The sequence below is a fragment of the Mesorhizobium sp. J18 genome (genome assembly GCF_007829525.1).
GTDB lineage: Bacteria > Pseudomonadota > Alphaproteobacteria > Rhizobiales > Rhizobiaceae > VLJP01.
Window position 1 is genome coordinate 1 of record NZ_VLJP01000023.1, and the last position, 57,671, is coordinate 57,671.

Below are 57,671 nucleotides of genomic sequence, written 5' to 3' on the forward strand. Positions count from 1 at the left end.
AAGCCGCCGGCACCCGAGGTCTTCATCCCGGCATTCGCGCGGGCGGCCCTGCAACCCCAACCAGCAATGCCGCCCGCGCTGGCGCCGCGACCATCATTGCACTAACAATCAAATTGGACCCGTCCGTGGGGGCCGATCAACGCACACTCAAGCTCCGACATGGTCCTGGCGTGATGTGTCAGTCCTTATTGCAAGGCCGAGGATCACAAACAGAAGAGCTGCCGGCTGAGTCAGTATGAGATAGCTTTGGAACATGCTTCCGGCGAGAATGGCGGCCAGCAGAAAGGAGCTGCATATGGCCATCTCACCCACGAACGTGCCTTGAGCCGCTCTGTATGCACGGAAGCAGGTCAGCCCGATATAGCCCAGTAAAGTTAGATAGAGTAGGAGGGCAGGGGCGCCAGCGCGTAGCGCGATATCAACGAACTGGTTGTGGCTCGGAAACATGTTCCCGCGTGATGGTCTGCCGGCAACCTCGCTCCCGAGCGTGAGAGGAACGAAGGCATCGCCGACCAGTGGGTTGTTGACCACACGCTGCAAGCCGAGGATAAGGAGTTTCAGGCGGCGCTGATCATATTTCCCCGCCAACTCGCCCAGATTTTCCTCGATTTCGATAGAATGTGTAACGAATGGATCAGGGGCAATGTCAGTTTTGACCCCATCGCCGTAGTCACCATTCTTTTCGACATCGACAATGGCAGGTGTCTTCGGCGGCAGCCGCGCGGCTTCCCGCATGCCTACACCTGCAAAGGTCAGGCTGGACACTATAAAGGCGGCTAGGATGACGGCAGCGCTCGTGGCTGGTATTGAAAGCAAAGAGCGCTGTTTCCAGGCTCTGACTGTCATATGGATGACCCAGAGGAGAGTTACGAGGACGATCGAAACAAGACCGGTTCGGGACCAGTTTATCAGCAGATAGGCGCCATTGACCATCAGCATGGTCCATATCGCCCAATCCGGCAAATCTCGTTTGGCCGATGCTATTTGTGCGAACAGGACGGCGAGTGCGGTTGTGATGATGGCAGGATGCACATTCTTGATACTGTAAAAGGCCTCGGCCAGTCGCGACCAGCCTTGGTGGACCGTGTAGGACGAGAATAGGTATGCGGCCATTGCAAAAATAACCATGACCGAGATCGAACTTACGACGGGAACCAGCAACAGGGCCCGGCGCACGGCCTGAGCAGGGGCAGGTAGCGTCATCGCGAGCATGAGCATGAAGATCGGTAGTAGCGCCTGGGCATACAGCGCAAAGCTCATGATCGGCCTGTTCCCGACAGTAAGGCCGTAGATGAGGGCTACCGTCATCCAGGCAACCAGCGCTCCTGCAAACGCCAGGACATTCCAGTTTGGTTTTTGAAGTTTCCCCTGAAGAAAACGCAGGAGCCAGACGGCGCAAACGAAACCGATCGGAAGGAGAGCGATCGGGAATCCGAATCTCGGCCGTACCACACCGCGCTCGAACACCAGCAGAGGAGCCAATGTCAGGCCGCTATCAACCAATACCACGAACAAAGGGATCGGCAGGGTTGCCGTCAAGAGCAAGAGGGCAAAGCCGTCCAAAGAGAACTGCTTAGCCATATCCCAAGGCTTTCAAAGCCTGCCCTCCGTAGTGCTCGAAAATCTGAAGGGCCTCGTCGGTATAGATATCGCGCCATTCACCTACGTTACCTGCACGAACAAAATTCCTGCTCATGTCACCCGACTTTTCGCGCTCCACCAGCACCTTCTTGATGTCGAATTTATCAATCGCAGCCTGAAGGGCCGATTCTGAGCTGTCATGGCCGAGCCTTCGAATGGTTTTGGCGAGTTCCGCGTTTGGATTGCTGCGCATGTCTTCGTAACGGACGTGAACCATCCTACGATTGTCGTGCCATCTTTCCACGAATTGCGGCCAAGTGAAGGATGGATAAAAGGGCGTCTTCATTTCCCTCTCGAGGAAAGCGGGAAGATTCGCTCTTATATCGTCGTAGTCGGCGAAATTGTACTTCGCCCGCATATGGTCGACGGTCCGATGATTGATCGGGACGTCTTTGAATTTGTGGAAGCAGTGATGGTACCATGAGACCATGACGTCACGTCCGTCTCGCCAGACAAGGACACCGCGATTCATCGTCCAAGGGTTGTAGAAATGCCCTTTGAGGATCTGCGGCCTCGTCGGCGGTGTCAGATTATCGTAGAAAGGCAGTTCAAGAGCCGTCGAAATAAGATTGCTGATCCAGGTGCCACCGGATTTGGGAAATTCGTTGACGACGATGATGTTTCTGACATGCGCCGCGCCATATGCCAGAAAATACCGCTTAGCCGTTCGAACCGGCGTATTAAAACGAACCTTTGTAACGGTCATGGCCCCCACACGCCCCTTCAAATAATCAATAGCCTTAATCCTAACCTCACTCGATGAAAACCCTTTGCATTGATCCTGTCTGCGAGAGGCGATCTAGATTTTGACGCAACTGCCACCTGCAAGGAATTTCGCGCGAGGGCATATTGCCATGACTGTGGCAAGAAACCTGTTTTGGGCGCTGATTCTGGCGGCCTTTGGCGCATTCAGCGCCCCCGCCAGCGCCCAACATGTCCGCCCCGATGTCGTTCTTTTGGTGATGCTGGACGACGCCGATTACTATGATTTCGGCATCAATTCGTCGGACGCCATAACTCCGAACATCGACGGGATAGCGAAAAGCGGAATTTCCCTGTCGCAATTCCATTCCGCGTCCAGCATCTGCACTCCGACCCGGGTCAGCGTTGTGACCGGTGAAAGTCCGATTCATTTCGGGATAAGCCGGTTATGGGCCGATGATCCAAAGGCTGCGAAAGGGCCTTTTTATAGGGGAAAACGAGGCATCCCCGGCTACAAGGAAACCCTGCCCAAATTCATGCGGAGCCTGGGCTATGCCACTTTCCATGTTGGCAAATGGCATCTTGGCATATCGCAGGAACGCTTCACGCCCACGGGATTGGGCTTTGATCAATATCGGATGACCTGGCTCAATCCGAACCACGGCACGCTTCGCGTGACGACCGATCAGGGCCTGATCACGACAGATGAACAGTCTTGGCGCCCGGCTTATGAAGCAAACGAGATCATCCGTTTTATGGAAGCACAGCGGACTGCGGGAAAGCCTGTTTTCGTCAGCTGGTGGCCGATGGAGGTTCATTGGCCGCTTTATGTTCCGCCAATGTTTGACAATGAGTGTTGTGGCTTCAATCTCGGGACCAGGCGCGGCCAGTTGCTCGCCATGCTCTATCAGTGGGACCGCGAGTTCGGCAGGGTGGTCGATTACCTCAAGCAAGCAGGGCTTTACGAGAATGCCTTGGTGATTGCTACCAGCGACAATGGGGGTTTCCACGGAGCGGTTTCCCCGGACCACAGGCAGAGCACAGGCAAGAACAGCCTCTATGAGGGCGGAATTCGCGTTCCTTTCGTGGCCAGTTGGCCGACCTTGATAGAGCCGGGGTCATCCAGCGATCAGTTGATGACCTCGATGGACCTGTTCCCCTCCATTGTGGGGCTTTTGGGTGGTCAGGGTCCCGATACGACCGGAGAGGATCTGAGCGGTATATTCACCGGAAGAGAGGTCAAGCATAAGGAGCCTCCATATTGGCAGGTCCGGACCGTGTCCGTGCGGAAGTTTGCGGATGAAACCAGGAGCGAGGAATTCGCGATCCGTGACGGCTGCTGGAAAATGTTCAAGACCAGAGCACTCAACGACCCGTACCATCTGTACAATGTCTGCGCTGATCCGAACGAGACCGAGAATCTGGCTTTCGAGAAGCCTGATCTGTTTCGCCGCTTGAAGCGTGAACTCCTGCAAAGGCGGATGGAGATAAGCAGCTATGCCCGCTACGAAAGGGTATCTGGGCCCGTCACTATCCCCGACGATGACCGCCTGAACGTCCATCAGGACGACATAACGATCAGAGCTACCATCGAGCCGGGATACGACCGCGATCGAGAATACGTCATCTACGAGCGCGGGACCGGTATACGCCTGGCGCTGTCGGACGGCGAACTTGTCGCCGAAGTCAAGGGCGTCGAGGACAGTGGCGATAACCCAAAGATCGGGACCGTCACGTTGAAGGCGCCTGTAGCCGATGACGGCAAGCCTCACGAAGTGCAATTCATGATCCGCGGATATTTCCGCGGCGACGCGACAATCTCACTGTTTGTCGACGACGAGGAAAAGGCAAAGCTTTGGGGCGAGATCGGCTCCAACGATCCTGGCCCGAGCTTGTTCGCAGTTCTTTGGGAAGAAGTGCCAGCGCAACTGGGCGACACCGGGATCACGCTTTCGGACTATCGGATATTCCTGTCAGCCATTCCGCCACAGGAGATGTTTTGAGGCGAAAGGCCATAGAAGCGGGCGTTACATAAAAGCCACGCCGAGCCTTATGCGCTGAAAACACCTGCAAAAATACTTGACGGTTGATGTCATATTTGTGATCGCCTGACCCTGCTTTGTTCCCAATGACGTGCGGAGAGTTTGATGCGGGCACAGACAATCACGGGCCGAGTTGCGGCATTTTTCGTCGGTGGCGCGGCGATGGGATGCATGCTCCACAACGCCGTGGCGCAGGATGTGATGGTCCTGGAGGAAATCTCCGTCGAGGCCGAAAGTGACGACACACTTGTGCAGGATGGCTACGTCGCCAAGCAGGACCGCCTTGGCACCAAGGTCGACACCCCGATCGCGCAGATCCCGCAGGCCATTTCCGTCGTCACACAGGATCAGATCGAGGATCAGAAACCGCGTACGTTGAACGAGGCGCTGAATTATACCGCAAGCGCCAATCCCAACGGCTTTGGCTTCGACAGCCGCTATGATGCCTTTTATCTTCGTGGTTTCCCTGCCTATTACAATGGCATGTTCCGCGACGGCCTGCGGCAGTACAATGGCCCTTCGGCGTGGTTCAAGCCCGAACCCTATGGCATCGAAGGGGTGACCATCCTCAAGGGGCCGGCTTCGTCGCTGTACGGCATCAGCGGTCCCGGCGGCATCGTCAATCTCGTCACCAAACGGCCGAAGGAAGAGCAGTTCCGCGAAGTGGAAGTGCTGGTTGGCAATCATGACCGCTATCAGGCGGCCTTTGACCTCTCCGGCCCAGCCAATGAAGCAGGGACCGTTCTCTATCGCATGACCGGCCTTGGCCGGTTGGCTAACACTGAACTTCCCGGCTATCCGGACGACAAGCTCTATTTGGCGCCCGCCATCACCCTCAAGCCGGATGAGGATACCAAACTCACGATTTTGGGTGAGTATTCCCATTCAGTCACTGGAGGCACTGCCTCTTTCTATACTTCCTCCTATGGCGTTGCTTCCGACATCTATGAGGGCGATCCGGCCTATAATGATTTCACCAACAATCAGGGGCGCATCGGCTACGAGTTTGAGCACCGCTTCAACGACACTGTAACGGTTCGCCAGAACCTGCGTTACAACGTCGTCGATGCTGATCTTGAATATAGCTATCACTACCCTGTCGGGAATGACCTTCAGCGCGGTTACGGCCACTACATCGAAGACATGGCTAACTTCGTGGTCGACAACATGGCGCAATTCAATTTCGCCACCGGCCCTCTCGAGCACGAAGCAGTGGTGGGAATTGACTATGCCTGGACGGACTACAGTGCCGATTCTGCGACCTTCTATCCGACAGTCGATGATGCGCGTGCGGGGAATCCGCCCTTCGCTGGCAGCCAGACCGCAAACCAGGTGGGCATCTATCTCCACGATCAGATTGACATCAACAATCTGACACTCTTCGCCAGTGGTCGATACGACTGGGTGGGTACCGAGTCAGTCGATGCCTCCTTCGCGGAAACCGAGCAGACGGACGAGGCCTTTTCCTACCGTCTCGGTGCTTCCTATAGGACTGAATGGGGCCTGATCCCTTACGCCAATTATTCTACGTCGTTTTCGCCCAATATTGGCTTGGTCTACGACGATCTCAGTATTCCGGACCCTGTTGGACGCATCGCCCGTCCAACGATCGCGAGACAGATGGAAGCCGGAGTCAAATATGAGATTCCGGACACGAATGTAATTCTGAGCGCGGCAGTCTTCGACATTGATCAGGAAGACGGTGTGGTTTTCGACACATCGACCGGGGTCAACAGACAACGCCAACTCGACATGAACTCGCGCGGCTTCGAACTGGAAGCTAACGCCTCCTTCGACAACGGTTTCAGCCTGATTGCCTCCTATACGCATCTGCGCGTGAAGATTGAAAAGGGTGCGATGATTGATCTGGGCGAGGGGCCAGAAAGCACTGAGGGCAAGGAACTCTCCGCCACGCCGAACAATATCCTCTCGCTCTGGGGGCACTATGTGTTCCAGGATGGTCCGCTGGTGGGTTTGGGTCTCGGTGCCGGTGTCCGCTATGTCGGGGAAAGTTACGGCGATGACCTCAACACCTTCAAGAACGACGATAGGGCTTTTGTCGATGCTGCCATCTCCTATGATTTCGGCGCTCGCAATCCCGATCTGAAAGGCCTGTCAATGCAGGTCAACGCCAAGAACCTGTTCGACACCCGGAAGCAGACCTGCTCGGCTGGTTACTGCTATCGTGACGAAGGCGTGTCTGTATTCGGTAGCCTCCGGTACCGCTTCTGATGGCTGAAACCGTCGTAGGTGAGCCGACAACGGCCTCGCCGGTCGCGATCTTTACCGCGATCAGCGGCCTCTATGTCGCGCAAAGCGTCATCGGCGGGATCACCTGGAACGGTCTGCCGGCAGTCATGCGTGCCGAAGGATTGCCGCTCGACCGTATTGGCCTGCTTTCACTGATCATCCTGCCCTGGGCGCTGAAATTCCTCTGGTCGCCGGCGGTCGAGCGTTTCCGCCTGCCGCCGCAGGGGCGGAATCGGACAGGAACGATCATACTCGTCGGCGGCCTCATATCCGTTGCCGGGCTGTTTCTGGTCGGGATGATCGGCCCCGCATCGCTGCTTCCCGTACTTGCCTGCCTCACCATCGTGGCTTTCGCCGCTTCGACCGTCGATATAGCCTGCGACGGTTTCGCCGTGCAGAACCTTGCGGAAGAGCACCACGGCTGGGGCAATGCCGCCCAGGTCGGCGGCGCCTATCTCGGTTCGGCCATCGGCGCCGGTCTTTTCCTTGTTCTGGTCGATGCCTCCGGCTGGCGGTTCGCCGTCTGGAGCATGGCCCTTTTGCTGCTCCTGCTGGGATTGCCCTTCTTTCTCGGGCCAGCAAATCGCGCAAAGGATGCCGTGAGGGAGCACACGCCATCGCTGCTCGCGGCATGGCGCCGCCCGGAAATCCGCCGGGGCCTTCTGGCGGCCGCTATCTATGTCGTCGCGCAAAAGGCAAGCCTGGCCATGGTCGGGCCGTTCCTGATCGATGCCGGGCTCGACCTTGCGACGGTCGGGCTCCTGAACGGCGTTGGAAGCATGTTCGTCGGTGTCGCGGCCGCGCTTGCCGGCGGTGCGCTGGTCCGGGTGTTCGGCGTACGCAAGGTTCTCGTGCTCGCTCTCGTGCTGCAGGCGACGGCTCTGTTTTTCTTCTCTGTCTACGACTTCCAGAACATCCAATCGAAAATGATCTTGATGATCGTCGCGATCGCAAGTTCATCCGGCTTCATGGCGCTAGGTTTCGTCGCACTTTATGCTCAGTTCATGCGCTGGTCGGACCCGCGACAGGCCGGCGTGGACTTCACGCTTTTCCAGTGCATGGACGCGCTGGTCAGCATGGCAGGTGGCGTTGTCGCCGGCTTTGTCGCTGAATATCTCGGCTATGGCATATTCTTCGTGGGGGCCGGACTTGTGGCAGTCGCCGCAATACCGGCAATCGCTGCGGTCTCCGACAGGCAATAACCGGGAGAGGGCAGGGCCATTATTCGTCGTGCTCCGTCCCGTCTTCTCCTTGGACTCCCCGGCGCCAATAGGAGACGATTAGCTGCCGGTCCCTCTTCAGGCCCCAGTCCTTGCGGACGATCTTCCTGATTTCCTTGAAATCGGAAAATTCGCATCCAGCCCAGACATAGACGTCCGGCGGCAGATTGGAGGGTTCCAGGGCTCGAAGTGCCTGCGGGAGAAGACCGGCCATACCCGGCTCGCACCCGTTCCTGTAGAGCCAGTTCACCGTGATATTCTCATGCTCGGCAAGCGGGATGGCATCAGCCGGACCGTCGACTTCCAGATAGACTGTCGCTTGCGTGGCCGGGGTGAGGCGGTCCAGAATACGCCCGATGGCTGGAAGCGCGGTATCGTCGCCGAGCAGCAAGAGGTTGCGCCCCTCCGGAACGTCGCCGCCACCTGGTCCGAACATGCCGATGACATCGCCCGGCCGTGCCTTTTCCGCGAAAGTCGCGGCCGGCGTGCTGTCTCCCGCATGCAGGACGAAATCCACGTCGAGCCAGCCTTCCGCCGCGTTGATGGCGCGGATGGTATAGACCCTGACGACGAGCGCGTCCGTGCCGGTCGGCCAGACAACCAGGCCGTCGCTGCCCATGGTCGGCCAGACCGGCTTTCTGCCGGACGGGGGAAGGAGGATACGGATATGCAGCCCGCCATGGACGAAGCGCTCGAGATTGTCGGCGCGGAAGCGCAGGCGCTGCATATGCGGCGAAATGCGGGTGGAGGATAAAACAGTGATCTCACGAAAGAAGATCGGCGTGCCGCTGTCCATGCCGTCGCCCTGCCAGCGGATGCCCTCGGTCGTGCCAAGATATTCCGCTACGTGGCCGGCCACGGCCATCTTCATATAGGACAGATTGGTCTCGTCATCGGCCAGGACACGGATCATCACGCTGTCGTGCCGTTCGAGCACGGCATGCAGGGAACCGTAATAGGTCTTGAATTCCCAATGATTGTCCCGGCCAGTCTCGATTTCGTAATCCCTGTGGTCGGCGCTCAGCCGCTCCATCATCGAACGGATGGCCTCGTTCTCGATCCGGGTCTCTGCACTGAGTTGCGCCATGTTGCGAGTCTTCCGATACTGGTCGGCACAGGTAACCGCCTGTTGCCGCCTGACGGCATGCCACATGGCGCAGCTCATTCCAACCAAAAGCTGACAGGAGAGATCATCTTTCGATGCTGGTTCAATCGGCAGATCGAAGCGTCATTGGGCTTTAACCGCCTGGTTACCATGACCGTTTACGTTTGTTCCCGCACAGGAGCGAAGCGCAATGAAAGGTGGTCAGCCTTCTGCAAATGACGTCGATTTCGTCCTGGGACGGCTGTTCGTTGGCCTATGGGGAAATTGGTTGACCATCCTGCTTTTCACGCTGGCTATGACAATCGTGATGTTTACCTGGGTCTTGCTTTCCACGCCGCTTTACCGGGCCGAAACTCGCATCCTGATTCAAACGCGTGAATTGGTCTCTGCGCGGCCGGACAATGCTGGCAGTGACCCAATTCACGACGATTCTGGCCTCAACAGTCAGGTCGAGGTCGTTGCATCGAGCGACATCCTGGCCAAGGTGGCAGGCGTCTTGGATCTTGCGAGCCATGAGGAGTTCCTGGGCAGGCTTTCTCCACTTGGGCAGTTGATGGTGATGACCGGCCTCAGGAGCAATCCTGCTGACATTGCACCGGGCCAGCGTGTGCTGGAGGCCTTTCGCGAGAAGCTCGATATCTATCGCGTCAAGGGTTCCCGGGTGATCGCAATTCTGTTCTCGTCCGAGGATCCCGAACTTGCCGCCAAGGTTCCGAACGCCATTGCGGAAGCCTATATTGCCGTCCAGCAGGAAGCCAGGCTGCAATCGAACCAGGATGCCGCAGCCTGGTCGCGCCGCGAGCACAATTATCTGCCTGGGGATGTACGGGTCCTCTCTCATGCCCTTGTGCCGGCCTACCCCTATTTTCCGAAGATGCTGCCGATGACGGCTGCTGGCTTTGCTGCCGCGCTGTTTCTGTCGGTCATCTTCATTCTGCTGCGTGAGCTGTTCAGCGGAAGGGCTATGCGCCCGGCTCCCCTCGCCATCGAGCCAATCCGACAGGTGGCAATGCCAGTGCCGCAAGCTGTGGACTTCCGCGAAGACGGTCAACAGACACTGCATCCTCGATCAGAAACGCGTGCATATGGTGAAATGGACATCGCCAAGGCAGCGGAGTTGCTCATCGTGGGCGGCATGTCACGGGCCATCTTCGTCTCGCCCGAAGGTGACGAGGCCGCAGCTGCGGCTATTTTGGTCGCTCGTGCAGTGGCTGATGCCGGCCTGCGCGTGCTCCTCCTGGACCTCACGACATCGAGCGCAGCTTCCAGGCCGATGCTGGAAAGCCCGTCTTATACGGGCATCACCAATCTACTGGCCTCCGAGGCGCAGTTTGCCGATGTCATCCATGGCGATCTCTATTCGGATTGCCATGTCATTCCAGCCGGTACGGCTGACCCGCAACGCGCCATGCGCGCGGTTGATCGCCTGCCGATCATCATGGATTCCCTGGCCGCTGCCTATGACGTGGTTCTGGTGGAATGCGGTCCTGCCGATCCGGCCGAAATAGAGCGGTTAGTAACCGCTGAGACCGTCGTCATGGTTGCCATGCTTGATCTGGAGGAAAGTTCGGCTCCGCGGGCGCTGCGCAATCTGAGAGCCTTTGGCTACAGAGAGGCCGTTCTGGTGACGCCTACCGGCTATCAGCCGCCGGTGCCGGGGGAGTGCAGGAGCAGCGCCGCCTAGTTTGCTGCTTCAATCTCTGAATGTCGATTGGCCCTAATCCTGGGCTTGCGGCTTTCCCGCCATCCATTTGATGATGAGCATGGCCGGCAACACCCACAAAAGCCCGGTGACAAGAAAATAGACCAGATGCACCAGCGCGCCCGCATCCGCGAGGCGCGCGGCCGCGACCGTGGTGGCGACGAGCGCATAGATAATGACGAGCGCCACGAGCGCGATCATGCCGATGAATTTGCGCAGCCTTACGGGCATGGATAAGTCCTTTCGCATCCCTCATAGAAGCTGGGGGCAACGAGCGCAACGCTGGGCGTCACCAGCTTGGCGCGACGGCATGTCGCGTAAGGCCTGGACTTGAAAGCAGCGACGGTCTGGTTCACCTATCTGCGACCTGTTACCGGACGAGACATGACAATAACCGCGGACGTCAATTCTCCCTATGCCGCGCGGGACAAGGAGCTCCGTGATCGCGCGCTGGTGCGCGGCTGGCTCTACATCGTCCTGCTGGTATTGTTCGCGCTTGTCATGGTCGGCGGCGCGACCCGAATGACCGGATCCGGTCTCTCGATAACGGAGTGGAAACCGATCCACGGTGTCATCCCGCCGCTCAATGAGGCCGAGTGGCAGGAGGAGTTCCTGAAATATCAGCAGATTCCCCAATATGAGAAGATCAACAAGGGAATGTCGCTGGAGGAGTTCAAGACCATCTTCTGGTGGGAGTGGGCGCACCGCTTCCTTGCAAGAGGTGTCGGCTTCCTCGTCGCCGTCCCTTTGCTGCTGTTCTGGCTGACCGGCCGCCTGGAGCGTGGTCTCAAGCCGCGATTGGTCTGCCTGCTTGCGCTCGGCGGCCTGCAGGGAGCTGTCGGCTGGTGGATGGTTGCCTCAGGGCTGACCGAACGCGTCTCGGTCAGCCAGTACCGATTGGCAATCCATCTGACATTCGCCTGCATCATCATCATGGCAGTCGCCTATATCGCGCGCGGGCTGGCGATCTATTCGCAACAAGCTGCCGGCCGTGCCGAACAACGCTTCGCTGGCATCATGGTATTGCTGGTGCTCATCCAGATCTATCTTGGCGCACTTGTTGCAGGCCTTCATGCCGGCCTCAGCTACAATACCTGGCCGCTGATGGACGGCGCCGTCATTCCTGGTGACCTGTTCGTGATCGAGCCAGCCTGGCGCAATCTGTTCGAAAACCCCAAGACGGTCCAGTTCGTCCACCGGATGTTCGCTTATGGCGTGCTACTCATCGCACTATGGCATGCCGTCGCGATGATGCGCGCTCTGCCAGGAACGACCCATTCGCGCCGCGCCTGGGTGCTTGTCGCTCTCGTCCTGTGTCAGGCGGCGATCGGCGTAGGCACACTCCTTGCTCAGGCCCATATCCATTGGGCGCTGCTGCACCAGGCCTTCGCGATCGTGGTGCTGATCTTCGCCACCGCCCATTGGCGCGCCACCAAGAGTGCCTATCCACTGCCGACGCAAATCGCAGTCAGAAGCTGATTGCCTGATCATTCAATGCTTCAGCATCAGGTCCATGTTCTGGACTGCCGCTCCCGAAGCGCCCTTGCCGAGATTGTCGAGCGAGGCGACGAGATTGACCTGCCCCTTGCCCTCGGTTCCGAAGACGAAGAGCTTCATCCGGTCCGTACCGGCGAGTTCGGTCGGGTCGAGGCGCGCAAGTCTTGCGCTTTCAGCCAGCGGCACCACCTCGACCACGTCCTGCCCGGCATAGTGATCGGCAAGGGCCTGATGGACGGTCGCAAGTGACGGTGCGCCTTCCAACTCGTCCAGATGCAGCGGCACCTGCACCAGCATGCCTTGCGGAAAGCGACCGACGCTGGGGCTGAAGATCGGCCGACGCGAAAGCATTCCATGCTCTTTCATCTCGGCCACATGCTTGTGCTGCAAGGGCAGGCCGTAGAGGAAATGGGGTGCCGCGATGTGTTCGGGATGGCTTGAGTCCTCCATCTGCGCAATCATCTGCTTGCCACCGCCGGTATAGCCCGAGACGGCATTGATGCTCACCGGATGGTCGGGAGAAAGCAGACCGGCTTTCACAAGCGGCCGGATAAGCGCTATGGCGCCGGTGGGATAGCAGCCGGGATTTGCGACAAGCCGCGCTTCTGCAATCCGCTCCCGCTGGCCTTTATCCATCTCGGCAAATCCATAGGTCCAGCCCGGGGCTACCCGATGCGCCGTCGAGGTGTCGATGATGCGCGTGGAATTTGCCCCTTCAAGGATGGCCACGGCCTCGCGCGCCGCTTCATCCGGCAGGCACAGGATGGCGATATCCGCCTCATTGAGGAAATCCGCGCGCATATCCTTGTTGCGCCGCTCGGCCTCGGGGATCGAGAGGATTTCCAGGTCCGGCCGGTTGCCGAGCCGGGTGCGGATCTGCAGCCCGGTGGTGCCGTGTTCGCCGTCTATGAAGATTTTCGGTTTCATGGGTCTGTGCGTAAAAGGAGGTTCGGGACTTCAGATTGCTACGATAGGCGGCGGAATCATGGCTGGCAGCCGTCGCGTGTCACCGCACAAGGGTTCATCGGCGGCCGTTTCGCTCCGCAAGCAGCCCGAGATAGTACATGGCAATAGTGGCTCCGGCGATGGCGGTGATGTCCGCATGGTCATAGGGAGGGGCTACCTCAACCACATCGGCACCAACGATATCAAGCCCGCCAAGCTGCCTCAGTGCTGAAAGTATCTTGGCCGACGACGGTCCACCGGCAACCGGCGTGCCTGTCCCCGGCGCGAAGGCCGGATCGAGACAGTCGATGTCGAAGGTCACATAGACCTTTCGTCCGGCCACCCGTTCCGCAATCGCATAAGCGATGTCGGTGGCCTTCATCTCTTCGATATCGTGGCCGTAGAGAATGCGGATGCCGCAATCCTCCGGCGCGTGGGTGCGGATGCCGATCTGGATCGAGCGGTTGGGATCCACAATGCCGTCATGTACCGCCCGGCCGACAAAGGAGCCATGGTCGATACGCTTTCCGTCATCGGGCCAAGTGTCCTGATGGGCATCGAACTGAACCAGAGCGAGCGGACCATGTCTGGCGGCATGAGCTCTCAGTAGCGGCAAGGTAACGGAGTGGTCACCGCCGAGACTGACGAGGAATGTGCCGGATTCGATGATCTTCGCTGCTTCCTGCTCGATCCTGGCCGGCGTCTCCTGATGGTTCCCGTAGTCGAGGAGACAGTCGCCATAGTCGATGACCGATAGCGCATTGAAGAGATCGCGGTCGAAGGGATATTGCGGATCATTGTCGAAGATCGCCGAGGCACGCCGTATTGCCTGCGGCCCGAAGCGGGCGCCGGGTCGGTTGGAGACGGCGGCGTCAAAGGGAATGCCCCAGACCACCGCATCTGCGCCGTGCGCATCTTTTGAAAACTGCCGGCGCATGAAGGACAGCGCCCCGGCATAGGTAGGATCGCTGGCTGCTCCGATCCTGTCGGGGGTAGTGAAGGCGTGGTCTATGGATGTGGAGGGCATTCGCGTCTCCTCGGCATTTGGCGCGGGCTCCCTTATTCGACATTCTCCTGACGATTGCCACTCCGTTTTTTGCATCCGCGAGAAGGCAGTCGCTTCATCTACCTGTCATGCACCTTGCCTATTCACCGGACGGCAATATCGGAAAGGGAGCGATTCGCATGCGCATGATTGGCGCGCTCGCGGCACTCTTTTTTGTCAGCGTGGCCAGTCCGACCATGGCTGAAACCACGCGCATTGCCGAGATTATCGAGCGGCTGGAAAATGCCAATCAGTGGCGCGACCATATCATGGTGATCGCCCATCGCGGTGGCGGACTTACCCAGAACCGCGCGCGTTTTCCGGAAAATTCGATTGCTGCCGTCGAGAACGCCATCGAACTTGGTGCCGAAATGGTAGAGATCGACGTCCAGAAGACAAAGGATGGCATCTATGTCGTGCTCCACGACACATGGCTCAACCGAACGACTACCTGCCGTGGCAAGTTGATCGAAAGGACGCTTTCGGATCTGGCCTCATGCCGGCTTGTCGTCGAAGGAACGGGACAGGTCACGCAAGAAACCGTGCCGACGCTCGCTGGCATGCTGGAACACACGAAAGGCAGGATTCTGGTCAATATCGACAACAAGCTCGGTATGGAGGACCTTGTAGGCATCGCGGCGGTGGCCCGTGAATCGGGTGTCGAAAGCGAAGTGGTGATCAAGCAGAATCTCTGGAACGCCGAGAAAGTGGCGGAGATGCGACGCGTCATGGCCAGGATCGGCGATGGCATTCGCTTCATGCCGATCATGGCCGATGACGCCGTGAAGGACGTGGCCTTTCTGGAGCATGCAACACGGCCCTTCGGGCCTGATGCCGTCGAAATGATCACCTGGCACCGCAAGGGTACCGGCATGACTGACGATGGCGGGCTCCTGTTCGGCGCCCGTGCACGAGCCGTGGCCGCGCGTGGCGACTGGCACCTGTGGGTCAACACGATCGCTATCGAGGGACAGCCGATGGGGCCGATGTCCGGCGGCCGGGGAGACCAGATGGCCGTCAGTGCCGGTATGCCGGAAGAGATCTATGGCTTCTGGGCCGAGGAGGGCGCCACGATGATCCAGACTGACGAACCGGCGCTGGCCATCGAATGGCTGGAGCAGAACGGCTATCGCGTGCCCTACGGCCTGACGAACTGATAGGGATGCGAACCACTCATGCAAAAAGCGGGCCTGAGGCCCGCTTTTTCGTCTGTCTCCAAACGCTTAGCGCTTGGAGAACTGGAAGCTGCGGCGGGCTTTCGCCTTGCCGTATTTCTTACGCTCGACAGTACGGCTGTCGCGGGTCAGGAAGCCGCCTTTCTTGAGCACCGAGCGAAGCTCCGGCTCGTAATAGGTCAGCGCCTTGGAAATACCATGACGCACCGCGCCGGCCTGGCCCGAAAGGCCGCCGCCCGTGACAGTGGCGACGATATCGTACTGGCCGTTACGGTTCGCCGCAACGATCGGCTGCTGCAGGATCATCTGCAGGACAGGACGAGCGAAATAGGCGGTGAATTCCTTGTCATTCACCACTATCTTGCCGGTGCCGGGCTTGACCCAGACGCGAGCGATGGCGTCCTTGCGCTTGCCGGTGGCGTAGGCGCGGCCGAACTTGTCGAGCTTCTGTACATGGACCGGGGCCTCGGGTTGCACAGTCTGCTGCGCCACCGTGCCGAGATCCTGGAGGGAATTGAGTTCAGCCATACTTCTGGACCCTTACGTTCTTCTTGTTCATCGCAGCCACATCGAGCTTTTCGGGCTGCTGGGCCGCATGGGGATGGTCGGCGCCGGCATAGACGCGCAGATTCTTCATCTGCCGGCGTCCGAGCGGCCCGCGCGGGATCATGCGCTCGACAGCCTTTTCGACGACCCGTTCCGGAAAACGGCCTTCCAGGATCTCGCGCGCCGTGCGCTCCTTGATGCCGCCGGGATGGCCGGTATGCCAGTAATACTTCTTGTCCTGGTACTTCTTGCCGGTGAGGACGACCTTGTCGGCATTGATTACGATGACGTTGTCACCATCATCGACATGCGGGGTGTAAGTCGGCTTGTGCTTGCCGCGCAGGCGGTTGGCGACGATTGAGGCGAGACGACCGACAACGAGACCCTCGGCATCGATCAGCACCCATTTCTTCACCACGTCCGCAGGCTTCTGCGAAAAGGTTTTCATGGTTCTGCTTCCGGTTCTAACCTTCTTGCGAAGGCGCTTCTTGTTGCTTGAACTGATGGCCAGCCAAAACCGGCCCTCAAAAACAAACGGCCGCCTTGTGGCGGGCCGCTGTTATGCGAGCGCTTCTACTTCAGAGAGAATCGAACGTCAATGCGTAAAATGCACCAAGAGAGATACGTTCAGAGAATAAAATGATATAAAAACAATATGTTAGTTACCATGGTATTATTTTACCATTAATTTCAACGGCTCGGCGGGATGGAATATGTGCCCGTCGCATGAGCGATCGTGAGACGGTCTGGCCCCGCGACCATTTCGGTGTCGAAGACCATCAGGCTTTTGCCGAGCTTCAAAATACGGCAATGGCCCTCTACCCGTCCGGCCTCGGCCTTGCGCATGAAATTGATGTTGAGATTGGTCGTCACGGCCAGGCCCACTGGTCCGATATGCGAAAGCGCGCAAACATAGCCGCCGATATCCGCCAGCGCGAACAGGGCAGGGCCGGAGATCGTATTGCCAGGCCGCAGATGCCTTTCAGAGGCGTCAAGACGCACGGTGCAGCCGCCGGGGTGGATTTCGACGGCCATGTAGTCGGAGCTTCCCTGGTTCAACTGGGGGAATTCCTTGGTGAGGAATGCGTTGATTTCCTCCACCGTCATCACTGGTATCAAAGCGTTACGGTTCGCCCTCATGTCCATCGGTTCCTCCCTGCTTCCGTTTGCGTAAGCGCAAATACACAATCGTTGTTTGGGCGCTGTTCTTCAAGCGGATGCGTGCTAGTTCTGTCCCAAGACAACATTACACGCAGTAGGAGGAACAGATGGCGGAAGTTCTGGCCGCTTGCGAAACGGAGAACCCGGGGCTTGTCCTTTCCCGGCGAGAGGAGGGCATCCTGTGGTTGACCTTGGCCAATCCTCCGGCCAATGCCCTTTCGATTGCGCTGATGGACGCCTTGCAAAGCGAACTGGACCGCGCAGGTGACGACAAGGCGGTTCGCGTCATTGTCATCCGACATGAGGGCAAAGTCTTTTCGGCCGGTCACGACCTCAAGGAGATGACGGCGCACCGGAAGGATCCGGACCGGGGCCGTGCCTTCTTCGAGAAGACCATGGGAAACTGTGCCCGGCTGATGCAGACAGTAGTGCGCCACCCGAAGCCCGTGATCGCGGAAATCGGCGGCGTGGCGACGGCGGCTGGCTGTCAGCTCGTGGCATCCTGCGATCTGGCAATCGCGGCCGAGGATGCGCGCTTCGCCACCCCAGGCGTCAATATCGGGCTGTTCTGTTCCACGCCGATGGTAGCGCTGTCACGCAATGTCTCGCGCAAGCATGCCATGGAGATGCTGCTGACCGGCGAGATGATCGATGCGCAGACTGCGCGTGACTTTGGTCTGGTCAATCGTGTCGTGCCGCGCGAATACCTCAATCAGAGCGTGACGAAATACGCGCAAACCATCGCTTCGAAATCGCCTTTGACGCTCAAGATCGGCAAGGAAGCCTTTTACAAGCAGGCGGAACTCGGTCTGACCGAGGCTTACGAATATACCGCCCGCGTAATGGTGGAGAATATGATGGCGCGCGACGCGGAAGAGGGAATCGGTGCGTTCGTGGAGAAAAGAGAGCCGCATTGGACCGGCAAATAGCATGGAACCGCGCGTCTCGATCATAACCCTTGGCGTGGATGATCTCGACCGTGCTGTCCGCTTCTATGAAGCGATGGGCCTGGAGCGGAACGAGAAGATCACCGAAGGCGTCGCCTTCTTCCAGATGGGCGGGCTGATTCTGGCCCTATGGCCGCGTGAGGAATTGGCCAGGGATGCGGGCATCGAAGTGCCCGGAGCCGGCTTTCCCGGCGTCGCGCTCGCCTACAATACGCGTACGGAGGATGAGGTCGGTCTTGTGCTGGCGAGGGCGGAGAAGGCTGGCGGTCGCATATTGAAGCCGGCCAGGATGGCCTTCTTCGGCGGTATGCAGGGCTATTTCACCGATACGGAAGGAAATGTCTGGGAAGTGGCGCACAATCCGGACTTTCCCATTGACGCGGAAGGCCGTATATCGCTGCCCGAATGAACCACGATTCCTACGACAACGCTTATATATCCGGCATTTTGAACGAGGTGAAAACGGTTGCCATCGTTGGCGCGTCCGCCAACGATGTGAGGCCGAGCTTCTTTGTCACCAAATATCTGATCGACAAGGGCTATACGGTCTTTCCGGTTAATCCTGGCCAGGCCGGGAAGGAAATCCTCGGCCGTCCCGTCTATGCGAAACTGGCCGATATTCCCGAGCCGATCGATATGGTTGACGTGTTCCGTCCGTCGGCTGCCGTGCCCGGCATTGTAGAGGAAGTGCTGGCGCTCGATCCGTTGCCGAAGGTGGTCTGGACGCAGCTCACAATCCGCCACGACGAGGCGGCGGCGCGCGCCGAGGCGGCGGGGATAAAGGTCGTCATGAACCGCTGCCCGAAAATCGAATATGCCCGTCTTTCCGGCGAGATAAGCTGGAACGGTGTCAACAGCCGCGTTATCTCATCGAAAAAGCCTCTCCTGAGGCAGGGCTTCCAGAGCTTTGGCATAAGGCAACGGTGATTTTGCCCGATCCGGGCTTGCAGCGCGCAAATCTTCTTTGCTTTGGGTCTTTGGCTTTGCGATGAATGCTTTCGGAAAACGAGAATGGAGGGGTCGACATGACCGAACGCACACCAGGCTTCAACACGCTTGCCGTCCATGCCGGCGCGCAGCCCGATCCGGCCACCGGCGCGCGCGCCACGCCGATCTACCAGACCACCTCCTATGTCTTTGACGATGCCGATCACGCAGCCTCGCTGTTCGGGTTGAAGGCCTTCGGCAACATCTATACCCGTATCATGAATCCAACGACCGCCGTGCTCGAGGAGCGCGTCGCGGCGCTTGAGGGAGGAACGGCGGCAGTCGCTGCGGCCAGCGGCCATGGCGCCCAGCTTCTCGTTTTCCATACGATCATGCGGCCGGGGGATAATTTCATCGCCGCCAGAAAGCTTTACGGCGGTTCGATCAACCAGTTTGGCCACGCATTCAAGAATTTCGGCTGGGAGGTGCGCTGGGCCGATCCGGACGATCTGTCCTCCTTCGAAAACCAGATCGACGACAGGACGAGGGCCGTCTTCGTGGAGAGCCTGGCCAATCCCGGCGGCACTTTCGTCGATCTGGCGAAAATAGCCGAGATTGCCCATAGGCACGGTCTTCCCCTCATCGTCGACAATACGATGGCCTCGCCACATCTCGTGCGACCGATCGAGCATGGCGCGGATGTGGTCGTCCATTCATTGACGAAATTCCTTGGCGGCCACGGCAATTCCATGGGTGGCATTGTGGTCGATGGTGGCACCTTCGACTGGTCGAAGTCCGGCAACTACCCGATGCTTTCGGAGCCGCGGCCCGAATATGGCGGCATCGTTCTGCACGAGACATTCGGCAATTTCGCCTTCGCCATTGCCGTGCGCGTTCTCGGCCTGCGCGATTTCGGCCCGACAATCTCGCCCTTCAACGCCTTCATGATCCTGACCGGCATCGAGACCTTGCCGCTGCGCATGCAGCGCCATTGCGACAATGCGCTGAAGGTTGCCGAATGGCTGAAGAGCCATCCCGCCGTCGAATGGGTCTCCTATCCGGGTCTGCCTGGAGATGCGAACCACGCGCTGATGCAGAAATATTCGCCCAAGGGTGCAGGGGCGGTTTTCACCTTCGGGCTGAAGGGTGGCTTCGAGGCCGGCGTGAAGGTCGTCGAGGGCGTCGAGATGCTGTCGCATCTTGCCAATATAGGCGACACGCGCTCACTCATCATTCATCCTGCCTCGACCACGCACCGCCAGCTCACCGATGAGCAGAAGGCGGCGGCGGGTGCCGGAAACGACGTCATACGTCTGTCCATAGGCATCGAGGATGTGGAGGACATCATCGCCGATCTGGAACAGGCGCTGGCGAAAATCTAAGCCAAAACAGCTGATTACCTGGACAAGGGGAAATTGCCGGCCGGCGGCGTTTGGCCGCTGACCTTACGTCATCCCCTATATCCTCGCTTTCCACAGGCGCGGAACCATTGCAGCAGCAGCGCGATGGGCCTAGGCTGACTTCATCTCAGGAGCCTGGAAGCTCCCGCCCGGACAGCGGGATCAAGCCAAGGGCAAACCTGAGGCCGTGCTGACCCGATCAGTTGATGGGAAACCTGAAACCGGATTGGAGCCAGATGTCCAGCGGACCTGCCGAAAAGCGGTCTGGAACGCATCCGGCAGAACCGATGCTGCCATGAAGGCCGGACAAGTCCTTCGATGGCACGCCTGATCAAGCCTTTGCGGGCCGAGCAGGCAAGGTCCGGCGAACCGTATCCCGATGCCGTGGAGACACGTGGGAACAGAACGCCGAGACCTTCGGGTCAGGGTTCTTTCGTGGCGGCTCTCGCTTGCGAGCGGTCGACAGGATGGAGGTCTGATCTGAACAGGGAGGCACTGGGAGCGATCTCAGTGCTTTCCTTGCGTTTTGGACAGGCGTTCCCGTCCCACCAAGATCCTCGAAGCCAAGTTCGATATGGAAAGTACTGGCATTAGCGCATATTGCGCTATTTTACCGGTATGGCGGATGGCTGTTCCACCAACCGGGGTCAGGCACCGTGAAGAACACTTGGTCTGCCATTCCCTATGCGGAATGGCGCGATACATGTGAAGCGCTGCATCTTTTCACCCAAATCGTGGGCAAATACCGTCTTGCGCATACGCCATGGGTGAACCATTCGTGGCATGCCACGCTCTACGTGAATGCCCGTGGCTTTACGACCGGCCTTGTTCCCAACGGCGCGGGCGGGTTTCAAGGCGTATCCTTGGACTACTGTTTCACCGCCAGCCATCATTTCACGCCTGACCATCAGGCCCTTGGGAGAAGATTGGAAGCGCGGCAGACCAGGAGAAAAATCGTGGTCTTGCGCAAGCGTGAGCCGGCATCCTATCTATGACGTGACAGCGAGTGCGATTCCGCCTATCCGGCGCGGTTTCGTTCCCCATGAAAAATTCCCTCAAACGAAAGGGACGCTTATATGCCAAACCCGGTCGATACCGCACTGAATCTCGTGCCGATGGTCGTCGAGCAGACCAATCGCGGCGAACGGGCCTATGATATTTTCTCGCGGCTCTTGAAGGAGCGTATCATCTTCATCACGGGCCCTGTCGAGGACGGCATGGCAACGCTTGTCTGCGCGCAGCTTCTCTTTCTGGAGGCGGAGAACCCGAAGAAGGAGATCGCTCTCTACATCAACTCGCCGGGCGGCGTCGTGACAAGCGGCATGGCCATTTACGACACCATGCAATTCATCCGCCCGGCCGTTTCTACGCTTTGCATCGGGCAGGCGGCCTCGATGGGATCGTTGCTGCTCTGCGCAGGCCACAAGGACTTGCGCTTCGCCACTCCGAATGCGCGCATCATGGTCCATCAGCCATCCGGCGGCTTTCAGGGACAGGCTTCGGATATCGAGCGCCATGCACAGGATATCATCAAGCTGAAGCGGCGCCTGAACGAGGTTTACGTGAAGCATACCGGGCAGGATTACGAGACCATCGAACGCACGCTCGACCGCGACCATTTCATGACTTCCGAGGAAGCCAGGGATTTTGGCCTGATCGACAAGGTGATCAGCTCGCGCGAGCTTATCGAAGGACAGCCTGCTGACTGATTCGGGCGTGGGGCAGGGAAGATGACGCGTTTTTGAGAAACTCTGCGTCATTTCTGTCACATTTTCTTGTTCCCTCGGCCGCGGCAACCGCTTAACGTTAAGCCTATGTTGAGTTTCCCTGCCCAACTTTTGGAGGGATTCGAGACTTGTTGCCGTGCTTTCCGATTTGTGTTTCGTTCGGAAATTGGTTTGATGGTTCGGACCGCTGGGTAAAATGGCATGTATGCCTCTATACCCGGTGTTACCATCGGCTCGCCGGTGGCAGTGAAAGGACTTGGAGAAGATGAGCAAGATCAGCAACGGCGGCGGTGATTCCAAGAACACGCTGTACTGCTCGTTCTGCGGTAAGAGCCAGCATGAGGTTCGCAAGCTGATTGCGGGCCCGACGGTTTTCATCTGCGATGAATGCGTCGAACTCTGCATGGACATCATACGCGAGGAGAACAAATCCTCGATGGTGAAGTCGCGCGAGGGTGTGCCGACTCCGCAGGAGATACTCAAGGTTCTGGACGACTATGTGATTGGGCAGGGTTATGCCAAGCGTGTCCTTTCAGTGGCCGTGCACAACCACTACAAGCGGCTGGCCCATGCCTCGAAAAACAATGATGTCGAGTTGGCGAAGTCCAACATTCTGCTGATCGGTCCGACAGGCTGCGGCAAGACGCTGCTGGCACAGACGCTTGCCCGCATCATCGACGTGCCCTTCACAATGGCCGACGCAACGACCCTGACTGAAGCGGGCTATGTCGGCGAGGATGTCGAGAACATCATCCTGAAGCTTCTGCAGTCGGCGGACTACAATGTCGAACGCGCCCAGCGCGGCATCGTCTACATCGACGAAATCGACAAGATCAGCCGCAAGTCGGACAACCCCTCAATCACACGCGACGTTTCGGGCGAGGGCGTGCAGCAGGCGCTGCTGAAGATCATGGAAGGCACGGTGGCTTCGGTACCCCCGCAGGGCGGCCGGAAGCATCCGCAGCAGGAATTCCTGCAGGTCGACACCTCCAACATCCTTTTCATCTGCGGCGGTGCCTTTGCCGGCTTGGAGAAGATCATTTCGGATCGCGGTCGCAAGACCTCCATAGGCTTCGGCGCGGATGTCGCCTCGCCGGAGGATCGCCGTTCGGGTGAACTCTTGCGCCAGGTGGAGCCGGAAGATCTACTGAAATTCGGCCTCATCCCGGAATTTGTCGGCCGTCTGCCGGTTCTGGCGACGCTCGAGGATCTCGACGAGGCTGCGTTGGTGCAGATTCTGACGGAGCCCAAGAATGCGCTGGTCAAGCAGTATCAGCGCCTGTTCGAGATGGAGAATGTGGAGCTCACATTCCATGAGAACGCGCTGATTGCGATCGCCAAGAAGGCGATCGAGCGCAAGACAGGCGCGCGCGGCCTGCGCTCGATCATGGAGGCGATACTGCTTGACACCATGTTCGAGCTTCCAGCACTTGAGGGCGTTCAGGAAGTCGTGATCTCCGATGAGGTCGTCTCCGGAAATGCTCGGCCCCTCTACATATATGCCGAGAAGGAAAAGGGCAGCGCCAGCGCGTGACGCTGCCCTTCCAGCCGTTGGAGATCACATGGTCTCCGTTGCCCTTGATCTTTGGTCCGGGCGCCTCCAATTAGTGGACAAGTGGCGGGGCCGATATCCGTGCTCATTAATGCAGTTGGCAAACTGTCGGTAGGCGGATCGGCCCGCGGCCGTTAAACTGAGATTCGCGGTTGGCCGTTTGGCGGCCGCGGTGCGAAAGGTTGAAAAATGACCCAATCCCCGAGATCCGCCGGCGAAAGCCTGTATCCTGTGCTGCCGTTGCGCGACATCGTGGTGTTCCCGCACATGATCGTGCCGCTTTTCGTAGGGCGCGAGAAGTCGATCAAAGCGCTCGAAGAAGTCATGGGCGCCGACAAGCAGATACTGCTTGCCACGCAGATGAATGCCGCGGACGATGATCCGGAGCCGAATGCCATCTACGACATCGGCACCCTGGCCAATGTTCTGCAGCTTCTGAAGCTCCCTGACGGCACCGTAAAGGTGCTGGTGGAAGGTTCAGCGCGCGCCCGTGTCAATGGCTATACGGACCGGACCGACTATCACGAGGCCCGGGCTGAAGTTCTGGTCGAACCGGAAGACGAGGAAGTCGAGATCGAGGCGCTGGCGCGCTCCGTCGTCTCGGACTTCGAGAACTACGTCAAGCTGAACAAGAAGATCTCGCCTGAGGTCGTCGGTGCCACGAGCCAGATCGAGGATTACTCGAAGCTGGCCGATACCGTGGCTTCGCATCTGGCGATCAAGATTCCCGAGAAGCAGGAGATGCTTGCCACGCTTTCCGTGCGCGAGCGCCTGGAAAAGGCCATGGGCTTCATGGAAGCCGAGATTTCCGTCCTGCAGGTGGAGAAGCGCATCCGTAGCCGTGTCAAACGGCAGATGGAGAAGACCCAGCGCGAATATTACCTCAATGAGCAGATGAAGGCGATCCAGAAGGAGCTCGGCGAGGGCGAGGACGGCCGCGACGAGGCGGCTGAGATCGAGGAGCGCATCAAGAAGACAAAGCTCTCCAAGGAAGCGCGGGAGAAGGCAGAGGCTGAGCTGAAGAAGCTGCGGACCATGTCGCCCATGTCCGCGGAAGCAACCGTCGTGCGCAACTATCTCGATTGGCTGCTGTCCATCCCGTGGCACAAGCCGAGCAAGGTGAAGAACGACCTGAATTATGCTCAGGAAGTGTTGGATGCCGATCACTTCGGCCTGGACAAGGTCAAGGAGCGCATCGTCGAATATCTGGCCGTGCAGAGCCGGCAGAAGAAGCTGAAAGGCCCGATCCTGTGCCTTGTCGGCCCTCCCGGCGTCGGCAAGACTTCGCTCGGCAAGTCGATCGCCAAGGCGACTGGCCGCGAGTTCGTGCGCATGGCGCTTGGCGGCGTGCGTGACGAGGCCGAGATCCGCGGTCACCGCCGGACCTATATCGGCTCGATGCCCGGCAAGGTCATCCAGTCGATGAAGAAGGCCAAGAAGTCCAATCCGCTCTTCCTGCTCGACGAAATCGACAAGATGGGCATGGATTTTCGCGGCGATCCGTCGTCTGCTCTGCTGGAGGTTCTCGACCCCGAGCAGAACGCGACTTTCATGGACCACTATCTCGAGGTCGAATACGATCTGTCGAGCGTCATGTTCGTGACGACCGCCAATACGCTGAACATCCCGCCGGCCCTGATGGACCGTATGGAGATCATCCGTATTGCCGGCTACACCGAAGACGAGAAGGTGGAGATCGCCAAGAGGCACCTGCTGCCGAAGGCCATTCGTGAGCATGCGCTGCAGCCGAAGGAGTTCTCGGTCAGCGATGAGGCGCTGCAGGCAATCATCCGCACCTATACGCGGGAGGCCGGCGTACGCAATCTCGAGCGCGAATTGATGAAGCTCGCGCGCAAGGCGGTGACCGAAATCCTAAAGTCGGGCAAGAAGTCGGTAAAGGTCACCGAGAAGAATCTGGCCGACTATCTCGGCGTTCCGCGCTTCCGGTTCGGACAGGCGGAAGGCGAGGATCAGGTCGGCGTGGTCACCGGGCTTGCCTGGACCGAGGTCGGCGGCGAACTGCTGACGATCGAGGGCGTCATGATGCCCGGCAAGGGCAAGATGACGGTCACCGGCAATCTGCGCGACGTGATGAAGGAATCGATCTCGGCGGCGGCGTCATACGTGCGCTCCAGAGCTGTCGATTTCGGCATTGAGCCGCCGGTCTTCGACAAGAAGGACATCCACGTGCACGTGCCCGAGGGTGCGACGCCGAAGGACGGTCCGTCGGCTGGTGTCGCCATGGCTACCGCGATCGTCTCGGTGATGACTGGCATACCGGTCCGCAAGGATATCGCCATGACCGGCGAAATCACCTTGCGCGGCCGCGTGCTGCCGATCGGCGGCCTTAAGGAGAAACTGCTTGCGGCGCTGAGGGGCGGCATCAAGAAGGTGCTGATTCCCGAGGAGAACGCCAAGGATCTGGCCGAGATCCCCGACAATGTGAAGAGTGGGCTGGAGATTGTTCCGGTCAGCCGCGTCGGGGAGGTATTGCGTCACGCCCTGGTGCGCATGCCGGAGCCGATCGAATGGACGGAGCCGGTGGAGCCCGCAGCGAAGGTTGATCTTCCTGACGAGGCTGGAAAGCAGACCGTAGCCCATTGACACTGCGGTGCCGTTTGGGCTTAAGGAGCGGAAGGCGGGCTTTAGGCCCGCCTTTTCGTGTCAAAGGCGCGGAAAAGCGGCATTTTGACGGGGGTTTCTGTCATTTCCCGCTTGGTCGCGCCAAGACTTCTTCTTAGACTTCCGATCTTGCCGGTTGAGTCGCTTCTTCCGGCCTCCATAGGGAAGGGGAATTTCTTTATGAACAAGAACGAACTTGTGTCCGCTGTCGCCGAAGAAGCCGGTCTGGAAAAGGGTAAGGCTCAGGCCGCTGTCGACGCCGTCTTTTCGGTCATTACCAAGGAACTGAAGAAAGGTGGGGACGTTCGCCTCGTCGGTTTCGGCAACTTCGCCGTTTCCCGCCGTGAGGCTTCGACTGGCCGCAACCCGCAGACGGGTGCAGAGGTCAAGATTCCGGCCCGCAACGTGCCGAAATTCTCGGCCGGCAAGGGCCTGAAGGACGCCGTCAACTAAGCTGACGGATCAGATCCTTTTATTCAGGAAGCCGGGCTTGTCCCGGCTTTTCTGCTTCTGGAGAGCAGATCGAACAATCCCGGGTCTAGCCCCGCATTTGCGCAAGCGCCGGCGCGAGATCGCCTGCAGGCATTACCTCTACACGTGCGAGGCCAAGCCAACCTGCCATGGACCTCAGTTCGGCCATGATCTCCTCTGCCGTATGAGGCGGAGCATGATCTTCCGGATGCGCGGCCTGCACGCGCAGCACGCCCGCCTGCCGATCGGCCTTCAGGTCCACTCGCGCCACGATCCGATCGCCTAGCAGGAAAGGCAGGACATAGTACCCATGCATACGCTTCTCCGCCGGCGTATAGATCTCGATGCGGTAGTGGAATCCGAACAGCCGCTCGGCGCGGGAGCGTTCCCAAATCAGGGGATCGAAAGGGGCGAGCAGGGCGCGGGCTTCTACCTTGCGGGGAAGACGTGCGTCCCGATGAAGATATGCCGGCTGTTTCCAGCCCTTGACCGCTACCGGCTCGATCTCTCCTTCCTCGACAAGTTCCTCCAGCCGGCCGGCAATATCGGTGGGAGAGAGGCGGAAATAGTCGCGCAAATCGCCGCCGGTCGCGATTCCGAGTGCCCGGGCTGAGATGGCCAATAGCGCGCGGTGGGCATCGACAGGCGAAGGCGTGGGCGCTGCAAGCACCGACGCGGGCAGCACACGTTCGGGAAGATCATAGAGGCGTTCGAAGCTCGGACGGCGCGAATGGGTGGTGATGTGGCCTGCCCAGAACAGCCATTCGAAAGCATGCTTGGCGTCGCTCCATCCCCACCAGCCGCCAGTACCGCTGTGACCATCTATGTCAGATGCGGCAATCGGCCCACGCTGCACGACCTCGTCATAGATCTCCTTGATGAAGGACTGCTTTTCCCGCCCGAATTCCGCAAGCCTGCGATAGATGCCTTGTCCGGCCTCTGCACGCGCCATGCGCCAGCGCATGAGTGGCTGCGTTTCAACCGGCAGGAGCGAGGCTTCATGCGCCCAATATTCGAATAGGGCCCTTGGCCTGCGGGAGGCCGCGCTTTCGAGGAGCCTGGTAGAGTAGGGGCCAAGGCGGGAAAAGGCAGGCATGTAATGTGCCCGCGCCACGACATTCACGGAATCGATCTGGAAGAGACCCGTTCGCTGCAGGATCCGCTTCAAATGCCGTCGCTCGGGCTCTCCGGCTGTCCGGCGATCCGTGAAGCCCTGGGCGGCGAGCGCGATTCGCCTCGCCATGGTGGGAGTTATCGTCCGTATCGCTGGCATCTTCCACCGAACCGTTATTGATTGACGCATCAATCAATAATATTGACCGTTGCGTCAGCGATAGGGTTAGCTGGTTCGGTGATGTGCATCCACCCGGTTTCGAGGCGGGAGGCAAGACTACTGACATAAGGCCTTCAAAAGGCTCGCTGGCTCGCATAGATACCTTTTTAACAATGGTGGGAACGTACTCGGCGGGCGGGATGCGAATTGGCCGTCAATCGCCGCAATCTTGCCAAGGTTTGACTTGCGTCGCCCGATTGCCTGCGCTAACCCTCGCCGCGTTGCAGCATGAGCTTGCCGTATCGTATCGATCCCACAGGGCCGATACGGTTCACACTGCGCCTTGAGTACGCAGCCTCGCACCTGGCAGGCAACGGAAAGTCGGACCATGGATGGACTCTTAAGTTCGTATCTGCCCATCGTGATCTTCATCGGGGTCGCCCTTGCCGTCGGACTGGCACTGATAGTGGCGCCGTTCCTGGTGGCCTATCGCAATCCCGATCCTGAAAAGCTGTCGGCCTACGAATGCGGCTTCAATGCATTTGACGATGCGCGCATGAAGTTCGACGTCCGCTTCTATCTGGTGTCCATTCTCTTCATCATCTTCGACCTCGAAGTCGCCTTCCTGTTTCCGTGGGCCGTGTCCTTCGGCGAGATCGGGTGGCTGGGCTTCTGGTCCATGATGGTTTTTCTGGGCGTTCTCACCATCGGCTTCATCTATGAGTGGAAAAAGGGAGCGCTGGAATGGGATTGAACAATTCAACCCTGATCGCGCCGACACCGAAAGGCGTCATCGACCCGAATACAGGCAATCCTGTCGGGTCCGATGACCGGTTCTTCGGTGCCATCAACGAAGAGCTGTCCGACAAGGGTTTCCTCGTTACTTCATCCGAGGCCCTTATCACCTGGGCGCGGACCGGCTCGCTCATGTTCATGACCTTCGGACTTGCCTGCTGCGCGGTGGAGATGATCCAGACTTCCATGCCGCGCTATGACAGCGAGCGCTTCGGCGTTGCGCCTCGTGCCTCGCCGCGGCAGTCCGATGTCATGATCGTTGCCGGCACGCTGACCAACAAGATGGCCCCCGCGCTTCGCAAGGTCTATGACCAGATGCCCGAGCCGCGCTACGTCATCTCCATGGGCTCCTGCGCCAATGGCGGCGGCTACTATCACTATTCCTATTCGGTCGTGCGCGGCTGCGATCGGGTCGTACCGGTCGATATCTATGTGCCCGGCTGTCCGCCTACCGCCGAAGCCCTGCTTTACGGCATTCTTCTTCTGCAAAAGAAGATCCGCCGAACCGGCACCATCGAACGTTAGGTCGTGCAATGAGCGAAGTTCTCAAGGATCTGGCGGCCTACGCCAAGGAAAAGCTCGACGCCCAGATTCAGGACGCCATTGTGGCTTATGGCGAGCTTACTCTCCTCGTGGAGCCGGGCGATATCATTGATGTGCTGAACTTCCTCAAGTCGGATGTTCAATGCCAGTTCATTTCCTTCATCGACATCAGCGGAGCGGATTATCCGGCGCGCGAAAAGCGCTTTGATGTCGTCTATCATTTGTTGTCACCGCGCCAGAACCAGCGCATTCGAGTGAAGGTGGCCACGGACGAGGAAACGCCTATTCCCTCGGCGGTGGAGGTTTTTCCGGCAGCCGGATGGTATGAGCGCGAGGTCTATGATCTCTACGGTGTGCTTTTCACCGGGCATCCGGACCTTCGCCGTATCCTCACAGACTACGGCTTCGAGGGGCACCCGCTGCGCAAGGACTTCCCGCTGACAGGCTTCGTCGAGGTGCGCTATGACGACGACGCAAAACGGGTTGTTTACGAGCCTGTGGAGCTCCGCCAGGAATTCCGCAACTTCGACTTCCTCTCACCCTGGGAGGGTACGGATTATGTGCTGCCGGGAGATGAGAAGGCGAAGCAGTGAATGGTGAATGGTGAATGGTGAATGGACGAGAAGCCGGAGCAGATCCGCGACTACCGCGACCTGATCGTCTGGCAAGAAGCAATGGATATTGCCGAAGAAGTGTATCGTTTGACGCGGCAGTTTCCTCGCGAGGAGCTGTTCGGCATGACGTCGCAACTGCGGCGGTGTGCAGCCTCCATTCCCGCCAACATCGCAGAGGGATATGGTCGCGGTCAGAGGCGGACATTCATTCAGTTTCTTCGTATAGCTCAGGGGTCTTTGAAGGAACTAGAAACGCATTTGGCACTCAGCGTGCGGGTCGGTTTGTTGAAAGCTGTGGAAGGCAATCAAATGAACGACCGCTGCTCGCGTTTGGGAAAGCGACTGGTTCAATTCGTGAGGTCGCTCGGCGAACCGAAATGATCACCATTCACCATTCACCATTCACCATTCACCTGTGTGTTGCAGGTCGATCCAATGCCTGAAACCTCCGTCCGCAACTTCAACATCAATTTCGGCCCGCAACATCCTGCTGCACATGGCGTCTTGCGCCTTGTACTGGAGCTGGACGGTGAGGTGGTCGAACGTGTCGATCCGCATATCGGCCTCTTGCACCGGGGCACCGAGAAGCTGATGGAGCACAAGACCTATCTGCAGGCTGTGCCTTATCTCGACCGTCTCGACTATGTGGCTCCGATGAACCAGGAGCACGCCTTCGCGCTGGCAGTGGAGCGGCTGCTCGGCATCGACGTTCCAATCCGCGGTCAGCTGATCCGCGTACTTTATTGCGAGATCGGCCGCATACTCAGCCATTTGTTGAACATCACCACGCAGGCCATGGATGTTGGCGCGCTCACCCCGCCGCTGTGGGGCTTCGAAGAGCGCGAGAAGCTGATGGTCTTCTATGAGCGTGCGTCGGGCTCGCGCATGCATGCGGCCTATTTCCGCCCGGGCGGCGTGCATCAGGATCTTCCCGATCAGCTCGTCGAGGATATCGGCAAGTGGATCGATCCGTTCCTCAAAACGGTCGATGATCTGGACGAACTGCTTACGGATAACCGCATCTACAAGCAGCGCAATGTCGATATCGGTGTGGTGTCGCTGGAAGATGCCTGGGCTTGGGGATTCTCGGGCGTCATGGTGCGTGGTTCCGGAGCCCCATGGGATCTGCGCAAGAGCCAGCCCTATGAATGCTATGCCGAGATGGATTTCGACATTCCCGTCGGCAAGAACGGCGACTGCTACGACCGCTATCTGATCCGTATGGAGGAGATGCGCCAGTCGGCCAAGATCATGCGCCAATGCGTCGACCGCCTGCTCGGCAAGGATCGCAAGGGCCCGGTCTCGAACACCGACGGCAAGATCGTGCCGCCGAAGCGTGCCGCCATGAAGCGTTCGATGGAAGCGCTCATCCACCACTTCAAGCTTTATACCGAAGGCTATCGGGTGCCCGAGGGCGAAGTTTATGCCGCCGTTGAGGCGCCGAAGGGCGAGTTCGGCGTCTATCTTGTTGCGGACGGAACCAACAAGCCTTACCGCTGCAAGTTGCGGGCCCCCGGTTTCGCGCATCTGCAGGCCATGGACTTCCTCTGCCGCGGCCACTTGCTGGCCGACGTCTCGGCCATCCTCGGCTCCATCGACATCGTGTTTGGTGAGGTTGACAGATAATGAGTGTTCGCCGTCTCGCCGACGAAGACGTCCAGCCGAAATCCTTCGCCTTCACGAGGGAGAACGCGTCCTGGGCGAAGCACACGATCAGGAAGTACCCCAAGGGCCGTGAGGCTTCGGCGGTCATCCCGCTGCTGATGCGTGTGCAGGAGCAGGAAGGCTGGGTGACGCGACCGGCTATAGAATATGTAGCCGAGTTGCTCGACATGCCGCTGATCCGGGTGCTCGAGGTGGCGACCTTCTACACGCAGTTTCAGCTCAAGCCGGTGGGCACCAGGGCCCATGTGCAGGTCTGCGGGACTACGCCATGCATGCTGCGCGGTGCCGGCGAGCTGATTGACGTCTGCAGGGCAAGAATTCATCCAGAACCGCTGCACACCAACGAGACCGGCACGCTTTCCTGGGAAGAGGTCGAATGCCAGGGCGCCTGCGTCAACGCACCGATGGTCATGATCTTCAAGGATACCTATGAGGATCTGACCCCCGAACGGCTGGAAGAGATCATCGACGCCTTCGAAGCCGGCAAGGGCGACACGATCAAGCCGGGCACGCAGATTGACAGAATTTCGTCAGCGCCGGCGTCGGGCCTGACCTCGCTGACGGACGAAAAGGCGATCCTGAAGGTATCGCGGGACAAGGAAGCGCATTTCTCCGGCGCCAGGGCCGCGGCCGTCCCTCCGTCCAACGCCGCCAAGCCGAAGACGGACGCTGTGGAAACCGACAAGGCAATCAAGTCGCCTTCGCCCGTTAAAACGAGAAGCAACGGTGAAAGGGCAGCAAGCGTTCCGTCGCCGAAAGCCGACAGGCATCGAGCCGATCGTGTCTCTGAGGAGAGCGAGGTTTCCACCAGGCAGCGCCAGCACAGCGGTAAGCCGAAAACCGCTCCGCAGGCTTTCAAGGCGCCGGAAGCCGGTCGTCCCAAGACCTTGCCGCCTGCAAAGCCGAGCCTCGATGACAAGAACAGGCCGGAGGCCATGGAGCGTCCGGCACAGCCGGACGACCTGAAGATGATTTCCGGCGTCGGCCCCAAGATCGAGAGCATTTTGAATGGTCTCGGCATTTATACCTATGCGCAGGTCGCATCTTGGAAGAAAGCCGAGCGCGCCTGGGTTGATGGCTATCTGCAATTCAAGGGGCGCATCGAACGCGATGACTGGGTGAGACAGGCCAAGGCCCTCGCCAAGGGCGGGCCGGCCGAATATGAGCGCGTTTTCGGCAAGAAGCCGCGGTGAAGGATTGAGCCATGCTAGCCGACAAGGACCGCATATTCACCAACATCTACGGCCAGTTCGACCGCTCGCTAAAGGGCGCCATGGCACGCGGACATTGGGACAACACCAAGGGCCTGCTCGACAAGGGACGCGACTGGATCATCAATGAGATGAAGGCGTCAGGCCTGCGCGGGCGTGGCGGCGCAGGCTTTCCGACAGGGTTGAAATGGTCCTTTATGCCGAAGGAATCCGACGGCCGGCCGCACTATCTGGTGGTCAATGCCGACGAATCCGAGCCTGGCACCTGCAAGGACCGCGAAATCATGCGCCACGATCCGCATACGCTGGTCGAGGGGTGTCTGGTCGCTGGCTTCGCCATGGGAGCGCATGCGGCTTATATCTATGTGCGCGGCGAGTTCATCCGCGAGCGTGAGGCCCTGCAGCGTGCCGTCGATGAAGCCTATGACGCGGGCCTGATCGGCGCCAACAACAAGAATGGCTGGGATTTCGACATCATCGTCCATCACGGCGCCGGTGCCTATATCTGCGGCGAGGAGACTGCGCTTCTGGAAAGCCTTGAAGGCAAGAAAGGCCAGCCGCGCCTGAAGCCGCCTTTCCCAGCCAATGTCGGTCTCTACGGCTGTCCGACCACCGTCAACAATGTCGAATCCATAGCCGTCGCGCCGACCATCCTGCGCCGCGGCGCGGCCTGGTTCTCCTCCTTCGGGCGACCGAACAATGTCGGCACCAAGCTCTTCTGCATATCGGGTCATGTGGAGAACCCGTGCACCGTGGAAGAAGAGATGTCTATTCCTTTCCGCGAACTGATCGAGCGCCATTGTGGCGGCATCCGTGGCGGCTGGGACAATCTTCTCGCGGTCATCCCCGGCGGCTCTTCGGTACCGCTGGTTCCGGCCGAGCAGATCATCGACACGCCGATGGATTTCGACGCTCTGCGCGATTTAAAATCCGGCCTCGGCACAGCAGCCGTCATCGTCATGGACAAGTCCACGGACATCGTGAAGGCGATCGCGCGGCTTTCCTACTTCTACAAACACGAAAGCTGCGGCCAGTGCACGCCCTGCCGCGAAGGCACGGGCTGGATGTGGCGCGTCATGGAACGCCTGGTTCGTGGCGAGGCGCACAAGCATGAGATCGACATGCTGCTCGACGTTACCAAACAGGTCGAGGGCCACACCATCTGTGCTCTGGGCGACGCGGCGGCCTGGCCGATCCAGGGTCTGATCCGGCATTTCCGCCCGGAGATCGAGCGGCGCATCGACGAATTCTCCCGCAACGCGCACCGCAACGAGCCGGTGCTGGTGGCTGCGGAATAACACCGGCGGATAGCGATATGGCTAAACTGAAAGTCGACGGCAAAGAGATCGAGGTTCCCGATCACTACACGCTGCTTCAGGCGGCGGAAGAGGCGGGCGCGGAAGTGCCGCGCTTCTGCTTTCATGAGCGGCTGTCGATTGCCGGCAACTGCCGCATGTGCCTGATCGAGGTCAAGGGCGGTCCACCGAAGCCGGCTGCTTCCTGTGCCATGGGCGTGCGTGATTTGCGTCCAGGGCCGAATGGCGAAGTGCCGGAAATCTTCACCAACACCCCGATGGTGAAGAAGGCGCGCGAAGGCGTCATGGAATTCCTGCTGATCAACCATCCGCTAGATTGCCCGATCTGCGACCAGGGCGGCGAGTGCGACCTGCAGGATCAGGCCATGGCCTACGGCGTCGATGCTTCGCGCTACCACGAGAACAAGCGGGCGGTGGAGGACAAGTATATCGGCCCGCTGGTCAAGACGATCATGACGCGCTGCATCCACTGCACGCGCTGCGTCCGCTTCACCACCGAGGTCGGCGGCATCTCCGAGCTCGGGGCGACTGGCCGTGGCGAGGATATGGAGATCACCACCTATCTCGAACGCGCCATGACCTCCGAATTGCAGGGCAATGTCATCGATTTGTGCCCGGTCGGCGCGCTGACCTCCAGACCATACGCCTTCCAGGCGCGTCCGTGGGAGCTGACGAAGACCGAATCCATCGACGTGATGGATGCCGTCGGTTCCGCCATCCGGGTCGATACGCGTGGCCGCGAGGTCATGCGCATCCTGCCGCGCGTCAACGACGCCGTGAACGAAGAATGGATTTCCGACAAGACCCGCTTCATCTGGGACGGACTACGCACCCAGCGCCTCGACCGGCCCTATGTCCGCCGTGACGGCCGTCTCGTCCCCGCGTCCTGGAAGGATGCCTTCGAGGCGGTGAGGGTAGCGGTTGCCAAGGCCGCCCCTGAAAGAATCGGTGCGATCGCCGGCGACCTTGCAGCCGTCGAGGAGATGTATGCGCTGAAGCTGCTTATGCAGTCACTTGGCAGCGCCAATTACGATTGCCGCCAGGACGGCACGGCGCTCCATCCCGCACGGGGCAGGGCGAGCTACATCTTCAATCCGACCATAGAAGGCATCGAAGACGCTGACGCGCTCCTGGTCATCGGTGCCAATCCCCGTTTCGAGGCTGCTGTCCTGAATGCGCGCATCCGCAAGCGCTGGCGCATGGGCGAGTTTCCGATCGGCGTGATCGGTGATGCGGGCGACCTGCGCTACGATTATGAGATGCTCGGTGCCGGCCCGGAGACGCTGAAGGATCTGGTGGAGGGCACCGGCAAGTTCTTGTCTGTCCTGAAGCGCGCGAAGCGTCCGATGGTCATTGTCGGGCAGGGTGCTCTGGTACGTCCCGACGGTGCAGCGGTGCTCGCGCTGGCGGCACAGCTTGCGGTCAACGTCAAGGCGGTGTCGGCCGAGTGGAACGGTTTTGCCGTATTGCATACGGCTGCCGTGCGTGTCGGCGGGCTTGATGTCGGCTTCGTACCAGGCGAAGGCGGCAAGGATGTCGCCGGCATGATGGGCGCTATGGACGTTCTCTTCCTGCTCGGCGCCGACGAATTCGACATGGACAGGATCGGTAATGCCTTCACGGTCTACATCGGTACCCATGGCGACGCAGGTGCGCATCGCGCTGACGTCATTCTGCCGGCTGCGACCTATACCGAAAAGTCGGGCATCTATGTCAACACAGAGGGCCGCGTGCAGATGACCAAGCGCGCTGGCTTTGCACCGGGCGAGGCGAGGGAGGACTGGGCGATCCTGAGGGCTCTGTCCGATGTGCTCGGCCACAAGCTGCCTTTCGATTCGCTGCCGCAACTGCGCGCGAAGCTTTATGCGGACTATCCGCATTTCGCCGCGATCGACGGCATCGCGCCGGGGGACTTTGCTGATGTCGTCCGCTTGGCCGAGCCGACCGGGCGTCTCACAAAGGCGCCGTTTGTCTCGACGGTGAAAGATTTCTACCTCACAAACCCGATCGCGCGGGCTTCGGCCGTCATGGCCGAATGCTCCGCACTGGCGCGCGGCGGTTTCAGGCAGGCTGCCGAGTAAGGGCTGATCGATGGAATCCTTCTTCACATTCTATGTTCTTCCGGCCCTGATCATTCTTCTGAAGTCGGTGGCGCTTATCGTCATCCTGCTGATTCTGGTGGCCTACCTGCTCTATGCTGACCGCAAGATCTGGGCTGCGGTGCAGCTTCGTCGGGGGCCGAATGTCGTTGGCCCCTGGGGCACGCTGCAGGCCTTTGCCGATCTTCTGAAATTTGTCTTCAAGGAGCCGGTGATTCCGTCGGGTGCCAACAAGGGCGTGTTCCTTTTGGCGCCGCTCGTCTCCGCCGTACTGGCCATCGCCGCCTGGGCGGTGATCCCGGTCAATGAGGGCTGGGCGGTTGCGAATATCAATGTCGGTATCCTTTATGTCTTCGCGATCTCCTCGCTCGAGGTTTACGGCGTGATCATGGGCGGCTGGGCGTCCAACTCGAAATATCCTTTCCTAGGGGCGCTGCGCTCGGCCGCACAGATGGTATCTTATGAGGTCTCCATCGGCTTCGTGATCGTCACGGTGCTTCTCGCGGTCGGTTCGCTTAACCTGACCGATATCGTCCTGTCACAACAGGACGGCCTCGGGACGCATCTCGGTCTACCCAACACCTTCCTCGATTGGCATTGGCTGGCGCTGTTCCCGATGTTCATCATCTTCTTCATCTCGGCGCTGGCCGAGACGAACAGGCCACCCTTCGACCTGGTGGAAGCCGAATCGGAACTCGTTGCCGGTCACATGATCGAGTATTCGTCGACGCCATTCCTGCTCTTCTTCCTCGGCGAATATGTCGCGATCGTGCTGATGTGTGCGCTGACGACAATCCTGTTCCTGGGCGGATGGCTGCCGCCCTTCGATTTCGCGCCCTTCACCTGGATCCCGGGCGTCATCTGGTTCGTCCTCAAGGTCTGTATGGTGTTCTTCATGTTCGCCATGGTGAAGGCTTTCGTGCCGCGCTATCGCTACGACCAATTGATGCGGCTCGGCTGGAAGGTGTTCCTGCCAATTTCACTCTTCATGGTCGTGGCTACGGCTGTCTTCCTCAAGGTTACCGGATTGGTGGCGTGATGATGGCAGGCGTGATCGGCGCATTGATCGGTTTGGCTGTGGCGGCCGTGGACTACGCGCTGCTTTCGGCTCTTGGCCGTCGAGTCGATCTCGACGAGACGCGCCGCGTCCTCAGAATCACCGGCTTGAGCCAATTCGTGCTCCTGCCGGTCATAGGCTACTTCGTGGCCCCTTATGTTGCCGGAGAATGACGATGTCGGCTCTAGCCCAAGCGGCGAAATCTCTCCTCCTGAAAGAGTTCGTGGCCGCCTTCTTTCTTTCCATGCGGCAGTTCTTCGCTCCAAAGGCGACGATCAACTATCCGCACGAGAAGAACCCGCAGAGCCCGCGCTTCCGCGGCGAGCATGCACTGCGCCGTTATCCGAACGGCGAAGAGCGCTGCATCGCCTGCAAGCTCTGCGAGGCAATCTGTCCAGCACAGGCCATCACCATCGAGGCCGGCCCGCGCCGCAATGACGGGACACGCCGTACGGTGCGCTACGACATCGACATGGTGAAGTGCATCTATTGCGGCTTCTGCCAGGAGGCATGCCCGGTCGATGCGATCGTCGAAGGGCCGAATTTCGAGTTTTCGACTGAAACGCGCGAGGAACTTTACTACGACAAGGCGAAGCTTCTGGCGAACGGCGATCGTTGGGAGCGCGAACTGGCCAGAAACATCGCTTTGGATGCGCCTTACAGATAGATCGGCAACAGTGGACGCGCGTGTGACGCTCGTCTAAGAGACACCCGGCTTCGGCGCCCGGCATGCGGACGACGTAGCCGAGGAGCCCAGGCTCCACGAGAACAACCCGGGGGATATCCCAATGCTCACAGGACTAGAGGCGGTTTTCTTCTACCTCTTCGCCTTTGTCGCGGTCGCGGCGGCCTTCATGGTCATTTCCGCGCGCAATCCCGTGCATTCGGTCCTTTACCTCATTCTTACCTTCTTCAATGCGGCGGCACTTTTCCTGCTGACAGGCGCCGAGTTCCTGGCGATGATCCTGCTCGTCGTTTATGTCGGCGCCGTGGCGGTGCTTTTCCTTTTCGTCGTCATGATGCTTGACGTCGATTTCGCCGAACTGAAGCATGGCGCGCTGCAATACGCCCCGATCGGTGCCATGGTCGGTCTGATCCTTGCAGCCGAGCTCATCATAGTGCTTGCCGGCTATAGCTTTGCGCCGGATCTGGCATCGGAGGTCGCAAAGCCCATACCGGCCATCGCAGAACGGCACAATACGGCGGCCCTCGGCGACATTCTCTATACGGACTACATCTACTTCTTCCAGATCGCCGGCATGATCCTGCTGGTCGCCATGATCGGCGCGATCGTGCTGACATTGCGCCACAAGGTCGGCGTCAAGCGCCAGAACATATCGGCACAGGTCGCGCGCAGGCCCGAAACCGCCATCGAGATCCGCAAGGTCGAAACGGGCGAGGGGATTTAGGCAGGTCATCATGGAAATCGGCATTGCACATTATCTGACCGTCTCGGCCATCCTGTTCACGCTCGGCGTGTTCGGCATTTTCCTGAACCGAAAGAACGTCATCATCATCCTGATGTCGATCGAACTGATCCTGCTTGCGGTCAATCTGAACTTCATCGCCTTTTCCGCCACTCTAGGCGATCTGGTCGGCCAGGCTTTTGCGCTTTTCGTGCTTACCGTGGCGGCCGCGGAGGCCGCGATCGGCCTGGCGATCCTGGTTGTCTATTTCCGCAACCGCGGATCGATCGCGGTCGAAGACATCAACATGATGAAGGGCTGAGGAAGGAACTTAACGCCCATGTACCACGCGATTGTTTTCCTTCCTCTCATTGGTTTCCTGATTGCCGGCCTGCTCGGCCGTTCGATCGGCGCCAAGGCTTCCGAATACATCACCTCGGGCCTGATGGTGATTGCCGCCGTGCTTTCCTGGGTGGCTTTCTTCTCTGTCGGCCTGTCGGACACCGAGACCTTCACAGTCCCGGTTCTGCGCTTCATCTCGTCAGGCAGCTTGGATGTCGACTGGGCCTTCCGCATCGACACGCTGACCGTGGTGATGCTGGTCGTCGTCAATACGGTGTCGTCGCTGGTGCATATCTATTCGATCGGCTATATGCACCACGACCCGCACCGGCCGCGCTTCTTCGCCTATCTGTCACTTTTCACCTTCGCCATGCTCATGCTGGTGACGGCGGACAATCTCGTGCAGATGTTTTTCGGCTGGGAGGGCGTCGGCCTCGCCTCCTATCTGCTGATCGGCTTCTGGTACAAGAAGCCTTCCGCAAACGCCGCCGCCATGAAGGCCTTCATCGTCAACCGCGTCGGCGACTTTGGCTTCGCCCTTGGCATTTTCGGCGTCTTCGTGCTGTTCGGCTCGATCAATTTCGACACCATCTTTGCCAACGCTGCGAGCTTCATTCCCGCCGAGGGCGCGGAAGCCGGCGAGAGCGTCCTTGCCTTCCTCGGTTATTCGCTCGACAAGTATTCGGCACTGACGGTAGTTTGCCTGTTGCTCTTCATGGGCGCCATGGGCAAGTCGGCGCAAGTTCCTCTGCACACCTGGCTGCCGGACGCCATGGAAGGTCCGACCCCGGTCTCGGCCCTCATCCATGCCGCCACCATGGTCACGGCCGGTGTTTTCATGGTCGCACGACTGTCGCCCATTTTCGAATTGTCGACGACGGCTTTGACCGTGGTCACTTTCATTGGCGCCATTACCGCTTTCTTCGCCGCGACCGTGGGGCTTGTTCAGAACGACATCAAGCGCGTCATCGCCTATTCGACCTGCTCGCAGCTCGGCTATATGTTCGTCGCGCTCGGTGTCGGCGCTTACGGGGCAGGCATCTTCCACCTGTTCACGCACGCCTTTTTCAAGGCACTGCTTTTCCTCGGGGCAGGCTCGGTCATCCATGCCGTTTCCGACGAGCAGGACATGCGCCGCATGGGAGGGCTACGTAGGCTGATCCCGACGACCTACTGGATGATGATCATCGGTACCATTGCGCTGACAGGCGTCGGCATTCCGCTGACCATGATCGGCACGGCCGGCTTCATTTCCAAGGATGCGATCATCGAATCCGCATTCTGGGGCCACAACGCAGCCGCCGGCTTTGCCTTCGTGCTTTTGTCCATAGCGGCTCTGTTCACCAGTTTCTATTCCTGGCGGCTGATCTTCATGACCTTCCATGGCAAGCCGCGCGCATCGGCCGACGTCATGCACCATGTGCATGAATCGCCGCCGGTCATGCTGGTGCCGCTCTTCATCCTGGCTGCAGGAGCCCTTTTTGCGGGCGTGCTCTTCGAGGGTTATTTCATCGGCCACGAATATGCTGAGTTTTGGCGCGGCGCGCTGTTCACGTTGCCAGACAACCACATCCTCGAGGAGATCCATCATTCCCCAGCGATCGTGAAGGCAACGCCTTTCATTGCCATGGTGATCGGTTTCGCTCTCGCCTGGATATTCTATATCCGTTCGCCGGAAACGCCGCGGCAGCTCGCTATGAATCATCGCGGGCTTTACGCTTTCCTGCTCAACAAGTGGTATTTCGACGAGCTTTACGATTTCCTCTTCGTGCGTCCTGCCAAGCGCCTTGGGTATTTCCTGTGGAAGCGCGGCGACGGAACGGTCATCGACGGTCTCGGACCTGATGGCATCTCTGCGCGCGTCGTCGATGTCACCAACCGGCTCGTCCGGCTGCAAACCGGCTATCTCTACCACTATGCCTTTGCCATGCTGATCGGGGTAGCGGCCCTGGTCACCTGGATGATGCTTGGGAGTTCCTTCTGATGACCGACTGGCCGATCCTTTCAACGGTCACCTTTCTCCCGCTGGTCGGTACGTTCCTGATCCTGCTGATCAGGGACGATGGGTCAGGCGCGCGCCGCAACATCCGCAATGTTGCGCTTCTGACCACCGTTTTCACTTTCCTGCTTTCGCTTTTCATCTGGATCGGCTTCGACAATTCGGTGCCGGGCTTCCAGATGGTGGAGAAGCATGAATGGCTGGATTCCGGTATCTCCTACCATATGGGCGTGGACGGCATTTCCATGCTGTTCGTCATCCTGACGACCTTCCTTATGCCGCTCTGCATCCTGGCGAGTTGGGAATCGGTTGAGACGCGCGTCAAGGAATACATGATCGCGTTCCTGGTCTTGGAAACGCTGATGATCGGCGTTTTCTGCGCCCTGGACCTCGTCCTGTTCTACGTCTTCTTCGAGGCCGGCCTCATCCCGATGTTCATCATCATCGGCGTATGGGGCGGCAAGCGCCGCGTCTACGCCTCGTTCAAGTTCTTCCTCTACACGCTGCTCGGCTCGGTGCTGATGCTGCTGGCTATCATGGCCATGTTCTGGCAGGCCGGCACGACGGACATTCCGACGCTGCTGACGCATCAGTTCCCGGCCAATATGCAGACTTGGCTATGGCTCGCCTTCTTCGCCTCCTTCGCGGTGAAGATGCCGATGTGGCCGGTCCACACCTGGCTTCCGGACGCCCATGTGGAGGCACCGACCGCGGGCTCGGTGATCCTGGCCGGTATCCTGTTGAAGATGGGCGGCTATGGCTTCCTGCGCTTCTCGTTGCCAATGTTCCCGCTGGCCTCGGCGGATTTCGCTCCGCTGATCTTCACCTTGTCTGTGGTGGCGATCATCTACACTTCACTCGTCGCCATGATGCAGGACGACATGAAGAAGCTGATCGCCTACTCTTCGGTGGCCCATATGGGCTTCGTCACCATGGGTATCTTCGCCATGAACGAGCAGGGCGTGCAAGGTGCGATTTTCCAGATGCTGTCGCACGGTCTTGTCTCGGGCGCGCTGTTCCTCTGTGTCGGCGTCGTCTACGACCGCATGCACACACGTGAGATCGCGGCCTATGGCGGGCTCGTCAACAACATGCCGAAATACGCCGTCGTCTTCATGGTCTTCACCATGGCCAATGTCGGCCTGCCGGGCACCAGCGGGTTTGTTGGCGAATTCCTGACGCTGCTGGGCGCCTTCCGGGCCAACACCTGGGTTGCTTTCTTCGCCACGACTGGCGTTATTCTCTCGGCGGCCTACGCGCTCTGGCTCTATAGGCGGGTGATCTTCGGTCCGCTGTCGAAGGAAAGCCTCAAGAGCCTCCTGGACCTCTCGCCACGCGAAAGGGCGATCATCTATCCGCTGGTCATCCTGGTCATCTTCTTCGGCGTCTATCCGTCTCCGCTCCTCAATGTCACCACGGCTTCGGTGCAGGCGCTCCTCAACAATGTCACCGTGTCACTAGACATGGCTCAGACCGCGGCCGCAGGGCAGTAAGCAGGGAAAAGACGCGATATGCCGCTCGAACTCACGACAAGCCTTGTCCTCGCCACCCCGGAGCTGGCGCTCGCGGCAGGAGCGATGGCGCTCCTGATGATAGGTGTCTTTTCCGGTGAAAGATCGAACACGACCGTCACTGGCCTGGCGATCGCGCTGTTCATAGGAGTCGTGGCCTGGATGCTGCTTTTCCCGGCAGAGGGTGCGGCCTTTGGCGGAGCCTTCATCAACGATCCCTTCGCGCGCTTCATGAAGGTCCTGACGCTGGTGGGCTCGCTGGTCACGCTCGTCATGTCGGTGGGTTTTGCCAAAGCGGAGAAGTTCGACAAGTTCGAATATCCGGTCCTCATCATACTCGCCACGCTCGGCATGCTGCTGATGATCTCGGCCAACGATATGATCAGCCTTTATCTCGGACTCGAGTTGCAGTCGCTTGCGCTCTATGTCGTAGCGGCGATCAATCGTGACAGCGTGCGCTCCACGGAGGCCGGGCTGAAATATTTTGTCCTTGGTGCGCTTTCCTCTGGCATGCTGCTCTACGGCATCTCGCTCGTCTACGGCTACACGGGCAGCACCGGATTCGACGCGATTGCGGCGGCTCTTTCGGGGGCCGAAAGGCAGCTTGGCCTCGTCTTCGGCCTGGTCTTCGTGCTTGCTGGCCTTGCCTTCAAGATTTCCGCCGTGCCGTTTCACATGTGGACGCCGGATGTCTATGAAGGCGCGCCGACGCCTGTTACGGCCTTCTTTGCGGCTGCGCCGAAGATGGCGGCGATGGCACTCCTGGTGCGTGTCACCCTCGGCGCCTTCGAGCCCATCGCGCCCGACTGGCAGCAGATCATCGTTTTCATCGCCATTGCTTCGATGGCGCTCGGCGCCTTCGCCGCTATCGGCCAGCGCAACATCAAGCGGCTGATGGCCTATTCGTCGATCGGCCATATGGGCTACGCGCTCGTAGGGCTGGCCGCCAATTCCTCCGAAGGCGTGCGCGGCGTGGTCATCTACATGCTGATCTATCTGGCGATGACGCTTGGCACCTTCGCCTTTATCCTCGCCATGCGCCGCAACGACGCCAATGTGGAGCAGATCGAAGACCTTGCAGGATTATCCTCAACCAACCCCATGATGGCGACCATCATGACAATATTGATGTTCTCGCTCGCCGGCATTCCGCCGCTCGCGGGCTTCTGGGGGAAATGGTATGTCTTCCTTGCTGCCATCAATGCCAATCTCTATGCGCTGGCGGTCATCGGCGTGCTGGCGTCGGTAGTTGGAGCTTATTACTACCTGCGCATCATCAAGATCATGTGGTTCGATGAGCCGGCAGGTGCTTTCCAGCCCATGGCGGGCGAGTTGCGCCTGGTCCTCTATCTGTCGGGTGCTTTCGTGCTTTTCTACGTGCTTGTCGGGGGCCCGATCGGACGGTTGGCCGAAGCCGCCGCGATGACATTTTTCTGATGGCATTCACGCTCGCTCCGACGGCATTCGCGCAAGGATATCGTCTCGAGGCGCATGAAACCGTGGGTTCCACCAATGCGCTGGCATTGGAGCATGCGCGAGCAGGTGATCCCGGCCGATTATGGGTCGTCTCGAAACGGCAGGAAAGTGGGCGAGGACGGCGCGGCAGAGCGTGGGCGACTCCTGAAGGAAACCTTGCGGCAACCCTTCTTCTGGTCGACACGATCGAGATCGGTACCGCCGCGACTCTCGGTTTTGTTGCCGGATTGGCATTATCCGATGCGCTGAGGGCCGTGGTGCCAGGCGCGGATATTGCTGTCGGCCTTGATGGTGCCGATGGTCAAAAACCCCGCGAGCGCTTCGAGCTCAAATGGCCGAATGATGTGCTCGCCGGCAGCGCCAAGCTCGCCGGCATCCTGCTGGAATCGACAGCGCTGCCCAACGGTCGCCACCCGGTTGCGATAGGCATCGGCGTCAATGTCGTTTCTCATCCCGAGGATGTGCCTTATCCCGCTACTTCGTTGAAATATCTGGGCGCTGAATGCGACGCGGAGTCTCTTTTTCTTGCCCTGTCGGACGCCTGGATAGAAAACGTCGCGCTGTGGAATGGCGGCCGCGGCCTTGCGGCCATCAGAGAAAAATGGCTGGCCCATGCTGCCGGTCTCGGCGCTGAGGTATCGGTGCATGTCGAGGGAAGGGTAGTGCGCGGAGTGTTTGAGACGATAGACGAGAACTGTCAGTTCGTCATTCGTGAAGGCGACGGAAACAGGCTCAGGATTGCAGCCGGAGACGTGCATTTCGGGGCGGTCGCATCGGCGTCTGCGATATAAAGGCGGCAGGAGGGAAGATGGCACAGTCGGAGAAAGCCGAACTGGTATTCTGTCCGCTGGGCGGCGTCGGTGAAATCGGCATGAACCTCGCCCTCTACGGCTTTGGCACGGCTTCGAACCGCGAATGGATCATTGTCGATTGCGGTGTTTCTTTTCCAGGACCCGACCTGCCGGGCGTCGAGCTTGTATTGCCTGACATCCGCTTCATCGAAGAGCAACTGGAAAATCTCCGTGGCATTGTAATCACGCATGCGCATGAGGATCACTACGGTGCGCTGCTCGACCTCTGGCCGCGACTGCGGGTCGATGTCTGGATGACGCCTTTCACAGCCGGCCTGCTCGAAGCAAAACGTCAATCGGAGCCCGGCGCGCCTGACATCCCGGTGACGGTTTACGAGGCGGGTCAGACCTTTCATATCGGACCCTTCACCATCGAGGCGGTCGCGGTTACCCATTCGATCCCGGAACCGGTATCCCTGGCGATCACCACGGAGGCGGGCACCGTCATCCATACCGGCGACTGGAAGATCGATCCTGCACCGACCATCGGCCCGAAGACGGACGAAGCCCGCTTTCGCGCGCTGGGCGACAAGGGGGTTCTGGCGCTGATCTGCGATTCCACCAATGCCATGCGGGAAGGGGATTCTCCCTCCGAGGAGGCAGTGGGCGAGGGGCTGCGAGGCGTCATTGAGCAGGCGGCCGGCCGTGTTGCCGTCACAACCTTTTCGTCGAATGTCGGCCGCATCCGCTCGGTCGCCGAAGCAGCCCGCGATGCCGGCCGGCAGGTGCTCGTCCTCGGCCGCTCCCTCAAGCGCGTCATCGATGTTGCAACTGAACTCGGCTATCTCGACGGCCTGCCCGAATTTGTCTCGGAGGAGGATTACGGCTACATCCCGCGCGAGAATGTCGTCATCCTGTGTACCGGTAGCCAGGGTGAGCCGCGCGCCGCTCTTGCCAAGCTCGCGCGCGACGAGATGCGCAACGTGGCACTCGCACCGGGCGATACGGTCGTTTATTCCTCGCGCGTGATTCCCGGCAACGAGAAAGCGATCCTGGAGACGAAGAACCTCCTTATCGAGCAGGGTATCCGGATCATCGAGGATACAGATGCGCTGGTACATGTTTCGGGCCACCCGCGCCGCAACGAACTGAAGAAGATGTATGAATGGACCCGTCCGCAGATCGTCGTGCCGGTCCATGGCGAGGCAGCCCATCTGGTCGCCCATGGGGCGCTTGCGGCGGAATCTGGCGTGCCGCAGGTCGCGCAGGTTCGCAATGGTGACATGCTTCGCCTCTGGCCCGGGCCGGCCGAGATCATCGATCAGGTGCCGTTCGGCCGTATTTTCAAGGACGGCCGGCTGATCGGCACTGATGAAGCCATGGGCATTCGGGAAAGACGCAAGCTTTCCTTTGCCGGCCATGTCGCGGTCAATGTCGTGCTGGACGATCGCTATGACCTTGCCGGCGACCCCGATCTCGTCGCAATCGGCGTTGCGGAACTGGATCGTCGCGGGGAGCCACTTGAGGAACTGATGCTGGACGCGGCGATCAGCGCTGTGACAAGCATACCGCGCGTGCGCCGGAAGGACCTTGATCTGGTGTCGGAATCGGTCCGCCGCGCGGTGCGCGCCGCCGCCAACGAGGCTTGGGGCAAAAAACCGATCGTGACGGTCTTCGTCACGCAGTAAAAGGCTGTCATATGCTGGGAAGACTCAACCACGTCGCCATGGCCGTGCCAGATCTTGCCGCGGCCGTCGCGGTTTATCGGGATACACTTGGCGCCGAGGTCACCGAGCCGCAGGCCTTGCCTGAGCATGGTGTAACGGTGGTCTTTATCGATCTCGGCAATACCAAGGTCGAACTGCTCGAGCCCCTTGGAAACAATTCACCCATAGCGGCATTTCTCGAGAAGAACCCGGCCGGCGGCATGCATCACGTCTGCTACGAAGTGACCGATATCCTCGCCGCGCGCGACAAGCTAAGGGCAGGGGGCGCACGCATCCTCGGCGACGGCAATCCGAAGATCGGCGCTCATGGCAGGCCAGTGCTTTTCCTTCATCCGAAGGACTTCATGGGTACGCTGGTGGAGTTGGAAGAAGTTTCGGAAAGCGGATGAGCTGGGTTTCGATCGCTGCGATCTTTTTCATCATCTGGTGGGTTGTGCTTTTCGCAGCCCTGCCCATCGGCCTGCGCACGCAGGATGAGGATGAAAATGTAACTCTGGGCACAGTGCCGAGCGCGCCGCGCGGGCCGCACATGTTGCGTGCCTTTATCCGCGCCACGATAATAGCGCTGATCGTGTTCGGAATATTTTATGGGATTCCGCGTTTAACAGGTTTTACTTTCGACGACATCCCGAGGATCGTCCCAAGCTTCGAATAATACCCGCTTGATCTGGCGAATCCCGATTGGACAAAAAAATTGCAAGGCCGAAGCCTTGCAAATTAAACGCGCCCGATCCGCTCCGTTATTACCGGCGGCTGCGAACTACCGCGCCAGGATCGCATCCTCCCAAGACTTGACCGCGTAAAAAGAGCAGATTTTTCTCTGCTCTGTTCTTATGTGGCGCGTACATTAGACCAAGCGCAATCATAATGTCACGTGGAAAGTTGCTGTGAGAGCCTGTTTCATGTGCTGCACTGCACAATTTTCCGGCAGGCTAAATCCCAATTTGCTTGGGTCTTGCTCATCATGTGTCCGAGCCTTTTGGGATCGGGTTTTCAACCGGCCATGAAATAGCTATGAAGCGCGTGCAATGGCTCTGCCCGTGCCTTGATTCCGCACGGGTTTATTCTTCTCGTGGACCTGTTCATGCGACTTTCGCGCTTCTTCCTGCCTATACTGAAAGAGAATCCGCGTGAGGCGGAAATTGTTTCACATCGTCTGATGCTGCGTGCCGGCATGATCCGCCAGCAGGCGGCCGGAAGCTTTTCATGGCTGCCGCTGGGCAAACGAGTGCTCGACAAGGTCTGCCAGATCATCCGGGAAGAGCAGAACCGGGCCGGCGCACAGGAAATCCTGATGCCGACGATCCAGTCAGCGGAGCTTTGGCGCGAGAGCGGCCGCTATGACGATTACGGCAAGGAGATGCTGCGCATCATCGACCGTCATGAGCGTGATATGCTCTACGGACCGACCAACGAGGAGATGGTGACGGACATTTTCCGCAGCTATGTGAGATCCTACAAGGATCTGCCGCTCAACCTCTATCATATCCAGTGGAAGTTCCGCGATGAAGTGCGTCCGCGCTTTGGCGTGATGCGATCGCGCGAATTCCTGATGAAGGACGCCTATTCCTTCGACCTGGATTTCGAGGGCGCAAAGGCGGCCTATAATCGCATGTTCGTGGCCTATCTCAGGACCTTTTCGCGCATGGGTTTGCAGGCAATCCCCATGCGTGCCGAGACCGGTCCGATCGGCGGTGATCTCAGCCACGAATTCATTATTCTGGCCTCAACAGGCGAAAGCGCCGTCTTCTGCCACAAGAATTTCCTGGACTTACCGGTACCGGGGCCCGAAACGGACTTTTCCGACGACGCGGCTATCGGCAATATAGTCAAGGAGTGGACGACACCTTACGCGGCCACCGACGAAATGCACGACGAGGCAGTGTGGAGCGAAGTATCCGAAGGAGACCGCTTGTCCGCCCGCGGTATTGAAGTGGGCCATATCTTCCACTTCGGTACGAAATATTCGAAGCCGATGAAGGCCAGCGTCACCGGACCGGACGGCAAGGAGCATTTCGTGTCCATGGGCTCCTACGGGATTGGTCCGTCACGTCTGATTGCCGCTATTATCGAGGCAAGCCATGACGAGAACGGCATCATTTGGCCGGAAAGCGTTACTCCCTTCGATATCGCCCTTATCAACATGAAGACCGGCGATGCCGAATGCGATCGCGTTTGCGAAGATCTCTATGCAAAGCTCGGCGCCGCAGGCCGCGATGTACTCTATGATGATACGGACCAGCGCGCCGGCGGCAAATTTGCGACCGCCGATCTGATCGGCCTGCCCTGGCAGGTGATCGTCGGACCGCGCGGCGTAGCAGCCGGCGAGGTGGAGGTGAAGAACCGGGTGACCGGCGAGCGGGAAAACATGTCTATCGAGGGCGTTGTTGCCCGTTTTGGGAGCAGCGTGTGAGCGGCGCCGCCGAGAGTTCCAGGCTGGCGGGAGCCGGGCCTTTTTCACATTTCGAGCGGCTGGTTGCCTGGCGCTATTTGCGTTCCCGACGCAAGGAGACGGTGATCTCCGTCATCGCGCTTATCTCGTTCATCGGCATCATGCTCGGCGTTGCCACTCTGATCGTCGTCATGGCGGTGATGAACGGGTTCCGCGCCGAGCTTCTGAACCGCATCCTCGGCATCAATGGCCATCTCGTCGTCCAGGCGATGGACCGACCTCTGGAGGACTATGAGCCGATCACCGATCGCATCAATGCGCTCGACGGGATCCGTTACGCCATACCTCTGGTCGAGGGACAGGTCTTCGCTTCCGGACGCATAGGCGCTGGAACGGGCGCGCTGGTGCGCGGAATCCGGGCCGAGGATCTCGAGAAGATCAGCCTTGTCTCGGGAAACATCCAGCAGGGCGACATGGTGGGATTCGTGGCCGGAGAGGGCGTGGCGGTCGGCACGCGCATGGCCGACAGCCTTGGGCTGGCTGTGGGCGACATCATCACCTTGATTGCTCCGGAGGGAGATATCACGCCTTTCGGCTCGACGCCCCGTCGCAAATCCTATCCGATAAGTGCCATCTTCGAGGTCGGCATGTCGGAATATGACGCCTCAATCATTTTCATGCCTTTGGCGGAGGCGCAGCTTTTCTTCAATTCCGAAGGCATAGCCCAATCGATCGAGATTTATGTCGACAATCCCGATGCGGTCGATGCCTTGCGGCCGCGTGTCGAAGAAGCGGCACAGCGACCAGTCTATATCAGCGATTGGCGGCAACGCAATCAGACCTTCTTTTCCGCCCTGGAGGTCGAACGCAACGTCATGTTCATGATCCTGACGCTGATCGTTCTGGTGGCCGCGCTCAACATCATTTCCGGCCTGATCATGCTGGTGAAGGACAAGGGGCGCGACATCGCCATCCTGCGCACCATGGGAGCCACCAGCGGCGCGGTAATGCGCATATTCCTCATGACCGGATCTGCAATCGGCCTCGCAGGCACGGTCGCCGGCGTCATTCTCGGCGTCGTCATCTGCCTGAATGTCGAATCGATCCGTCAGTTCTTCTCGTGGATTTCCGGCACGACAATCTTCAATCCGGAGCTCTATTTCCTCAGCAAGCTGCCGGCGAAGATGGATTTCAGCGAGACCCTTTCTGTCATTCTGATGGCGCTTGTTCTTTCTTTTCTGGCCACGCTCTTTCCCGCCTGGCGCGCTTCCAAGCTCGATCCGGTCGAAGCGCTGAGGTACGAATGATGGCTGTCCTCGAGCTAAAGAAGGTCGAGCGACATTTCATCCAGGGATCGAGAAAGCTGACGGTCCTGAATGGCGCCGATTTCAAGCTGAACAAGGGCGAAATGGTCGCGCTCGTTGCCCCTTCCGGCGCGGGCAAGTCTACCCTGCTGCATATTGCCGGGCTCCTGGAGCGGCCGGATGCGGGGGAGGTCATCGTCAACGAGCAGGCTAGCGGACGGCTTTCCGACGACCGGCGGACCGCCATACGCCGCAACGAGATCGGGTTCGTTTATCAGTTTCATCACCTGCTGCCGGAATTTTCCGCGCTGGAAAACGTCATGATCCCGCAGTTGGTCAAGGGCCTCAATCAGGCCGAGGCCAGGAAGCGGGCCGCCCAGTTGCTGGATTACATGAAGATCGGAAAGCGCGCCGAGCACCGCCCCGCCGAGCTTTCCGGTGGCGAGCAGCAGCGCGTGGCGATCGCACGCGCTGTTGCCAATGCGCCATTGTCTCTTCTCGCCGACGAGCCGACAGGCAATCTCGATCCCTCCACTGCCTCATATGTGTTTGAGGCGCTGGAGGCTCTGGTGCGCCAATCCGGGCTCGCGGCATTGATCGCAACGCATAATTACGAGATCGCCGCCCGCATGGATCGCTGCGTTACCCTTTCCGAGGGTAAGATCGTCGATTTCCAGCTTTAAGCGCTGGGCATCTTAATTTCTGATTAACCTTTCCGGATTGTAGGCCGGGCCGAGAACGGCCTTGAATTGACTATAGAACAAAAATAGAACATAAAGGGATCACAGACAGATCATTGGAGATGGACATGGTCGAGATCGTACATGATGTTGTTTCGCTGGTGGCAGTCAGTTCGTTCATTATCGGCGTGGCGACATGGATCGGCGCCTTCTGAGGATGAGAGATCGCATCGAGGGCGGATGTGTATCAGTCGCCAACCGCAATTCCCTCGCGGCGCGGGTCGGCGCCGCCCTCCAGACCGTCAGTCGTGAACGCTACTCCATGCAAGCCGGAATTGAGATCGTCCACACTGACGGCATAACCTAAGGCTTGCAGATCTTCGGCAAGATCGGCGGCGGCGGTTCCGGCTTCGAGTTGGTATTCGCCGAAGCGGTTGCTCAGATGGGGAAGGGCAAAGGCTGACTGGATGTTCATCTTCCAGTCGATCAGCGCGATGAGCGCATTAGTGACATAGGGAATAATGTTGCTCCCGCCAGGCGAACCCAATGCATAGACCGGTTTACCGTCTTTCAGCACGATAGTCGGCGACATGGATGAGCGCGGGCGCTTTCCGGGTTCGACGCGGTTCGCGACCGCTTCACCTCCTTCTTCGGGCAGGAAGGAAAAATCGGTGAGCTGATTGTTGAGGAGGAAGCCGGCGGCCATCTGCCGCGAGCCGAAGGCGTTCTCGACCGAAGTCGTCATGGAAGCGATATTGCCATCGTCATCGACAATGACGAAATGCGAGGTCGAAGGAATCTCGAAGCTTATGCCGTCCAGGCGGAGTTCCGCCTTGTCCCACGGRGGCTCGCCGGCTTGAGCTTCGTCTTCCGCAAGTGCCGTCGGCCGGCGTAGCAACTCAGAACGCTGCTTCAGGTAGGCAGGATCGAGGAGGCCCTTAGGCATAGTTACGAAATCGCTGTCGGCCATGTATTTGCCGCGATCGGCGAAAGCGAGCCGTGTACCGTCACCGATGATGCGCCAGCTTTCCGGATCGTCCGGTCCGAGCGCGGCGAGGTCGAAATGCGAGATCATGCCCAGTATCTGACCGACGGTCAGGCCGCCGGAGGAGGGCGGTCCCATGCCGCAGACGGAATGATCCCGATAGGGCGCACAGGCCGCGGGCCTTTCCTTGACCTCGTAAGCGGCCATGTCCTCAAGGGTAAGCAGGCCTGGATTCACCGCGTGACGGCGAACGGCTTCGACGATCTTTTCGGCGATAGGGCCTCGATAGAACACGTCCGCCCCGCTTTTGGCGATCAGGCGCAGCGTCTCGGCATATTCCGGATTTCTCAGTATCGCGCCGGCGGCAAGCGGTTCACCGGAGGCATCAAGGAAATAATCTCGGGCAGCCTTTTCCTTGTCCAGGCGGCCCTTGTCCTCGGCGATCGACGCGTGCAGGCGAGGGGAGACCGCGAAGCCTTCACCGGCAAGCTTGACAGCTGGTTCGAAGGATTGCGCCCAGGGCAGCTTTCCGTAACGCTGATGCACCATTTCCATGAGTGCCACCACGCCTGGAGTTCCGACCGAGCGGCCGCCGACAACTGCGTCGAAAAAGGAAAGCGGTTTACCGTTCTCTTCGAGGAAAAGTTCCGGGGTTGACGCTGCGGGCGCAGTCTCGCGGCCATCGAAGGTGGTTACTTCGCCGCTTGCGGCATCGTACCAGACGAGAAAGGCGCCGCCTCCGATGCCGGAGGATTGCGGCTCAACCAGGCCAAGGACCGTTTGTACCGCAATCAGCGCGTCGGCGGCGCTGCCGCCTTCCCGCATTATCTCCAGACCAGCCTCGGCCGCCAGTGGGTGTGCCGCCACCACCATACGGTTCTGTGCGCGGACGACAGGCTTTGCCTGGGCACCGGTGGCGATCTCCGGCGCTATCGCATCGGTCGCTTGCTGTGCCTTCAACGGTCCGATCGCGGAAAATATTGCCGCCAGGGCAAAGGCCAGGCTCCTCCCATATGCCTTCACGTCACGCCTCCTCCAACTGCGCTTGGGAAAGGGCGATCGTTGGCCCGAAAATCTCTTCGAAGGCCGCTTTAAGTGCGATATCGAAATCCGCCATCGTCACCGGCAGACCAAGATCGACGAGGCTGGTGACTCCATAGCCGGAAATGCCGCAAGGCACGATGCCGGAGAAATGCGAGAGATCGGGTTCCACATTGATCGCGATGCCGTGGAAGCTGACCCATTTTCGCAAGCGGATGCCGATCGCCGCAATCTTGTCCTCGGCTGGCATGCCCGGCGCCAGCGGCGGGCGATCAGGACGCACCACCCAGACCCCGACACGGTCGTCGCGCCGTTCGCCCTTGACGTTGAAACGAGCCAGGGCAGCGATGATCCAGTCCTCAAGAGCGGCGACGAAGGCGCGCACGTCCTCCTTGCGCCTTTTCAGGTCCAGCATGACATAGACGACCCGCTGGCCCGGCCCGTGATAGGTATATTCGCCGCCGCGCCCGGCGTTGAAGACGGGAAAGCGGTTGGCGTCGAGCAGGTCTTCCGGGCGCGCACTTGTGCCGGCGGTGTAAAGCGGGGGGTGCTCGACCAGCCATATTCGCTCAGGCGCTTCACCCGCACGTATGGCCGTCGCGCGCGCCTCCATTTCGGCAAGGGCGGATTCATAGGAAGTGAACCCGTCCGCGACCAGCCACTCCACTGGCGGTTCGGGCTCGCGCGGCTGGAAGGAGGTCCGGATCTGGCTGCGCGCCGTCATGAAAGATCACCCATCCGCCAAATATGGATGTTCCGCCGTAAAAGGTCCAGATTCGAAGCACCAGCTCTCCAACTGGCCAAGGCATTCGGAGTGCGTAAGGCACTTCGCTGCCGTGCGTTCTTAGAGTGCCTCGACCGCCTTCAGAACAGCCTGAGCATGACCCGGCACCTTCACCTTGCGCCAGATTTCGGCGATTTTGCCATCCTTGTCGATGAGAAAGGTGGAGCGCTCGACACCCATGTATTTGCGGCCATACATGCTTTTCTCGACCCAGACGCCATATTTCTCGAGCGTCTTCTTTTCCGAATCAGAGACGAGATCGACCGTCAGCTCGTGCTTTGCCTTAAATTTGTCATGGCTTTTGGTAGTGTCGGGCGACATGCCGATGACCACGGCACCAAGCTTTTCGAAATCCGGCCGCAGGGCAGAGAAATCGACCGCTTCGGCGGTGCATCCGCTTGTGTCGTCCTTGGGGTAAAAGAAGAGCACGACCGGCTTTCCCCGAAGGTCCGAGAGCTTGATTATTCCTCCTCCATCGCGCGGGAGCTCAAAATCCGGCGCTTCGGTGCCTTTGACGAGATCAGCCATGGTCTTATCCTGATTTCTGGTTCTGCATTTGGGCGCAGAGATATACAGTTGTTGACGGATTCGTCCATGGTCGATCACCCTTTGCAGGAAGCCGCGTGAACCAAGACGCATTCCGACACGAAAAGGTTCGTTTCCGGCGCGGCGACTATGCTGCTCTGGAAAGCTACCCCTCGTCCTGCGAGCCAATAAGGCATGTGTTGCGCCGGCCACTGAGGCGGCAGGTGGTCCGCTGGTCGGCTCATAGCATGGGCGGGTTGATCGCCCTGGCAATCATGCTGGCAGCCGCGCTATACGTGGCGGGCCTTGCGGGGGTTGGGAGCGGCCGATTGCGCGCGGAGGCCGAACGAGCGATCGCTTCCCTTTCCGGTCTGGACGTGAATACGGAATTCGGGGGGACGCGGCTCACTGTCGATCGCTGGCGCTTCCTGGCGCTGGAAATCCGCGATGCGAAGGTCGTTCGGACGGACAATGGGCAATCCCTCCTTGAAGCCGGCGCCATCCGCTTCGGTGTGCGTGTAGGACCGCTTCTGACCGGCCATGTACAGCTCGGCAGCGCGACCATTTCCGATGCGCGCATTGCAGCGGCGGACCTTCGGCCTTCCGGCGGTCATGAGTGGAACGCCGCCATCAAGAACGATGCCGGCCTGATCGAGCCCGATATGGTCAATGACGCCGTTTTCGGGGCCATCCATCGCGCATTCGATCTGGTTGCAGCGGCTGGCACCAAGAGCCTTGAGTTGAACAATGTCGTCCTCTTGCCGCCGCGCGCCGGGATGCGCGAGCTCGCCATATCCCGCCTTGTCGTTTCGAGGGAGCGTTCGGGACACATATTGTTTGAAGGAAACGCCGCATTCGGTGAGCGGGCCTTTGCCATAGAGGGGAGCGCGACCCGTTCTTCGGACGGAGAACGCATCGAGGCATTGACGGCGGTTCTGGATGTGCCGTGGATCGAAACTTCAGAAGATATTACCACCAATGCGCTTCATCCCGCCGGCAATCCGCTAACGGGCATCGGATCCATGAAGCTTTCAGTGACGGGCAGCCAGAGCGGGAAAGAGGGCGCTGCGCTGACAGTGGTTTTCGATGTCGACGACGCACATCTGGGGCTTGGCTCGCCTGACAGCATGAGCGGCAGCGCGGATATTCGTGCCTCCCTTGTCAGCGGGACACGCGCGATAGTGATCGAAACGGGACGGATCTCGACCGGAAGATCTTCGTTCAACTTTCGCGGCATTATCGGTCCGGATACGCAACCGCAAAGCAGCAACGAGCCGACCTATCATTTCCGCCTTGAAAGCGGCGGCTCGACCGTGGCGCCACTGGATTCGCCCGAGGCGGCGCTTCCTGTTTTGGCGCGGATCGCCGGGCGTTATGAACCCGAGGCACGTCGCCTGACGGCGGATCTCATCGCAATTCGCACCCCGAATGGCGAAGCGATGGCAAGTGCTGCTGCGACTTTTGAGAAGGGCAAATCACCCGGACTGTCGCTTGCCTTGTCTGTCGCGCGCATGCCGACCAGCGAAGTCAAACAGCTCTGGCCCTGGTTTGCGGCCCATGGCGCACGCAAATGGGTGCTGGACAACGTTTTCGGGGGCCATGTTGTCGATAGCAGCCTCCGCCTCAGGGTGCCGCCGGGCCGGCTGGGCAACGGCGTTCCGCTCTCCGATGAGGAGGTCAGCGGTCGTTTTGAACTGATGGATACGCGCTTCGATGTCGCCGGTAGAATCCCGCCCGTCCGCGACAGTAACGGCACGGTCAGGTTCGGCGGCACCAATGTGGACATTGCGATCAGTTCCGGTGCGGTCTTCATGCCCAGCGGGCGTTCGGTTTCTGCCACCGAGGGAAGCTTTGCCATCCGTGATATTCACATATTGCCGCGTATCGGCAAGCTGGACATCAAGGTGAAAGGCGAAGCGCCGGCAGTGCTCGAACTGGCGTCTTACGAGCCGATAAACGCTTCCCGCTTCATCGATTTCAAGCCTGAAGACCTATCCGGGAAGGTTTCGGGTCAGGTTGTCGCGGATATTCCCCTCCAGGCTGATATTCCGACTGACAAGCTGGATTGGCGCGTGGCGCTGGATTACGAGGGTCTGGCCATCGCCAAGCCGATTGGCGGCCAGATGGTTACCGCCGCCAAGGGCAATTTGCTCGTCAAGCCACAATCCGCCAATATCCAGGCCGAGGCCAGGTTGAACGACGTTCCAGCCAGGATCGATATTATTGAGCCTTTGGGCGGGTCGCCTCTGTCTCGCAAGCGCGACGTAGAACTGCAACTCGACAACCAGTCGCGCGACAAGCTGGTTCCCGGGCTGTCCTCCATGCTTTCCGGACCGGCGACAGTTACCTTCGACGCCGTGCGGCAGGATCAACAGAAAGTGTCTGTCGATCTGACGCGAACGACTCTGTCCCTTCCCTGGGTCGGTTGGCGCAAGGGAGGGGGCATTCCCGCCAAGGCGACTTTCCTTATGGAACGCGACGAAGCAGGCATCCATTTGCGCGATTTCAGACTTTCAGGAGAGACCTTTTCGGCTGCCGGAACGATCAACCTTACAAGCGGCTCGTTGTCTTCGGCGCGGTTCGACCAGGTGAAGCTTAACCGCGCCGACGATTTCAGGGTGGACATTGATCGATCCGGCGGCGGCTACGCGATCACCGTACGCGGCGCATCACTTGACGCGCGCTCGCTCGTCAAGCGCACATTGTCGGAATCCGGCGGCGGACAGGGAGGCGGCGGATCGGCAGAAACGGCCTCTGTCAAGCTTGACGCCGAATTGGAAACCGTCACAGGATTCCACGGCGAAAAGCTGTCCGGTGTAAAGCTCAGTTACAGCAGCCAGGGCTCGTCTCCGGGTTCGATGAACATTTCGGCCAACTCGTCCTCGGGAGCGAGGATTACCGCAAGTGACATGATGGAGGATGGACGACGTACCATCCGAATGCAGTCGGTTGATGCCGGCGCGGCGCTGCGCTTTCTCGACATCTATCCGCATATGCAGGGGGGGCAGATCGGCCTGACGTTGGCCGGGTCGGGTGGCAAGCTCAGTGGACAGGCTGACGCGCGCAATTTCTGGATCGTCAATGAACCACGCTTGGGATCGTTGGTGGCCGCAACGCCAGCAGAGGGGAGGCGCGGACAGGATGGGCAGGTTGATGGCTCGCGTGTTTTCTTCGAACGTGGCTTTGCAGTGATCGAAAAGCAGCCGGGACATCTGAAGCTCGATCGCGGCGTGCTGCGCGGACCGTCGATCGGCACCACCTTTCAAGGCACTCTCTACGATACCGAAGGCAATATGGCGATGACTGGCACTTTCATGCCGGCCTATGGCGTGAACCGGATTTTTGGCGAAATCCCGCTGATCGGCCAAATCCTCGGTAACGGGCGCGACCGCGGCCTGATCGGCGTTACCTACAGGCTTACAGGCAAAGCCGCAGAGCCCCAGCTCGAGGTGAATCCG

General features: G+C 59.4%; 51 protein-coding genes and 1 pseudogene (1 of these 52 running past the window's edge). 39 read left to right on the top strand and 13 right to left on the bottom strand.

Going from position 1 to position 57,671, the window contains the following annotated elements; translation table 11 throughout:
- Positions 1-147: 147 nt before the first annotated feature.
- Together L598_RS10110 and L598_RS10115 are read right to left on the bottom strand one after the other, a co-directional pair.
- Positions 148-1,581 carry a hypothetical protein gene (locus L598_RS10110; protein WP_144862143.1) on the bottom strand — a complete coding sequence of 478 codons (1,434 nt, stop codon included), beginning with the start codon at positions 1,579-1,581 and terminating at the stop codon, positions 148-150.
- Entirely contained in the window at positions 1,574-2,347 is a 774-nt protein-coding gene (locus L598_RS10115) for a sulfotransferase domain-containing protein (RefSeq protein WP_246658714.1), read from the bottom strand. The genes L598_RS10110 and L598_RS10115 overlap by 8 nt, the downstream gene beginning before the upstream one ends.
- A gap of 148 nt (positions 2,348-2,495) precedes the next feature.
- On the opposite strand from L598_RS10115, the gene L598_RS10120 reads away from it, so the two are divergent.
- From L598_RS10120 to L598_RS10130, 3 genes are all read left to right on the top strand, one after another.
- Positions 2,496-4,346: a sulfatase-like hydrolase/transferase gene (locus L598_RS10120; protein ID WP_144862147.1), complete on the top strand. Its 1,851-nt coding sequence runs from the start codon at positions 2,496-2,498 to the stop codon at positions 4,344-4,346.
- 144 nt (positions 4,347-4,490) lie between these two features.
- The gene (locus L598_RS10125; protein ID WP_144862149.1) at positions 4,491-6,617 is read left to right on the top strand and encodes a TonB-dependent siderophore receptor; all 2,127 of its coding nucleotides are present in this window, start codon (positions 4,491-4,493) and stop codon (positions 6,615-6,617) included.
- A complete protein-coding gene (locus L598_RS10130; protein WP_144862151.1) occupies positions 6,617-7,837 on the top strand; it encodes an MFS transporter in 1,221 nt (406 codons plus the stop codon). The genes L598_RS10125 and L598_RS10130 overlap by 1 nt, the downstream gene beginning before the upstream one ends.
- A gap of 19 nt (positions 7,838-7,856) precedes the next feature.
- On the opposite strand, the gene L598_RS10135 is transcribed toward L598_RS10130, so the two are convergent.
- The gene (locus L598_RS10135; RefSeq protein ID WP_144862153.1) at positions 7,857-8,942 is read right to left on the bottom strand and encodes a siderophore-interacting protein; all 1,086 of its coding nucleotides are present in this window, start codon (positions 8,940-8,942) and stop codon (positions 7,857-7,859) included.
- A gap of 208 nt (positions 8,943-9,150) precedes the next feature.
- On the opposite strand from L598_RS10135, the gene L598_RS10140 reads away from it, so the two are divergent.
- Positions 9,151-10,644 (top strand): Wzz/FepE/Etk N-terminal domain-containing protein, encoded by a 1,494-nt coding sequence (locus L598_RS10140; RefSeq protein ID WP_144862155.1) that lies wholly within the window; start codon positions 9,151-9,153, stop codon positions 10,642-10,644.
- A 33-nt stretch (positions 10,645-10,677) separates the two neighbouring features.
- On the opposite strand, the gene L598_RS10145 is transcribed toward L598_RS10140, so the two are convergent.
- Positions 10,678-10,893: a DUF2842 domain-containing protein gene (locus tag L598_RS10145; RefSeq protein WP_144862157.1), complete on the bottom strand. Its 216-nt coding sequence runs from the start codon at positions 10,891-10,893 to the stop codon at positions 10,678-10,680.
- A 153-nt stretch (positions 10,894-11,046) separates the two neighbouring features.
- Between L598_RS10145 and L598_RS10150 the strand changes: the two genes are divergently transcribed.
- Positions 11,047-12,141 (top strand): COX15/CtaA family protein, encoded by a 1,095-nt coding sequence (locus tag L598_RS10150; RefSeq protein WP_144862159.1) that lies wholly within the window; start codon positions 11,047-11,049, stop codon positions 12,139-12,141.
- 12 nt (positions 12,142-12,153) lie between these two features.
- On the opposite strand, the gene argC is transcribed toward L598_RS10150, so the two are convergent.
- A complete protein-coding gene (gene argC / locus L598_RS10155; protein ID WP_144862161.1) occupies positions 12,154-13,086 on the bottom strand; it encodes an N-acetyl-gamma-glutamyl-phosphate reductase in 933 nt (310 codons plus the stop codon).
- Positions 13,087-13,180: 94 nt separating this feature from the next.
- Positions 13,181-14,131 carry an agmatinase gene (gene speB / locus L598_RS10160; protein ID WP_144862163.1) on the bottom strand — a complete coding sequence of 317 codons (951 nt, stop codon included), beginning with the start codon at positions 14,129-14,131 and terminating at the stop codon, positions 13,181-13,183.
- A 158-nt stretch (positions 14,132-14,289) separates the two neighbouring features.
- Between speB and L598_RS10165 the strand changes: the two genes are divergently transcribed.
- On the top strand, positions 14,290-15,306 hold the full coding sequence (locus L598_RS10165; RefSeq protein ID WP_144862165.1) for a glycerophosphodiester phosphodiesterase family protein: 1,017 nt from the start codon (positions 14,290-14,292) through the stop codon (positions 15,304-15,306).
- A gap of 66 nt (positions 15,307-15,372) precedes the next feature.
- Here the strand turns inward: L598_RS10165 and rpsI are convergent, their stop codons facing one another.
- From rpsI to L598_RS10180, 3 genes are all read right to left on the bottom strand, one after another.
- Positions 15,373-15,852, bottom strand: coding sequence for a 30S ribosomal protein S9 (gene rpsI, locus L598_RS10170; protein ID WP_144862167.1), 480 nt, complete (start codon positions 15,850-15,852; stop codon positions 15,373-15,375).
- The gene (gene rplM, locus L598_RS10175) at positions 15,845-16,318 is read right to left on the bottom strand and encodes a 50S ribosomal protein L13 (RefSeq protein WP_144862168.1); all 474 of its coding nucleotides are present in this window, start codon (positions 16,316-16,318) and stop codon (positions 15,845-15,847) included. Before rplM ends, rpsI begins: the two co-directional genes overlap by 8 nt.
- Positions 16,319-16,560: 242 nt before the next feature.
- Positions 16,561-17,010 carry a PaaI family thioesterase gene (locus L598_RS10180; RefSeq protein WP_144862494.1) on the bottom strand — a complete coding sequence of 150 codons (450 nt, stop codon included), beginning with the start codon at positions 17,008-17,010 and terminating at the stop codon, positions 16,561-16,563.
- Between the two features lie 128 nt (positions 17,011-17,138).
- Here L598_RS10180 and L598_RS10185 point away from each other — a divergent pair, with 128 nt between their 5' ends.
- The 9 genes and pseudogenes from L598_RS10185 (at position 17,139) to L598_RS10225 (ending at position 26,659) form a co-directional block, all read left to right on the top strand.
- Positions 17,139-17,960 carry an enoyl-CoA hydratase gene (locus L598_RS10185; protein WP_144862170.1) on the top strand — a complete coding sequence of 274 codons (822 nt, stop codon included), beginning with the start codon at positions 17,139-17,141 and terminating at the stop codon, positions 17,958-17,960.
- A 1-nt stretch (position 17,961) separates the two neighbouring features.
- On the top strand, positions 17,962-18,387 hold the full coding sequence (locus L598_RS10190) for a VOC family protein (RefSeq protein ID WP_144862172.1): 426 nt from the start codon (positions 17,962-17,964) through the stop codon (positions 18,385-18,387).
- On the top strand, positions 18,384-18,905 hold the full coding sequence (locus L598_RS10195) for a CoA-binding protein (RefSeq protein ID WP_144862173.1): 522 nt from the start codon (positions 18,384-18,386) through the stop codon (positions 18,903-18,905). The genes L598_RS10190 and L598_RS10195 overlap by 4 nt, the downstream gene beginning before the upstream one ends.
- A 98-nt stretch (positions 18,906-19,003) precedes the next feature.
- Positions 19,004-20,287: an O-acetylhomoserine aminocarboxypropyltransferase gene (locus L598_RS10200; RefSeq protein ID WP_144862175.1), complete on the top strand. Its 1,284-nt coding sequence runs from the start codon at positions 19,004-19,006 to the stop codon at positions 20,285-20,287.
- Positions 20,288-20,961: 674 nt separating this feature from the next.
- A pseudogene (locus L598_RS10205) lies at positions 20,962-21,174 on the top strand (DUF5996 family protein); the annotation flags it as partial.
- A 207-nt stretch (positions 21,175-21,381) separates the two neighbouring features.
- Entirely contained in the window at positions 21,382-22,014 is a 633-nt protein-coding gene (locus tag L598_RS10210) for an ATP-dependent Clp protease proteolytic subunit (RefSeq protein ID WP_144862177.1), read from the top strand.
- A gap of 283 nt (positions 22,015-22,297) precedes the next feature.
- The gene (gene clpX / locus L598_RS10215; protein ID WP_144862179.1) at positions 22,298-23,566 is read left to right on the top strand and encodes an ATP-dependent Clp protease ATP-binding subunit ClpX; all 1,269 of its coding nucleotides are present in this window, start codon (positions 22,298-22,300) and stop codon (positions 23,564-23,566) included.
- A gap of 207 nt (positions 23,567-23,773) precedes the next feature.
- Complete coding sequence (lon, locus tag L598_RS10220) at positions 23,774-26,188, top strand: endopeptidase La (RefSeq protein WP_144862181.1); 2,415 nt, start codon at positions 23,774-23,776, stop codon at positions 26,186-26,188.
- 198 nt (positions 26,189-26,386) lie between these two features.
- Complete coding sequence (locus L598_RS10225; RefSeq protein ID WP_144862183.1) at positions 26,387-26,659, top strand: HU family DNA-binding protein; 273 nt, start codon at positions 26,387-26,389, stop codon at positions 26,657-26,659.
- 85 nt (positions 26,660-26,744) lie between these two features.
- Here L598_RS10225 and L598_RS10230 read toward each other — a convergent pair whose 3' ends face one another.
- Positions 26,745-27,920, bottom strand: coding sequence for a winged helix-turn-helix domain-containing protein (locus tag L598_RS10230; protein WP_246658707.1), 1,176 nt, complete (start codon positions 27,918-27,920; stop codon positions 26,745-26,747).
- Between the two features lie 418 nt (positions 27,921-28,338).
- Here L598_RS10230 and L598_RS10235 point away from each other — a divergent pair, with 418 nt between their 5' ends.
- The 23 genes from L598_RS10235 to L598_RS10345 all read left to right on the top strand — a co-directional run bounded on the left by L598_RS10235 (position 28,339) and on the right by L598_RS10345 (position 50,881).
- A complete protein-coding gene (locus L598_RS10235; protein WP_144862187.1) occupies positions 28,339-28,704 on the top strand; it encodes an NADH-quinone oxidoreductase subunit A in 366 nt (121 codons plus the stop codon).
- Entirely contained in the window at positions 28,695-29,270 is a 576-nt protein-coding gene (locus L598_RS10240) for an NADH-quinone oxidoreductase subunit B (protein WP_144862189.1), read from the top strand. The genes L598_RS10235 and L598_RS10240 overlap by 10 nt, the downstream gene beginning before the upstream one ends.
- A gap of 8 nt (positions 29,271-29,278) precedes the next feature.
- On the top strand, positions 29,279-29,881 hold the full coding sequence (locus tag L598_RS10245) for an NADH-quinone oxidoreductase subunit C (protein ID WP_144862191.1): 603 nt from the start codon (positions 29,279-29,281) through the stop codon (positions 29,879-29,881).
- 21 nt (positions 29,882-29,902) lie between these two features.
- On the top strand, positions 29,903-30,283 hold the full coding sequence (locus L598_RS10250) for a four helix bundle protein (RefSeq protein WP_144862193.1): 381 nt from the start codon (positions 29,903-29,905) through the stop codon (positions 30,281-30,283).
- A 54-nt stretch (positions 30,284-30,337) separates the two neighbouring features.
- Positions 30,338-31,528, top strand: coding sequence for an NADH-quinone oxidoreductase subunit D (locus tag L598_RS10255; protein WP_144862195.1), 1,191 nt, complete (start codon positions 30,338-30,340; stop codon positions 31,526-31,528).
- Complete coding sequence (locus L598_RS10260; protein ID WP_144862197.1) at positions 31,528-32,760, top strand: NADH-quinone oxidoreductase subunit E; 1,233 nt, start codon at positions 31,528-31,530, stop codon at positions 32,758-32,760. The genes L598_RS10255 and L598_RS10260 overlap by 1 nt, the downstream gene beginning before the upstream one ends.
- Positions 32,761-32,771: 11 nt before the next feature.
- Positions 32,772-34,076 carry an NADH-quinone oxidoreductase subunit NuoF gene (gene nuoF, locus L598_RS10265; RefSeq protein WP_144862199.1) on the top strand — a complete coding sequence of 435 codons (1,305 nt, stop codon included), beginning with the start codon at positions 32,772-32,774 and terminating at the stop codon, positions 34,074-34,076.
- Between the two features lie 17 nt (positions 34,077-34,093).
- Positions 34,094-36,175: an NADH-quinone oxidoreductase subunit NuoG gene (gene nuoG, locus L598_RS10270; RefSeq protein WP_144862201.1), complete on the top strand. Its 2,082-nt coding sequence runs from the start codon at positions 34,094-34,096 to the stop codon at positions 36,173-36,175.
- 10 nt (positions 36,176-36,185) lie between these two features.
- The gene (gene nuoH, locus L598_RS10275) at positions 36,186-37,232 is read left to right on the top strand and encodes an NADH-quinone oxidoreductase subunit NuoH (protein ID WP_144862203.1); all 1,047 of its coding nucleotides are present in this window, start codon (positions 36,186-36,188) and stop codon (positions 37,230-37,232) included.
- Positions 37,232-37,423: a hypothetical protein gene (locus tag L598_RS10280; protein ID WP_144862496.1), complete on the top strand. Its 192-nt coding sequence runs from the start codon at positions 37,232-37,234 to the stop codon at positions 37,421-37,423. The genes nuoH and L598_RS10280 overlap by 1 nt, the downstream gene beginning before the upstream one ends.
- A 2-nt stretch (positions 37,424-37,425) precedes the next feature.
- On the top strand, positions 37,426-37,917 hold the full coding sequence (nuoI, locus tag L598_RS10285; RefSeq protein ID WP_144862205.1) for an NADH-quinone oxidoreductase subunit NuoI: 492 nt from the start codon (positions 37,426-37,428) through the stop codon (positions 37,915-37,917).
- Positions 37,918-38,038: 121 nt separating this feature from the next.
- Complete coding sequence (locus L598_RS10290) at positions 38,039-38,659, top strand: NADH-quinone oxidoreductase subunit J (protein WP_144862207.1); 621 nt, start codon at positions 38,039-38,041, stop codon at positions 38,657-38,659.
- A gap of 10 nt (positions 38,660-38,669) precedes the next feature.
- Positions 38,670-38,978: an NADH-quinone oxidoreductase subunit NuoK gene (nuoK, locus tag L598_RS10295; RefSeq protein ID WP_144862209.1), complete on the top strand. Its 309-nt coding sequence runs from the start codon at positions 38,670-38,672 to the stop codon at positions 38,976-38,978.
- Positions 38,979-38,996: 18 nt separating this feature from the next.
- Complete coding sequence (nuoL, locus tag L598_RS10300; RefSeq protein WP_144862210.1) at positions 38,997-40,982, top strand: NADH-quinone oxidoreductase subunit L; 1,986 nt, start codon at positions 38,997-38,999, stop codon at positions 40,980-40,982.
- Positions 40,982-42,490, top strand: coding sequence for an NADH-quinone oxidoreductase subunit M (locus L598_RS10305; RefSeq protein ID WP_144862212.1), 1,509 nt, complete (start codon positions 40,982-40,984; stop codon positions 42,488-42,490). The genes nuoL and L598_RS10305 overlap by 1 nt, the downstream gene beginning before the upstream one ends.
- Positions 42,491-42,508: 18 nt before the next feature.
- Positions 42,509-43,945 carry an NADH-quinone oxidoreductase subunit NuoN gene (gene nuoN, locus L598_RS10310; protein ID WP_144862214.1) on the top strand — a complete coding sequence of 479 codons (1,437 nt, stop codon included), beginning with the start codon at positions 42,509-42,511 and terminating at the stop codon, positions 43,943-43,945.
- Positions 43,945-44,775 (top strand): biotin--[acetyl-CoA-carboxylase] ligase, encoded by an 831-nt coding sequence (locus tag L598_RS10315; RefSeq protein ID WP_144862216.1) that lies wholly within the window; start codon positions 43,945-43,947, stop codon positions 44,773-44,775. Before nuoN ends, L598_RS10315 begins: the two co-directional genes overlap by 1 nt.
- Before the next feature lie 17 nt (positions 44,776-44,792).
- Entirely contained in the window at positions 44,793-46,463 is a 1,671-nt protein-coding gene (locus L598_RS10320; protein WP_144862218.1) for a ribonuclease J, read from the top strand.
- Positions 46,464-46,474: 11 nt separating this feature from the next.
- A complete protein-coding gene (mce, locus tag L598_RS10325; RefSeq protein WP_144862220.1) occupies positions 46,475-46,891 on the top strand; it encodes a methylmalonyl-CoA epimerase in 417 nt (138 codons plus the stop codon).
- Positions 46,888-47,157 carry a DUF1467 family protein gene (locus L598_RS10330; RefSeq protein WP_144862222.1) on the top strand — a complete coding sequence of 90 codons (270 nt, stop codon included), beginning with the start codon at positions 46,888-46,890 and terminating at the stop codon, positions 47,155-47,157. Before mce ends, L598_RS10330 begins: the two co-directional genes overlap by 4 nt.
- Before the next feature lie 429 nt (positions 47,158-47,586).
- Positions 47,587-48,915, top strand: coding sequence for a proline--tRNA ligase (gene proS / locus L598_RS10335; RefSeq protein ID WP_144862224.1), 1,329 nt, complete (start codon positions 47,587-47,589; stop codon positions 48,913-48,915).
- Positions 48,912-50,201: a lipoprotein-releasing ABC transporter permease subunit gene (locus L598_RS10340; RefSeq protein ID WP_144862226.1), complete on the top strand. Its 1,290-nt coding sequence runs from the start codon at positions 48,912-48,914 to the stop codon at positions 50,199-50,201. Before proS ends, L598_RS10340 begins: the two co-directional genes overlap by 4 nt.
- Entirely contained in the window at positions 50,198-50,881 is a 684-nt protein-coding gene (locus tag L598_RS10345; RefSeq protein ID WP_144862227.1) for an ABC transporter ATP-binding protein, read from the top strand. Before L598_RS10340 ends, L598_RS10345 begins: the two co-directional genes overlap by 4 nt.
- Positions 50,882-51,125: 244 nt before the next feature.
- Here the strand turns inward: L598_RS10345 and ggt are convergent, their stop codons facing one another.
- The 3 genes from ggt to L598_RS10360 all read right to left on the bottom strand — a co-directional run bounded on the left by ggt (position 51,126) and on the right by L598_RS10360 (position 54,216).
- On the bottom strand, positions 51,126-52,865 hold the full coding sequence (gene ggt / locus L598_RS10350) for a gamma-glutamyltransferase (RefSeq protein WP_144862498.1): 1,740 nt from the start codon (positions 52,863-52,865) through the stop codon (positions 51,126-51,128).
- Positions 52,866-52,887: 22 nt separating this feature from the next.
- The gene (gene lipB, locus L598_RS10355) at positions 52,888-53,628 is read right to left on the bottom strand and encodes a lipoyl(octanoyl) transferase LipB (protein WP_144862229.1); all 741 of its coding nucleotides are present in this window, start codon (positions 53,626-53,628) and stop codon (positions 52,888-52,890) included.
- 120 nt (positions 53,629-53,748) lie between these two features.
- A complete protein-coding gene (locus L598_RS10360) occupies positions 53,749-54,216 on the bottom strand; it encodes a peroxiredoxin (RefSeq protein ID WP_144862231.1) in 468 nt (155 codons plus the stop codon).
- 95 nt (positions 54,217-54,311) lie between these two features.
- On the opposite strand from L598_RS10360, the gene L598_RS10365 reads away from it, so the two are divergent.
- Positions 54,312-57,671 carry the 5' portion of a DUF3971 domain-containing protein gene (locus L598_RS10365; protein ID WP_144862233.1) on the top strand. The gene runs 51 nt beyond the window's last position, so the window shows 3,360 of its 3,411 coding nt (coding positions 1-3,360); the start codon lies at positions 54,312-54,314; its stop codon lies off the right edge, out of view.

Bases quoted from the DNA above. Each gene is read 5' to 3' on its own strand.
- L598_RS10110 (WP_144862143.1), bottom strand. From the start codon at position 1,581: ATGGCTAAGCAGTTCTCTTTGGACGGCTTTGCCCTCTTGCTCTTGACG.
- L598_RS10115 (WP_246658714.1), bottom strand. From the start codon at position 2,347: ATGACCGTTACAAAGGTTCGTTTTAATACGCCGGTTCGAACGGCTAAG.
- L598_RS10120 (WP_144862147.1), top strand. From the start codon at position 2,496: ATGACTGTGGCAAGAAACCTGTTTTGGGCGCTGATTCTGGCGGCCTTT.
- L598_RS10125 (WP_144862149.1), top strand. From the start codon at position 4,491: ATGCGGGCACAGACAATCACGGGCCGAGTTGCGGCATTTTTCGTCGGT.
- L598_RS10130 (WP_144862151.1), top strand. From the start codon at position 6,617: ATGGCTGAAACCGTCGTAGGTGAGCCGACAACGGCCTCGCCGGTCGCG.
- L598_RS10135 (WP_144862153.1), bottom strand. From the start codon at position 8,942: ATGGCGCAACTCAGTGCAGAGACCCGGATCGAGAACGAGGCCATCCGT.
- L598_RS10140 (WP_144862155.1), top strand. From the start codon at position 9,151: ATGAAAGGTGGTCAGCCTTCTGCAAATGACGTCGATTTCGTCCTGGGA.
- L598_RS10145 (WP_144862157.1), bottom strand. From the start codon at position 10,893: ATGCCCGTAAGGCTGCGCAAATTCATCGGCATGATCGCGCTCGTGGCG.
- L598_RS10150 (WP_144862159.1), top strand. From the start codon at position 11,047: ATGACAATAACCGCGGACGTCAATTCTCCCTATGCCGCGCGGGACAAG.
- argC (WP_144862161.1), bottom strand. From the start codon at position 13,086: ATGAAACCGAAAATCTTCATAGACGGCGAACACGGCACCACCGGGCTG.
- speB (WP_144862163.1), bottom strand. From the start codon at position 14,131: ATGCCCTCCACATCCATAGACCACGCCTTCACTACCCCCGACAGGATC.
- L598_RS10165 (WP_144862165.1), top strand. From the start codon at position 14,290: ATGCGCATGATTGGCGCGCTCGCGGCACTCTTTTTTGTCAGCGTGGCC.
- rpsI (WP_144862167.1), bottom strand. From the start codon at position 15,852: ATGGCTGAACTCAATTCCCTCCAGGATCTCGGCACGGTGGCGCAGCAG.
- rplM (WP_144862168.1), bottom strand. From the start codon at position 16,318: ATGAAAACCTTTTCGCAGAAGCCTGCGGACGTGGTGAAGAAATGGGTG.
- L598_RS10180 (WP_144862494.1), bottom strand. From the start codon at position 17,010: ATGAGGGCGAACCGTAACGCTTTGATACCAGTGATGACGGTGGAGGAA.
- L598_RS10185 (WP_144862170.1), top strand. From the start codon at position 17,139: ATGGCGGAAGTTCTGGCCGCTTGCGAAACGGAGAACCCGGGGCTTGTC.
- L598_RS10190 (WP_144862172.1), top strand. From the start codon at position 17,962: ATGGAACCGCGCGTCTCGATCATAACCCTTGGCGTGGATGATCTCGAC.
- L598_RS10195 (WP_144862173.1), top strand. From the start codon at position 18,384: ATGAACCACGATTCCTACGACAACGCTTATATATCCGGCATTTTGAAC.
- L598_RS10200 (WP_144862175.1), top strand. From the start codon at position 19,004: ATGACCGAACGCACACCAGGCTTCAACACGCTTGCCGTCCATGCCGGC.
- L598_RS10210 (WP_144862177.1), top strand. From the start codon at position 21,382: ATGCCAAACCCGGTCGATACCGCACTGAATCTCGTGCCGATGGTCGTC.
- clpX (WP_144862179.1), top strand. From the start codon at position 22,298: ATGAGCAAGATCAGCAACGGCGGCGGTGATTCCAAGAACACGCTGTAC.
- lon (WP_144862181.1), top strand. From the start codon at position 23,774: ATGACCCAATCCCCGAGATCCGCCGGCGAAAGCCTGTATCCTGTGCTG.
- L598_RS10225 (WP_144862183.1), top strand. From the start codon at position 26,387: ATGAACAAGAACGAACTTGTGTCCGCTGTCGCCGAAGAAGCCGGTCTG.
- L598_RS10230 (WP_246658707.1), bottom strand. From the start codon at position 27,920: ATGGCGAGGCGAATCGCGCTCGCCGCCCAGGGCTTCACGGATCGCCGG.
- L598_RS10235 (WP_144862187.1), top strand. From the start codon at position 28,339: ATGGATGGACTCTTAAGTTCGTATCTGCCCATCGTGATCTTCATCGGG.
- L598_RS10240 (WP_144862189.1), top strand. From the start codon at position 28,695: ATGGGATTGAACAATTCAACCCTGATCGCGCCGACACCGAAAGGCGTC.
- L598_RS10245 (WP_144862191.1), top strand. From the start codon at position 29,279: ATGAGCGAAGTTCTCAAGGATCTGGCGGCCTACGCCAAGGAAAAGCTC.
- L598_RS10250 (WP_144862193.1), top strand. From the start codon at position 29,903: ATGGACGAGAAGCCGGAGCAGATCCGCGACTACCGCGACCTGATCGTC.
- L598_RS10255 (WP_144862195.1), top strand. From the start codon at position 30,338: ATGCCTGAAACCTCCGTCCGCAACTTCAACATCAATTTCGGCCCGCAA.
- L598_RS10260 (WP_144862197.1), top strand. From the start codon at position 31,528: ATGAGTGTTCGCCGTCTCGCCGACGAAGACGTCCAGCCGAAATCCTTC.
- nuoF (WP_144862199.1), top strand. From the start codon at position 32,772: ATGCTAGCCGACAAGGACCGCATATTCACCAACATCTACGGCCAGTTC.
- nuoG (WP_144862201.1), top strand. From the start codon at position 34,094: ATGGCTAAACTGAAAGTCGACGGCAAAGAGATCGAGGTTCCCGATCAC.
- nuoH (WP_144862203.1), top strand. From the start codon at position 36,186: ATGGAATCCTTCTTCACATTCTATGTTCTTCCGGCCCTGATCATTCTT.
- L598_RS10280 (WP_144862496.1), top strand. From the start codon at position 37,232: ATGATGGCAGGCGTGATCGGCGCATTGATCGGTTTGGCTGTGGCGGCC.
- nuoI (WP_144862205.1), top strand. From the start codon at position 37,426: ATGTCGGCTCTAGCCCAAGCGGCGAAATCTCTCCTCCTGAAAGAGTTC.
- L598_RS10290 (WP_144862207.1), top strand. From the start codon at position 38,039: ATGCTCACAGGACTAGAGGCGGTTTTCTTCTACCTCTTCGCCTTTGTC.
- nuoK (WP_144862209.1), top strand. From the start codon at position 38,670: ATGGAAATCGGCATTGCACATTATCTGACCGTCTCGGCCATCCTGTTC.
- nuoL (WP_144862210.1), top strand. From the start codon at position 38,997: ATGTACCACGCGATTGTTTTCCTTCCTCTCATTGGTTTCCTGATTGCC.
- L598_RS10305 (WP_144862212.1), top strand. From the start codon at position 40,982: ATGACCGACTGGCCGATCCTTTCAACGGTCACCTTTCTCCCGCTGGTC.
- nuoN (WP_144862214.1), top strand. From the start codon at position 42,509: ATGCCGCTCGAACTCACGACAAGCCTTGTCCTCGCCACCCCGGAGCTG.
- L598_RS10315 (WP_144862216.1), top strand. From the start codon at position 43,945: ATGGCATTCACGCTCGCTCCGACGGCATTCGCGCAAGGATATCGTCTC.
- L598_RS10320 (WP_144862218.1), top strand. From the start codon at position 44,793: ATGGCACAGTCGGAGAAAGCCGAACTGGTATTCTGTCCGCTGGGCGGC.
- mce (WP_144862220.1), top strand. From the start codon at position 46,475: ATGCTGGGAAGACTCAACCACGTCGCCATGGCCGTGCCAGATCTTGCC.
- L598_RS10330 (WP_144862222.1), top strand. From the start codon at position 46,888: ATGAGCTGGGTTTCGATCGCTGCGATCTTTTTCATCATCTGGTGGGTT.
- proS (WP_144862224.1), top strand. From the start codon at position 47,587: ATGCGACTTTCGCGCTTCTTCCTGCCTATACTGAAAGAGAATCCGCGT.
- L598_RS10345 (WP_144862227.1), top strand. From the start codon at position 50,198: ATGATGGCTGTCCTCGAGCTAAAGAAGGTCGAGCGACATTTCATCCAG.
- lipB (WP_144862229.1), bottom strand. From the start codon at position 53,628: ATGACGGCGCGCAGCCAGATCCGGACCTCCTTCCAGCCGCGCGAGCCC.
- L598_RS10360 (WP_144862231.1), bottom strand. From the start codon at position 54,216: ATGGCTGATCTCGTCAAAGGCACCGAAGCGCCGGATTTTGAGCTCCCG.